The sequence below is a fragment of the Flavobacterium sp. HJSW_4 genome (assembly GCF_042436695.1).
Taxonomy (GTDB): domain Bacteria; phylum Bacteroidota; class Bacteroidia; order Flavobacteriales; family Flavobacteriaceae; genus Flavobacterium.
Window position 1 is genome coordinate 1 of sequence record NZ_JBHNPP010000011.1, and the last position, 57,671, is coordinate 57,671.

50 protein-coding genes and 1 tRNA gene (1 of these 51 running past the window's edge) are annotated in these 57,671 nt (G+C 32.2%); 30 read left to right on the forward strand and 21 right to left on the reverse strand.

What is annotated here, in order from left to right:
* From ACE01P_RS12025 to ACE01P_RS12040, 4 genes are all read left to right on the forward strand, one after another.
* A partial coding sequence (locus ACE01P_RS12025) for a hypothetical protein (protein ID WP_379697950.1) occupies positions 1–194 on the forward strand: 194 nt, incomplete at its 5' end.
* Between the two features lie 80 nt (positions 195–274).
* Complete coding sequence (locus ACE01P_RS12030) at positions 275–754, forward strand: YybH family protein (RefSeq protein ID WP_379697952.1); 480 nt, start codon at positions 275–277, stop codon at positions 752–754.
* 88 nt (positions 755–842) lie between these two features.
* A complete protein-coding gene (locus ACE01P_RS12035; RefSeq protein ID WP_379697955.1) occupies positions 843–1,322 on the forward strand; it encodes a hypothetical protein in 480 nt (159 codons plus the stop codon).
* Between the two features lie 77 nt (positions 1,323–1,399).
* The gene (locus ACE01P_RS12040) at positions 1,400–2,464 is read left to right on the forward strand and encodes a hypothetical protein (protein WP_379697958.1); all 1,065 of its coding nucleotides are present in this window, start codon (positions 1,400–1,402) and stop codon (positions 2,462–2,464) included.
* A 109-nt stretch (positions 2,465–2,573) separates the two neighbouring features.
* Here ACE01P_RS12040 and ACE01P_RS12045 read toward each other — a convergent pair whose 3' ends face one another.
* On the reverse strand, positions 2,574–2,987 hold the full coding sequence (locus tag ACE01P_RS12045) for a hypothetical protein (RefSeq protein WP_379697960.1): 414 nt from the start codon (positions 2,985–2,987) through the stop codon (positions 2,574–2,576).
* A 15-nt stretch (positions 2,988–3,002) separates the two neighbouring features.
* Entirely contained in the window at positions 3,003–3,215 is a 213-nt protein-coding gene (locus ACE01P_RS12050) for a helix-turn-helix domain-containing protein (protein ID WP_379697962.1), read from the reverse strand.
* An 87-nt stretch (positions 3,216–3,302) separates the two neighbouring features.
* Here ACE01P_RS12050 and ACE01P_RS12055 point away from each other — a divergent pair, with 87 nt between their 5' ends.
* Positions 3,303–3,602, forward strand: coding sequence for a hypothetical protein (locus tag ACE01P_RS12055; RefSeq protein ID WP_379697965.1), 300 nt, complete (start codon positions 3,303–3,305; stop codon positions 3,600–3,602).
* A 53-nt stretch (positions 3,603–3,655) separates the two neighbouring features.
* On the opposite strand, the gene ACE01P_RS12060 is transcribed toward ACE01P_RS12055, so the two are convergent.
* Entirely contained in the window at positions 3,656–4,753 is a 1,098-nt protein-coding gene (locus tag ACE01P_RS12060; RefSeq protein WP_379697968.1) for an exopolyphosphatase, read from the reverse strand.
* 365 nt (positions 4,754–5,118) lie between these two features.
* Between ACE01P_RS12060 and ACE01P_RS12065 the strand changes: the two genes are divergently transcribed.
* Complete coding sequence (locus tag ACE01P_RS12065) at positions 5,119–6,597, forward strand: serine hydrolase (protein WP_379697971.1); 1,479 nt, start codon at positions 5,119–5,121, stop codon at positions 6,595–6,597.
* A gap of 71 nt (positions 6,598–6,668) precedes the next feature.
* Here the strand turns inward: ACE01P_RS12065 and ACE01P_RS12070 are convergent, their stop codons facing one another.
* Positions 6,669–7,034 carry a winged helix-turn-helix transcriptional regulator gene (locus ACE01P_RS12070; protein ID WP_379697974.1) on the reverse strand — a complete coding sequence of 122 codons (366 nt, stop codon included), beginning with the start codon at positions 7,032–7,034 and terminating at the stop codon, positions 6,669–6,671.
* Between the two features lie 128 nt (positions 7,035–7,162).
* Between ACE01P_RS12070 and ACE01P_RS12075 the strand changes: the two genes are divergently transcribed.
* Entirely contained in the window at positions 7,163–8,017 is an 855-nt protein-coding gene (locus ACE01P_RS12075; protein WP_379697977.1) for a nitroreductase family protein, read from the forward strand.
* A 90-nt stretch (positions 8,018–8,107) separates the two neighbouring features.
* Here the strand turns inward: ACE01P_RS12075 and ACE01P_RS12080 are convergent, their stop codons facing one another.
* Positions 8,108–8,644, reverse strand: a complete 537-nt coding sequence (locus ACE01P_RS12080; protein ID WP_379697979.1) for a porin family protein — start codon at positions 8,642–8,644, stop codon at positions 8,108–8,110.
* A gap of 234 nt (positions 8,645–8,878) precedes the next feature.
* Between ACE01P_RS12080 and ACE01P_RS12085 the strand changes: the two genes are divergently transcribed.
* The 10 genes from ACE01P_RS12085 (at position 8,879) to ACE01P_RS12130 (ending at position 19,695) form a co-directional block, all read left to right on the forward strand.
* Entirely contained in the window at positions 8,879–10,048 is a 1,170-nt protein-coding gene (locus tag ACE01P_RS12085) for a helix-turn-helix domain-containing protein (RefSeq protein WP_379697981.1), read from the forward strand.
* A 95-nt stretch (positions 10,049–10,143) separates the two neighbouring features.
* Positions 10,144–10,848 (forward strand): hypothetical protein, encoded by a 705-nt coding sequence (locus ACE01P_RS12090; RefSeq protein WP_379697984.1) that lies wholly within the window; start codon positions 10,144–10,146, stop codon positions 10,846–10,848.
* 2 nt (positions 10,849–10,850) lie between these two features.
* Positions 10,851–11,552, forward strand: a complete 702-nt coding sequence (locus ACE01P_RS12095; RefSeq protein WP_379697987.1) for a M23 family metallopeptidase — start codon at positions 10,851–10,853, stop codon at positions 11,550–11,552.
* A 295-nt stretch (positions 11,553–11,847) separates the two neighbouring features.
* Positions 11,848–12,951 carry a hypothetical protein gene (locus ACE01P_RS12100; RefSeq protein WP_379697989.1) on the forward strand — a complete coding sequence of 368 codons (1,104 nt, stop codon included), beginning with the start codon at positions 11,848–11,850 and terminating at the stop codon, positions 12,949–12,951.
* A 21-nt stretch (positions 12,952–12,972) separates the two neighbouring features.
* Positions 12,973–13,464, forward strand: a complete 492-nt coding sequence (locus ACE01P_RS12105; RefSeq protein ID WP_379697992.1) for a DUF4280 domain-containing protein — start codon at positions 12,973–12,975, stop codon at positions 13,462–13,464.
* 4 nt (positions 13,465–13,468) lie between these two features.
* The gene (locus tag ACE01P_RS12110) at positions 13,469–16,447 is read left to right on the forward strand and encodes a hypothetical protein (RefSeq protein WP_379697995.1); all 2,979 of its coding nucleotides are present in this window, start codon (positions 13,469–13,471) and stop codon (positions 16,445–16,447) included.
* A complete protein-coding gene (locus tag ACE01P_RS12115) occupies positions 16,448–17,437 on the forward strand; it encodes a hypothetical protein (protein ID WP_379697997.1) in 990 nt (329 codons plus the stop codon).
* 94 nt (positions 17,438–17,531) lie between these two features.
* A complete protein-coding gene (locus ACE01P_RS12120; protein ID WP_379698000.1) occupies positions 17,532–18,470 on the forward strand; it encodes a hypothetical protein in 939 nt (312 codons plus the stop codon).
* A gap of 3 nt (positions 18,471–18,473) precedes the next feature.
* Positions 18,474–18,938, forward strand: a complete 465-nt coding sequence (locus ACE01P_RS12125; RefSeq protein ID WP_379698002.1) for a hypothetical protein — start codon at positions 18,474–18,476, stop codon at positions 18,936–18,938.
* A gap of 226 nt (positions 18,939–19,164) precedes the next feature.
* Complete coding sequence (locus tag ACE01P_RS12130; RefSeq protein ID WP_379698005.1) at positions 19,165–19,695, forward strand: hypothetical protein; 531 nt, start codon at positions 19,165–19,167, stop codon at positions 19,693–19,695.
* Between the two features lie 359 nt (positions 19,696–20,054).
* Here the strand turns inward: ACE01P_RS12130 and ACE01P_RS12135 are convergent, their stop codons facing one another.
* Positions 20,055–21,089, reverse strand: a complete 1,035-nt coding sequence (locus tag ACE01P_RS12135) for a hypothetical protein (RefSeq protein WP_379698007.1) — start codon at positions 21,087–21,089, stop codon at positions 20,055–20,057.
* A 387-nt stretch (positions 21,090–21,476) separates the two neighbouring features.
* Between ACE01P_RS12135 and ACE01P_RS12140 the strand changes: the two genes are divergently transcribed.
* Positions 21,477–22,613, forward strand: coding sequence for an HNH endonuclease (locus tag ACE01P_RS12140; protein WP_379698010.1), 1,137 nt, complete (start codon positions 21,477–21,479; stop codon positions 22,611–22,613).
* Positions 22,614–22,668: 55 nt separating this feature from the next.
* On the opposite strand, the gene ACE01P_RS12145 is transcribed toward ACE01P_RS12140, so the two are convergent.
* Both ACE01P_RS12145 and ACE01P_RS12150 read right to left on the reverse strand, forming a co-directional pair.
* Positions 22,669–24,534 (reverse strand): ATP-binding protein, encoded by a 1,866-nt coding sequence (locus ACE01P_RS12145; RefSeq protein WP_379698013.1) that lies wholly within the window; start codon positions 24,532–24,534, stop codon positions 22,669–22,671.
* A gap of 1,064 nt (positions 24,535–25,598) precedes the next feature.
* A complete protein-coding gene (locus ACE01P_RS12150; protein ID WP_379698015.1) occupies positions 25,599–26,645 on the reverse strand; it encodes a hypothetical protein in 1,047 nt (348 codons plus the stop codon).
* Between the two features lie 479 nt (positions 26,646–27,124).
* Between ACE01P_RS12150 and ACE01P_RS12155 the strand changes: the two genes are divergently transcribed.
* Positions 27,125–27,826, forward strand: coding sequence for a hypothetical protein (locus ACE01P_RS12155; RefSeq protein ID WP_379698018.1), 702 nt, complete (start codon positions 27,125–27,127; stop codon positions 27,824–27,826).
* Between the two features lie 253 nt (positions 27,827–28,079).
* Here ACE01P_RS12155 and ACE01P_RS12160 read toward each other — a convergent pair whose 3' ends face one another.
* Both ACE01P_RS12160 and mobC read right to left on the reverse strand, forming a co-directional pair.
* Positions 28,080–29,327 (reverse strand): relaxase/mobilization nuclease domain-containing protein, encoded by a 1,248-nt coding sequence (locus ACE01P_RS12160; RefSeq protein WP_379698021.1) that lies wholly within the window; start codon positions 29,325–29,327, stop codon positions 28,080–28,082.
* Positions 29,312–29,707 carry a plasmid mobilization relaxosome protein MobC gene (gene mobC / locus ACE01P_RS12165; RefSeq protein ID WP_379698024.1) on the reverse strand — a complete coding sequence of 132 codons (396 nt, stop codon included), beginning with the start codon at positions 29,705–29,707 and terminating at the stop codon, positions 29,312–29,314. The genes ACE01P_RS12160 and mobC overlap by 16 nt, the downstream gene beginning before the upstream one ends.
* An 879-nt stretch (positions 29,708–30,586) precedes the next feature.
* Here mobC and ACE01P_RS12170 point away from each other — a divergent pair.
* Entirely contained in the window at positions 30,587–33,769 is a 3,183-nt protein-coding gene (locus ACE01P_RS12170; protein ID WP_379698027.1) for a type ISP restriction/modification enzyme, read from the forward strand.
* A gap of 189 nt (positions 33,770–33,958) precedes the next feature.
* Here ACE01P_RS12170 and ACE01P_RS12175 read toward each other — a convergent pair whose 3' ends face one another.
* Positions 33,959–34,375 carry a helix-turn-helix domain-containing protein gene (locus ACE01P_RS12175; RefSeq protein WP_379698029.1) on the reverse strand — a complete coding sequence of 139 codons (417 nt, stop codon included), beginning with the start codon at positions 34,373–34,375 and terminating at the stop codon, positions 33,959–33,961.
* Between the two features lie 180 nt (positions 34,376–34,555).
* Between ACE01P_RS12175 and ACE01P_RS12180 the strand changes: the two genes are divergently transcribed.
* The 5 genes from ACE01P_RS12180 to ACE01P_RS12200 all read left to right on the forward strand — a co-directional run bounded on the left by ACE01P_RS12180 (position 34,556) and on the right by ACE01P_RS12200 (position 39,135).
* Positions 34,556–35,125: a hypothetical protein gene (locus ACE01P_RS12180; RefSeq protein WP_379698031.1), complete on the forward strand. Its 570-nt coding sequence runs from the start codon at positions 34,556–34,558 to the stop codon at positions 35,123–35,125.
* A 34-nt stretch (positions 35,126–35,159) separates the two neighbouring features.
* Positions 35,160–36,782, forward strand: a complete 1,623-nt coding sequence (locus ACE01P_RS12185) for a hypothetical protein (RefSeq protein WP_379698034.1) — start codon at positions 35,160–35,162, stop codon at positions 36,780–36,782.
* Entirely contained in the window at positions 36,766–37,152 is a 387-nt protein-coding gene (locus ACE01P_RS12190) for a hypothetical protein (RefSeq protein ID WP_379698037.1), read from the forward strand. The genes ACE01P_RS12185 and ACE01P_RS12190 overlap by 17 nt, the downstream gene beginning before the upstream one ends.
* A gap of 197 nt (positions 37,153–37,349) precedes the next feature.
* Positions 37,350–37,622, forward strand: coding sequence for a hypothetical protein (locus ACE01P_RS12195; protein ID WP_379698039.1), 273 nt, complete (start codon positions 37,350–37,352; stop codon positions 37,620–37,622).
* Positions 37,579–39,135 (forward strand): recombinase family protein, encoded by a 1,557-nt coding sequence (locus ACE01P_RS12200; protein WP_379698322.1) that lies wholly within the window; start codon positions 37,579–37,581, stop codon positions 39,133–39,135. Before ACE01P_RS12195 ends, ACE01P_RS12200 begins: the two co-directional genes overlap by 44 nt.
* On the opposite strand, the gene ACE01P_RS12205 is transcribed toward ACE01P_RS12200, so the two are convergent.
* Positions 39,095–39,167, reverse strand: a tRNA-Met gene (locus tag ACE01P_RS12205). The two genes, ACE01P_RS12200 and ACE01P_RS12205, sit on opposite strands and share 41 nt — an antisense overlap.
* 117 nt (positions 39,168–39,284) lie before the next feature.
* On the opposite strand from ACE01P_RS12205, the gene era reads away from it, so the two are divergent.
* The 3 genes from era to ACE01P_RS12220 all read left to right on the forward strand — a co-directional run bounded on the left by era (position 39,285) and on the right by ACE01P_RS12220 (position 44,607).
* On the forward strand, positions 39,285–40,166 hold the full coding sequence (gene era, locus ACE01P_RS12210; protein WP_379698042.1) for a GTPase Era: 882 nt from the start codon (positions 39,285–39,287) through the stop codon (positions 40,164–40,166).
* A 218-nt stretch (positions 40,167–40,384) separates the two neighbouring features.
* Positions 40,385–41,698, forward strand: coding sequence for a ribosome biogenesis GTPase Der (der, locus tag ACE01P_RS12215; RefSeq protein WP_379698044.1), 1,314 nt, complete (start codon positions 40,385–40,387; stop codon positions 41,696–41,698).
* Between the two features lie 158 nt (positions 41,699–41,856).
* Positions 41,857–44,607: an outer membrane beta-barrel protein gene (locus ACE01P_RS12220; RefSeq protein ID WP_379698047.1), complete on the forward strand. Its 2,751-nt coding sequence runs from the start codon at positions 41,857–41,859 to the stop codon at positions 44,605–44,607.
* A 106-nt stretch (positions 44,608–44,713) separates the two neighbouring features.
* Here ACE01P_RS12220 and ACE01P_RS12225 read toward each other — a convergent pair whose 3' ends face one another.
* The 8 genes from ACE01P_RS12225 to ACE01P_RS12260 all read right to left on the reverse strand — a co-directional run bounded on the left by ACE01P_RS12225 (position 44,714) and on the right by ACE01P_RS12260 (position 52,255).
* Positions 44,714–45,457 carry a DUF2490 domain-containing protein gene (locus tag ACE01P_RS12225; RefSeq protein ID WP_379698050.1) on the reverse strand — a complete coding sequence of 248 codons (744 nt, stop codon included), beginning with the start codon at positions 45,455–45,457 and terminating at the stop codon, positions 44,714–44,716.
* A 147-nt stretch (positions 45,458–45,604) separates the two neighbouring features.
* Positions 45,605–48,166 carry a TonB-dependent receptor gene (locus ACE01P_RS12230; RefSeq protein WP_379698053.1) on the reverse strand — a complete coding sequence of 854 codons (2,562 nt, stop codon included), beginning with the start codon at positions 48,164–48,166 and terminating at the stop codon, positions 45,605–45,607.
* A gap of 250 nt (positions 48,167–48,416) precedes the next feature.
* On the reverse strand, positions 48,417–48,830 hold the full coding sequence (locus ACE01P_RS12235) for an RrF2 family transcriptional regulator (protein WP_379698057.1): 414 nt from the start codon (positions 48,828–48,830) through the stop codon (positions 48,417–48,419).
* 107 nt (positions 48,831–48,937) lie between these two features.
* The gene (locus ACE01P_RS12240) at positions 48,938–49,783 is read right to left on the reverse strand and encodes a TPM domain-containing protein (RefSeq protein ID WP_379698059.1); all 846 of its coding nucleotides are present in this window, start codon (positions 49,781–49,783) and stop codon (positions 48,938–48,940) included.
* 3 nt (positions 49,784–49,786) lie between these two features.
* Positions 49,787–50,224, reverse strand: a complete 438-nt coding sequence (locus ACE01P_RS12245) for a TPM domain-containing protein (protein ID WP_379698061.1) — start codon at positions 50,222–50,224, stop codon at positions 49,787–49,789.
* 54 nt (positions 50,225–50,278) lie between these two features.
* Positions 50,279–50,863 (reverse strand): LemA family protein, encoded by a 585-nt coding sequence (locus ACE01P_RS12250; protein WP_379698064.1) that lies wholly within the window; start codon positions 50,861–50,863, stop codon positions 50,279–50,281.
* A 34-nt stretch (positions 50,864–50,897) separates the two neighbouring features.
* Positions 50,898–51,230, reverse strand: coding sequence for a MerR family transcriptional regulator (locus ACE01P_RS12255; RefSeq protein ID WP_012023968.1), 333 nt, complete (start codon positions 51,228–51,230; stop codon positions 50,898–50,900).
* Positions 51,231–51,277: 47 nt separating this feature from the next.
* Positions 51,278–52,255 (reverse strand): peptidoglycan DD-metalloendopeptidase family protein, encoded by a 978-nt coding sequence (locus ACE01P_RS12260; protein ID WP_379698066.1) that lies wholly within the window; start codon positions 52,253–52,255, stop codon positions 51,278–51,280.
* Positions 52,256–52,535: 280 nt separating this feature from the next.
* On the opposite strand from ACE01P_RS12260, the gene alaS reads away from it, so the two are divergent.
* On the forward strand, positions 52,536–55,166 hold the full coding sequence (alaS, locus tag ACE01P_RS12265; protein ID WP_379698068.1) for an alanine--tRNA ligase: 2,631 nt from the start codon (positions 52,536–52,538) through the stop codon (positions 55,164–55,166).
* Positions 55,167–55,559: 393 nt separating this feature from the next.
* On the opposite strand, the gene ACE01P_RS12270 is transcribed toward alaS, so the two are convergent.
* Positions 55,560–57,305 (reverse strand): ABC transporter ATP-binding protein, encoded by a 1,746-nt coding sequence (locus tag ACE01P_RS12270; protein ID WP_379698071.1) that lies wholly within the window; start codon positions 57,303–57,305, stop codon positions 55,560–55,562.
* A gap of 346 nt (positions 57,306–57,651) precedes the next feature.
* On the opposite strand from ACE01P_RS12270, the gene ACE01P_RS12275 reads away from it, so the two are divergent.
* Positions 57,652–57,671, forward strand: partial view of a hypothetical protein gene (locus ACE01P_RS12275; RefSeq protein ID WP_379698073.1) — the start only. Its footprint extends 748 nt past the window's final position; only the first 20 of its 768 coding nucleotides appear in the window; the start codon lies at positions 57,652–57,654; its stop codon lies off the right edge, out of view.

A 57,671-nucleotide genomic window follows, 5' to 3' on the forward strand; every position in this document is an offset into this window, starting at 1 on the left:
ATATAAATGGAGATTACGGAAAACCTTGGGAAGTAACCATGGGAGTAAACTGGTTTCCGTTTAGAACCAAATTTTTCCGCATAAATCCAGAGGTAATGTACGAAAGCCATGCGCCAGTTGGATATTTAAGTTATCCGACACAAGTGGGATCAAAAGGAGTAATTGGAATGTTAAACGTTGAATTGAATTACTAAAAAGACCTGTATTTACGAACATATTCTAAGCCTGTTTGTAAAAGGAAATAATCTTATAACAAATCGAAAATTAAATGTGTATGAAAAATAAAATAATTACAAGAGCGGTTCTAGCAGGGTTCTGTGCTGTATTGGTTTCCTGCAATACAAAAAAGGAAGAAAACGCAGTGATTGACTTAAAGCAAGTCAAGAAAGAAATTCAGGCAAAAGAAAATGAATATGCTGCAACATACAATGCTGGTCAGTTAAAAGAGATCGGATATTATGCTGACGATGCTATTACTTTTTATCAAAACAGGCCACCAATTATTGGTAAAGATGCTAGATATGAATTTTTAAAATCAGATTTAGAAAACAATACCAATGTAATCTCATTTGAAACCAAAGAAGTCTTCGTTTCTCACGATGGAAATCAAGTAGTAGAAGTAGGATACTATAAAGTGACCGACTCTACAAATGTTCCAATTAATACAGGAAACTATATGAGTCTTTTCGAAAAAAGAGATGGCAAATATGTATGCTTGAGAGATATGAGCGCTTCTGATGGATTAACAGAATAAATGCATTCAAATACTTTTCAATTTGGTTTAGGCTTGACGCTTAGCTATGACTTTAGCAAATAATTAAAAACTTTAAAAAACTTAAATTATGAAAAAAATACTATTTATACTTTCATTAGCTTTTGGATTGAATGCAACAGCACAGAATTCTATGGATGAAATTAATATGATCCAAGACCTTTACGGAAAATCGAAGACAGATGTTGTACATGAATATTTAGGTTTAACAGAGGCACAAGAAGCTGCATTTCAGCCAATTTATGATAAATACGAAGCAGAACGTAAAGCTTTAAGCCAGCAGAAGATTAGAATTCTAGAAGATTATGCAAACAATTATGCAACCTTGAGCGATTCTAAAGCTACAGAATTAACATCGGCAAACTTAAAATACAATCAAGATTCTGATAAATTGTTAGCTAAAACACATTCTAAATTGACAAAAGCCATTGGCGGAATCAACGCAGCAAAATTTGTACAGCTGGAGTTGTATTTGCAAGTAACCATACGAGCTGAAATTCAGGATGCCATTCCTTTTATTGGCGAATTGGATAAAACCAAAAAACACTAGACGATTTCTGGGTACAGAGTAGAAAGTATAGAAAGAATCATTTTCTACTCCGCATATTAATATTTTATACTCTTACTATGATAAAGAAATTCACAAAATATTTAACAGTTGCATTAATCATGTCGGCCCAGCTAATTTTTAGTCAGTCTGATGGTGAAGGAAAAGAACTTGGACTTCCAGGAGATAATCTTGATTTGTATGCTGTGATGACTCTGTTTCAGAAATCAAAAACCATTGAGGAATTTGAAAAAAATCTGAATCTGGAGAAAACGGGAATCAATAATTTGGATTTGAATCTGGATAAAAAAGTAGACTTCATAAAAGTAAATACCAAGAAAAATGGAGACTCGTTTACATTTGTTCTTCAAGTCGCTGTAAACAAAAACGAAAATCAAGACGTTGCCGTTATTCTGGTTGATAAAGACAAAAGTGGCAAAGTAAAAATGCAGATTGTGGGCGACGAATTGCTCTACGGAAAAGATTATGTTATAGAACCTGTAACCCAATCGACACCTGCAAAAACAGCAAATCCTGGATATACAGGAAGTGAACCTGTAGCTAGCGCACCAGCCGTAACAGCCGTTGTGGTAGAAACAGTGCCAATTGTACAATATGTGTATTCACCAGCTTATGTGCCGTATTATCCGCCTTATTACTACGGATTTTACCCTCCATATTTTGCTGCTTTTACTGTAATGGCAGTAGGTATTTACCGTCATAATCATTATTACCATCATCATGGGTATCACGGCGGGCATTATCATGGCGGAAATAATGTATATATTAATAACAGAAACAATTTTAATAATTACAACAATAACAAAATGCGGTCTAATACGGTGCGAAACAATACTACCAATAATCGATACAATACCAATCGAGGAGGAGCTTCTGCAAGCACACGACCATCAAATACTGGAGGATCGGGAAGAACAAGAAGCTCATCGCCAAGCGCGGGAACTTCAAATCTTAACAACAATAGAGGAAGTTCTTCAAATTTTAATAATAATAGAAGTAGTTCTTCAAACTCCAATTTTAATCGCGGCGGATCTTCATCAAGACCAAGTGCAGGACAAATGGGAGGCGGTTCTCGAAGCATGGGAGGCGGAGGCTTCGGTGGAGGCGGCGGAAGAAGAAGATAATCATCGTTTAAAGCAAATGATATAAAATAGGTCGAATTTTATATGGCGTTTTGAAATGCTTCATCAAAAAAAATGCGTAAGTCCTTTTGGGTTTACGCATTTTTGGTTTTTAAATACAACTTATTTTATTTTCTTTTAGACAAGTTTCAATATTGGTTAAGGTTCCACTTTTTCTTTTTTCGTTGGAGTTTATATCGTGCGCCAAAAAGTGAGTACACATATTTATGGCTGCAGAATCTCTTTCTAAATCAGATTCAAATCCTCCAATAAAATTCCATTGACTAGCTTTTGTTTTGTATTTATCTGGCGCATATCTAGGTCTTTCTCCCATATGTAGAACAGTAACATTTGGTGTTGCACACTTAAGAACTTCCATTGTTAAAGTATCTACGCCTTTAAAATCACAAACTATAAAATGTACATTTTCAGATTCTAATAATTTATCTATAGCGTTTTTGTAATGATGTATATAATCACTAAAGCTGAGGTTGCCATTGCCGAAGATGTAGACTTTTTGAGACATATTTTATAAAAGAAATTAGAATCTAAATAATTCGATATAATCTATTTGCAATGCATCACAAACTTTTTCTAATGTTGAAAGTGTCGCATTAGAATTTCCTTTTTCCAATCGAGACATATTGCTTTTTTCGAAATTACATTTCGAAGCTAAATCTTGTTGAGAAATGTTTTTCTGAATTCTAATTTCTTGAATTCGTTTTCCGACTTTCTGTTGGATGGTTTCTTTCAAAATAAATTATCTTTTATGATAATTCAAATTTTGTTATATATTTGCCTAAATTGGTTATCATAAAAGATAACTTTAGAAAATAATAATATGGATATTAAAGAATTAAAAGATTTGGAATACATTAAAAAACAATCGGCTCAATATTTAAATATTCTAAAACCAACAGATAATAAAACCTGTAATGCTGAGGTAAAGGTTTTAAATTATTCTGAGTTAGGCTGTTTGATTACAAACACCTTAAAGCTTTGTATTATGGCTTTAGAAAATGAAAACAATAAAAACCCTTCAATAGATGTAGGATTGGTTTTAGAACAAGCACTTCATTTATTTCCTACCGATGAAATGGAATTGTTAGATATTATTAATGAAAGATTGGTGAAGGAATAAAAAAAGCTCCAGATTTCTCTGAAGCTTTTTAATATTTTGGAAAAAGATAATTCTTAGAAATTAGTATTAATCTTTTTTGAACGATCTGCAATGTAAGAGATCAACCAGATTACTTGTCCTTCTTTTACAAAGTAAATTTTCTTTGTAGCATAGTCAGGAATACTTTCAAGACAAGTTACAAGAATATTGTTTGCAGAAATTAGGTATTTTTGGTCGTAAGTGCTTAAAACTCTTGCAGCTTCTTTGTTAGTTTTTGCAAGGGTTGTAAACTTACTAAAGTTGTTTTTAAGAATAGCATCATAATCGATAACATCTTGAAGAGTTAAAGCAACATAATGTTCTTTGTTAACAGTTTCGTCATAAAAAAGAGTTGAGAATGCCCAAACCGCTCCACCAGATAAGTATAATTTATCCTTTTTTGCTAAAGGAGGATTCGCATCAAATAATTCTTTAGTCTTTTTACGCAGAATTACATTATAATCAAAAGATTTTTCCTGATAAGTCGACATATCGTTTATCTGACTTTTATTTACTACTGTTTTTTCTACAGCATCAGTAAGCGTCATTGTTCCAAAGTTAAGCTCTAAAGGAATAAATTCTAATTTACCATCTTTAAGTTCGTCGATATAACCACCTTTAGTAGTTTGAGCACCAATATCAAGAAGGAAAGCAGTAGCGAAATCAACTGGAGGAATAGCACCTTTAACAAGTGTTTTTGCTTCTTCGTTAACCTCTAAAACCTCTAATTGTTTTCCAGTTAAAAGAGCAATTTTGTTTTTTAGAACATCTAAGTTACGCGCACCTGAAAAAACTGGAGCAGCTACAATAAAAATGTTTTCTTCAAGAAGTTTGTTTTCAGCTCTAATTTTTTGCAATTGGGTACTTACTGTAAGAGTAGTTTTAGTGATATCTTCTGGAGTAAGCTCGCCTTTAGCAGTAATATGGTCAGCAAACGGAATTCTCTCAGTCCAGAAAGAAAGAATTTTATAATCAGCTTTTCTGATGTTGCTCACATCAATAACAGAAACTTTTATCGCTCTACGTCCAATTTCGATTCCGGCATAGACACTTTTCTGAGAGAATAAATTAACAGAAAAAAATAAAGTTAAAAGGGTAAAAAATAGGATTAGGGGGTTGTGTTTGTTTTGCATTGTATTGATTTGCGGTTATAATATAATTAAAGTATGTTCTAATGTTTTAGTCGGCTTAAATAAAAATATGCTATCAAACTTAGGATAACGAGGAATAAAACCTACGAATTTTAAAGCCGCAAATTTAAGAAAAACATCTGCTAATAGAAAGCCAGCGATTAAGAAAATATTATTTTAACAGTCAAAAAGACCAATTAAGATGCTAAATATTGAAAATTTTAGTCGGAAATCGAAGATTTGTAGTGTAAATTTTCTCATGAAGACAGTTTTTCTCGGAATGATGAAGAGAAATTTATTGTAGTAATAATATTTCATTATTTTCGTTCTAAAAAATCATCAATCAATCAATCAATCAATCAATCAAAATGAACAAACAATTATTTCTTTATTTTACGGCTTTACTTTTTACAAGTATTATCTCAGGGCAAGAGATAAATGATTTCTTTTCAACGCTTGCTAAAAACAATCTTTTTAACGGCAGTGTTTTAGTCTCCAAATCGGGAGAAAAAGCTTTTTCTAATTTTTACGGATATTCTAATATCGAAAAGAAAGAAAAAATCAATGAGAAATCTCAATTTCCAATTGCATCGGTATCAAAAACATTTACTGCGGTATCAATACTCCAACTCAAACAAAAAGGAAAATTAAATATTGATGATCCAGTTCAAAAATATCTTCCAGATTTTCCTTATCCAAGCGTAAACATTAGACATCTGCTAAGCAATACTTCTGGAGTGGCACAATATTATCGTCTATTTGATAATTTGATGAAAGAACAGCCAGAAAAAGTTATTTCTAACGGAGATATTATTCCTGCATTAATTCAGAATAAAGTACAACTTTCATTTTCGCCAGGAAATAAATGGGAATATAATAATGTCAATTTCTGTCTTGCGGCATTAATTGTAGAAAAAATTTCAGGAATGAGTTTTAGAGATTATTTAGCCAAAAATATTTTTGAACCTGCTAAAATGAAGGATTCATTTCTTCCTAAAAATAGAAGAATTAAAGAACCGAATCAAGTAGAATTGTACACGTATCCCAACTTTTATTCGACGGAAGTAGTTAATGTTGAAACTTTAAAAGATGTTCTTTTAATAGATGAGAAAAGCAATTTTTATGGAAGCGGCGGAATTGTAAGTACGGCTTTAGATTTGCAGAAATATCAAAAAGCATTATTTAGTTATCAGATTTTGGGAAAGAAAGAAGTAGAGGAAGCTCTAACTCCAAGTAAACTCAATGATGGAAAACTTGCTTCTTATCGTTTTGACGAAAAAGAGATGGCTTATTGTTTAGGTTGGCAAACTTATACGAATGAAAATAACGAAAAAATAGTTTTTCATGATGGATTAAATACTGGACTTACCTCTATTTTGATGCATAACATTCCTAAAAATGAAACGATTGTTTTAATATCTAATACAGCAAATCCGGTTTTTCCAATCGCTAGTGAGGTCTTTAGATTAATGGATAATAAGCCTTATAAAATGCCCGTACAGAATCTTTCGAGAGTTTATGGCAATTTGCTTGAAAGCGGAAATAAAGAAAAAGCAAATCAGTTAATTGAAGGATATCTAAAAAATCCAAGCAGTTATGAAGCAACAGAAAGAGATTTTAATAGACTAGGATATCAATTTCTGAGACTTCAAAAAACAGATAATTCTTTGTCAACATTTGCTTCAGCAACATTGCTTTTTCCGAATAGCTCAAATATATATGATAGCTACGGAGAGGCATTGCTTCAAAGCGGTAAAAAAGCAGACGCGATTAAGATGTATCAAAAATCTGTTGAGTTAAATCCAGATAACGAAAACGGGAAAAAAGTATTGAAAGAGTTGCTTTGATCAGATATTATAAAGTCTTGACTAAAGTACAAGAAACAAAAAAGCTTCAGATAACTCTGAAGCTTTTGTTTTTAACTTTTCTTTGTTTTTTGTGTATTTAAACTTGGGTGTCTACATCCTTTATTGGTATACATTGTCCACCAATCTTCTAGTGTGTCAACAACAGGATAAAGCGACTCTCCTAATTCGGTTAAACAATATTCAACTCTTGGAGGTATTTCAGGAAAAACTTTTCTAAAAATTAATCCATCTCGTTCTAATTCTCTAAGTTGGGTACTTAAGGTCGCTTGTGCTAAATTTTCCATTTCTACACGAAGCTCTCCAAATCTTTTTGGACATACTGATCCCATTGCTTTTATTAATGGAATTTTCCATTTGCCTCCAATAATTTTAAAAATTCCGGCTAAGTCAAAATTGTAATCAATATTATTTTCCATTTTTTGTATTTGTAACTGTTTAGTAATGAGTATTAGTATGGTTTACCATACTAAGTACTTTGTTTGTAACTACTTGATATTTAATTTGTTCGTTTGTAGTTTTGTCAAAATTATAAAAAAAAATGTTTATGATAAATGACGAAAATAATAGAAAAGAAGAATTACTATTACAAAGATACGGCATAGATGCTATGCCAAAAGAAATATTATGGAATAATCAAATTGAAGCACTTTTAAGCCATCGTTCAGTTAGAAAATATTTGCCAGATGCTCTTCCAGAAGGAGCGATTGAAACGATCGTTGCGGCAGCGCAATCGGCTTCCAATTCCTCAAACTTAAATCAATGGAGTGTAATTGCAGTTACTGATGTTGAGTTAAAAGCAGAAGTCGCAAAAACTTCAAGATTGGGTTCTAAATTCGGAAAAGGAAATCCGTATATAGAACAAGCGCCTGTTTTTCTGTTGTGGATTGCAGATATGTATCGAAATAATGAAATTTCATCAGTAGAAAACGGCAGCAATGAAGTGCAAAAATATACCGATGCTTTGTTGATGGCTTCTATTGATACCGCTATTGCTTCACAAAATGCAGTTATAGCAGCAGAGTCTCTTGGACTTGGAGTGGTTTATATTGGTGCAATGAGAAACAATGCAAAAGAAATTGCAGCGCTTTTAAATTTACCAGCTTATAGTTATGTTGTTTTTGGAATGGTTTTAGGAATGCCAGATCCATCTGAAGTTAGTAGCATACGACCTCGTTTAAGCCAAAAAGCTGTATTGCATTATAATGGATATGATAGAAAAAGTTGGAAAGAAGAAGTTCCAGTTTATGAAAAAGCTTTTCTAAAATTTAGGCAAGATAATAGTTTAAAACCACAGACTTGGCAAGATGCTGTTCGATTTTCATCAAATGATATGACTTATATGGAAGGAAGACAAAATTTACGACAGACACTGGAAGAAAGAGGTTTTGAACTTCGATAAAATTTAAGTTGTTGTTGATTTTAAGGAACTTGATAAAAAAAAACACCGCTCAAAATGAGTGGTGTTTTTTTTTGTAAATTATTTAAGATTCTATAAAAAGAAGTAACCAACAGATGCTTGAAATACTCCATTTCTATTTTCTGTACTAACTTTAGTTATTCCTAAGTCATATCTTGCACTAAAATTAAGTCCGTTTTCTAGTTTATAGCCTAGACCAAAATTAACGCCAAAATCAAAAGTAGTGAATGAATTTGTTACTTTCACTCCTTCATTTTTAGCAGAAAGTAAAAAACCTATTTGTGGTCCAGCTTCAAGACTCAATCCTTTTGTTACATAGTATTTTCCCATTAAAGGAATGTTCAGATAATTCATAGCAATAACATCATTATTGAAGCTATATCCTTGACGAGAATACATGAGTTCAGGTTGAAAAGAAAATTTTTCAGAAATTGGAATTTCCGATACAACGCCAACATGGTAGGATGTTACATAATCAATGTTGTTGGTGTTACTTCCGTTGACAGTTGAAAAGTTTAAACCCGCTTTAGCTCCAAATTTAATTTCTTGGGCATTAACATTCGCAAATCCTAAAACTGTAAAAACAGCTAGCAATAAAATTTTTTTCATAAAGATTGATTTGAATTATTTGAAACCAAAATTCGTGTAAGAAAAATTAGAAAAGGTTTCAAAAGCTTAAAATTGAATAAATCGGTACTCATTTATCTTTTATTTGTCTTTTTCTTAGGTTTTAATTGTATTTCCTTTAACAGTAAATAAAATGAATTAAGTATAGTTTCGTCAAACAAAAATATAAGAAATAGACTAAAAACAATTTTGTACTGGTAGCATTATGTTGACAGTATGCCTAAACAACGACGATATAGATTGATCTTTACAATTTTCTTTAACACAGCCATTTTCCAAGGATTAGTTCTTGGAGCAATTATCTTAAAATCGCCACTATTTAAGAGCAATGCCAATAAATATCTGGCCTACGCAATATTTGCACTTTCTATTCTTATCGCAAATCTCGTTTTCGAAATAATTGATATTTATAGCAGTATGCCTTTTCTGCGATTTCTCGATGATGTAGAATGGGCATTCATTTTCCCGGTTTTCATTTTTATGTTTGTCATACATCAGGTGAATCATCCCATCAGAAATTCGAAAAAGATTCGATGGCTGTATGTGCCGTTTTTATATTCAGCTTTTTCAAATATTTTTTATGATTGTGATGTTGTTGCCCATTTTTTTACAATCCCTGTTGCTCTTAAAAACTTTTTAGAAACTCTAGGAGATTTTGATTTTTTTATTATTCTGCTCTTTATGCCTTTTATGGCTGTTTATACTTTCAGTTTTATTAAATTTTCAAAGGATAAGCAAGAAAAAAAATGGATCACTTTTTTATGGGTTCTCGTTTATGCATTAATGCTATCTTGGATTACAGCCATTTTAATCGGACTGTTTTTTCATTATGATGTTTCATATGTTATGAGAATTCTTGCCCTTTTTGCTACATTTTTAATTCATTGCACTACCTATTATGGTGTATTCAGATATAGATTGGCAGACAATAAGGAAGAAATAGAGGAGTTGCTGTACCAAGAAATTCCTTCAGAAAACCTTGTATCTGTTGAAGAGGTAATTCTTAAAAAAAGCAATGATGCAATTGCTTTGGATCTTTTTACAAAAGAAAATCCTTATTTCAAAAGACTACAGGAGCTTTGTGAGGAACAAGAAATTTACAGAGACAGCAGTCTAAACAGAGAAAAAGTGGCTGAACAGTTAGGAATAAGTGCAGGATATGTTTCGCAGCTTGTTAATGCGATTACCGAAGATAACTTTGCAAATTACATCAATAATTATCGGGTGGAAGCTGTGAAAAAAATGATTCTCGATTCGGATTATGAAAACTACAGCTTGCTAGCAATGGGTTTAGAATCGGGTTTTACTTCAAAGACTACATTTCACAATGCTTTCAAAAAATCGACAGGAATGACACCAAACAGTTTCCGTAACAATAATAAATAAGTTCGGATTTCTTCAGTCTTAAGTTATTTGGACTTTTCAATTTTTCAATCCATTTAGTTTTGGCGATGATAATCAACTTAATCATCTCAAACTATATGAAATTAAATCGGTTTCTGTTTAGCGCTGCAATTTTGTCTGCGGTCTCTGTTCAATCTCAAACGACTGAAAAAAAGAATCAGCTCGAATTTTCTGTTGGAAACAATTTTGGCTATTTAAAAAATCTCGAATTTGCTCCCGTAGCAACTTACGAGTATCAAGGTTTGATTTATAAATTAAACTATGCTCGAACGAGTAAAAATGATAATTTATTTGAAGTAAATCTAGACCTTCTTTCAACGGATCTAAAAACAGATAAGTTATCTATTCTCAATACCGATTATTACAAAGGCGGAATGAATTTTTCGTATTTAAAAAAAGTGTATGACAGAAATAGATTTACAATACACGCAGGATTGCAATTGCGAACTTCTTTGGCTGCATATCACGATGGAGATTATATTTCGTTTCATCAGGAGTTCGGCATTACAGGTAGATTCAGTTATCAGATAAATGAAAAACAGTATCTGTCTTCAAAATTAACTCTTCCTATTATGCTACTTCGAGTTACCAACGCCGAAGGCAAATTTTACATTGTAGACAATTATCAAAGTGTTTTATGGGATTTAGAATACGGTTATAAACTTTCCAATCATTTTGATGTAAAGGCAACTTACAACTTTAATTATTCCCGACTTCAAATTCCGAGTGCTTACAGAGAATTACAGCATCAATTAAACCTTGGTATTAACTATAAATTCTAATCATGAAATATATCAAATCTACAGTTTACGCATTTATTTTTATAGTTGCTTTTTTGCTAACATCTTGTGCAGACATGCTAATGGGAGATGAAGGTAAATTTGACGAAGATGTCTATTTAAATTACAAAACAAAAACAGTGTTGGAACTGCCTTTTGAAGACGATTGGTACATCGTTGCGGGCGGAAAATCGCTAGAAGAAAATCATCATTTTGCGCCTAGTCGCCATCAGAGATATGCGCTCGACATGGTTCATATAGTAAACAGAAGTAACAAAACCGGAGACGGAACCAAAAATGAAGATTATTATTGTTTTGGCAAACGCCTGAACGCACCTGGAAATGGAAAAATTATTGCAATGGAAAATGCCATAGAAGACAATGTTCCTGGAATTAAAAACAGCAAACAGCCATTAGGAAATTATATTATAATTGATCATTTGAATGGAGAATATTCCTTTATGATTCATTTTAAAAAGAATTCCATCATCGTTGCAGTAGGAGATACTGTCGTGAGAGGACAACAAGTAGGTTTGGCAGGAAATAGCGGATATTCTACTGGGCCGCATTTGCATTATCATTTGCAGACAACTCCGTTGCTAGATACTGGTGTTGGTGTTCCGATGCAATTTGTAAACTATTATGCAGATGATGTTTTTACAGAAAGAGGGGAACCTGTTACTTCTCAAACAGTAAGGAAAAATTGAGAATTTGTATAAATAAAAAGCTTCAGAGCAATCTGAAGCTTTTTTATTTATTGGCAAATGCATTCAAAATTAAACAAAGAAGAATTAATTCGATCATTAATTTTTAAGCCAAATTTTGACTACTGATTCTGAATTTTTAATTGTAAGTTTTTTATTATCAGAGTTATATGGGGTTGTTACGGTTGTTAATTAATTTATCTCCGAAATTTTCTGTTAAAATTTAAATTTGTGAATTTTTTTTTGAAAACAAAAACTTACATTTACTTCGAAAAAATAACAAACCTTTTCTTAGGATATGCCCAGTCTAGAAAAAATAAATTTTTATAATGGCCGTGAATTAAAGCATAGCAGTTTTAATGAAACAAGAAAATATGGATACAGGTATCAGGATTTTGAAAATGAAAAGCTTATAAAAGAAGTACATTACGAAGTCGAAATTAACTGCAAAATAAACGACGCCTATAATGATTTCATTTTTGAAGTAAATCGTAAACAGGTGTATGTTGACAATAAAGAACCTAATTTACTGGTAGAGCAAATGCTGGACAAATGTGCGAAAGCAATTTTTCCAATAAAGATCATACCTGCCGAAGATGGTACAATATATGAGATTGACAACCATCATGAAATTGTACAAAGATGGAATTCCTTAAAAAAACATCTTGGTTCTTATTATTATAGCGAGGTTGCTTATAAAATACTCAACAAAGTTCAAAAACTCATTTTGAACAAGCAGGAACTTGAAAAGTCATTGAATCAGGATTGGTTTTTTCATTTATATTTTTCTCCAATCTATATTGACTATCCTTTGGAAACAGCTCAGACGTACAAATGGAAATCGCCTATTTTAGGAAATCAATCTATTGATTACAGAGTAAATCATACAATTGAAGAGTATTACACAGCTACAGACAAGATAATTGTTAACGCTAAAGGTAAAAGCATTGATGAGCGGTCTATCGAAGAAGTTTTAGAGGGAATTAATTATCCAAAGGCAAAATTGCAGGATATGCCCTATAAAACTTTAGAATCAGAAATGGAAGTACAATATAAACTCTATGGCGAGGACAGGTCAATATTTTCAATTATTGCGGCTTATGAAACTAAAATAAATGATGCAAAAAAGAAAGTGCAAAAAATAGCACTATTCCATTTAGTAGAAGATGAAGATTTTAGACCAGACTCTGATCTTGGAGCACGAAAGGCACATGAACAATTTCAGAATTTTCAAACTATGGGAGACGAAGATATTATTGATATAAGTGAAAGATTAAAAGGTTTTAAGCATATTCAGAATTCAGAAGAACCTTCTGAAAAAATACGCCTGTTTGTAGAAGAAATTCCAACCATTGAAAGAAAAAGCTCTTTAGCGAATTTCTTAAACATGTTCAAAAAATAAAATAATTTAATCCAGATTATTATGGCTGAAAAACATTTTGTCGTACAGGGTGCAACTTGTGAATGTAAATTTAGTGTTGAACCCAAAACAGACAAATTAAAAGTTAAAACACATTCTAAGCATTATGCAAATGATAAAGATGGAAAGGAAAAACTCATTGGAACAGACAAAGAAATTGGTCAGACATTAGAAAAAAACACTTTCGGAAAATGTAAAATGCAACCCAACGGAAGTGGTGATTATCTGCCATGCCAAGCTTCGATTACAAAATGGAGTGGTTTATACGATAAGGTGACCTTGTCTAATCAAGGTAAAATATTACTTGAAGATAGTAAAGCCACTTGTCCTATAGGAGGTCCTGATTGTATCACAATCAAAGATCACGGACAAGTTGCAGAAGTTTCTGAAAAAAATGTAGAAAATACAGATAGCGAAATAAATGCTCAGATATTTCCTGGAATTGATCTGAGTAGCTTAGAAATAAAAAATATAGAACTGACAATTATAGATTAGTATTATGTCAAAATTTAAATTAAAAGTTAATCCTGGGATTGATGATGTTTACAATCCAGGTAATTCATTTATTAAAATTGAAGCCTCCAAATCTAAGTTAAATAGTAAGGGCGAAAAGGAAAATAGTAATCCTAATGTTAATGTTTTAATAGAAAATTGGAGTGAATTATCAGAGGCTGAAAAAAAAGAAACAGTCTGGATATGGAACTTATTGGAGAACAAATTATCATTTGTAGATGACGATTATAATAAATTTATTGGTAAAGGTTATTCCGGAGGAAATTTTAGTCTTCCTAAAGTTTACAGTGGAAACGGAATTGCTTGGTTAGAACCTTACATATATGGAGTTTCGTCTCCAACAGGGAATCCTAAAAATGGTCTTTTTGTATCGGGTAAATCAACGCCAAAAGTGGTAGGATACGAATGGAGGGAATATTTATCAGGCAATGATGGAGCCATCATTAAAGGTGATATCAAATATGGGGAAACTATACAACTTCACATCTATACAGAAGGCTTGTATGGAGATGAAATATTAATTGATCTTTATGATGTTCAGCTTCAAGATGAGGATTTGCCCCTCTTTGAAAAAGATAATGGGGTATATCAAAAAGTGCCTAGACCTAAAGAGGAGATTAATAAAAACAATGCCCCAATATCTAATAAAACATTAACAAGAGAAGTAAAGGTACACAATGATTTACCAGACCGTGTTATTGATTGTGATTTATATATCCTAAATGTTATAGATGAGAAAAAGAACAAAACAACAAGAAAATTAGTTCAAAAGTGTATTGTAGATATATATGTAGATCCTCTTTGGGCTTTTTTTGTAAATAAGGAAACAAATAATGCTCAAGGGACAGACAATTCTATTCAGATGAAAGCTTATATGTTTACGGCAATTAATAACCAATACTTAAAAATAAGCAATGCTGGCAACCAACCTCTTGTGAGAGTGTTAGGAAGGACATATGAAATCACTACTTTAGAGCCCGAAGGAAACAAAGTTTTAGTTACAGGTACAATAGAAACCTCTATTGCTAATTTTTTGCCATGCCGATTTAATAGAGCTGTTGGTAAATATTCAAGAGGAGAAGATACCGTTGAAATTGAAATCTATAATGTTCAAAACAATCTAAGCTTAACTAAATTAGTTTTTCCTCTGACAGCTGGTATAAAAGAATCCAGAAAAGATTTTTCAGTAGAATTAGAAGGATTAAAAACCAGCGAATGCATTTACTCTGAAGATCCAGTTAAAACCCACACAGGCCATGTAATAGATATTTCTAAAATTGAAAAATTAATTGAAAATGGTAAAGGGGAAAGAAGTAAAAAATGGAGGCTAGCAGAATATAAAAGTAATAGCCCAGATAAAGATAACCCAAATGTAGAAGTTGAAAACCATGGTTCTGATGACAGCACTTTTACAAATAATTTTAAATTTATAAATGGTATATCATCTATAAAATCACAAGCCTCTTTTAAAATTTTAGAAGACCACAAGCCTTTTGTTCTACAGCCTCCAACTGATGAGAAATTAGAATTGCAGGTAGGATATGACTTTACTCATGGAAAAACAGTCCCTCCATTAAATGGATTGCTGTCAACTTTATGGCCAAATAGTGAATATCTAGCACAAAAATACCCTGTTGCTTTGCGCACATGCTGCCCTAATTTGCCTTTAGATATTATGGTTTATCCAGATACTAAGTGGACATTGCAATTGGCATTTAACTACGATGGTGAAGAATTTAATAAGTTGCGTGAAATCTATCACGATAAATGGAAACTTAAGGAACTGGAAGCAAAAGCCGATCTGAAAAAATTAAAAGGACGTTCTAAGAATCTTAGTGATGATCAAAAAAAGAAACAAAAAATAAGAGAACAAGAGCGATTAAAAGCTAAAAAAGCGGCTGCTCAAGCTAAAAGAAAACAATCTTATAGAAGCCAAGCTTCGCACATGATGAGTAAAGTTACAAATCTGGGGCTAATTGATTGTGAGTTTTCGCTTATGTGCGAATTTGACCGTCCACATCATGCTTTAGAGCTATCATCGGGTATGCCTGAAATAACCGATTTCTTAAAAAAAATAGGTGACATTAAAGATTTGGTTGAAAGTATATGTAATGGAAAAAATGAAGAAACCACTCAGAATTCTCCTAAGGAAGACAAAAAAACAGCTAATAGATCAAAAAGATTACAAGAAAAATTAGAAAAAAGCAAAGCAACAAAAAAGAGTAATTGGAGTTTTGAGTTTATCCCTCCAAGTGTGGGAGTATCTGTAAGCTGGTACGCTGATCCTCCAAAAGATTTGTATACCCCAGTTATGGGAACCATGATAGAAGGAGCTATAGATCTTGATCCTCTTTTTGGGTTCGAAATTAAGTATGATGTTTATCAATTGTTATATAAAATCAATCATCCTGTAGTATTAGCAATTGTTGCAACATTAGATATTTTGGACGAAGCACTTGGAGATAATTTTGATATTAATCTTGACTTAATAATAACCTCTCAAATAAGTGGCGCACTTAAGGGAACTATAAATACCGCGGAAGGAAGTAAATATTCTGAAAGATTAATGAAAGATGATGATGATTCTCCTTGTAAATTAGAAGGAAAACTAGAAATAAATCTTAAAGGATATATTCAGGCTAATGCGACCTATAAAAATTTCGTTTTCGGAAATTATTCAATATATGGAGAATTAGAAGCTTCTATTATTACAGGAGTATCAATAGAAGGCGTCACTAAAGCAGATAAAGACGGAATCTATTTAGAACCAACCATAAAATTTGACGGTCTTGTTTTAAAAGGAAATGCGAATTTTGGAGCAGTGGAAGAGGATGGGGCGAAAGGAAGTAGTATTGAAGAATTAAAAGAACAAAGCGGTCTTCACTATGAGGGCGAAGGAAAAATTGTTGTATTAGACCCTTACGAATGGAAAACAGGTTGGAAATTACCTTTAATATCTTTATAAATGAAAAAAATAATTTTAGCAATAGTATTGAATATTAGTCTAATAAGTTGCAACTCACAAGAAAAAATAGATAAAACAATGAATACAGAAGAAAGGATATCTGCTATAACAGATAAAATAAAATATTTTGATTATCAGCCCATATATAGAATAAAAATAGAAACGACACTTAATTACGAAGTAACAATTAATGATCTGCCTGTTGCCAAAAAATTCAACAATGATGTAGGAACTCTTGTATTTCCTATTAATTATGCTCTCCTTAAAAGTGGTGAACAACAGTTACAAATAAAAATATATCCTTCTTATAGAGAAAAATACGTCCCTAATCCATTTTTTAATAATAATCCAAAATTCAACTTTCAAATTGAAAAAACTGCATGGGATAAAAATGGTAATCTAGAAGAACCTAAGATAGTTACAAACTATGAACTTCCTAACTATAAATTAGATAATAAGGGAGAATATGATTACAATAAGCCAATTGATTATAGCCGACAAAATATATTAATTGAAGATTTTAATTTTACAGCTACCATACCTTATGAATTGAAAGGTTGGTCTGATAGTGAGGATCTTAGTAAAATGGACCAAGAAGTTTTACACGAAAAAGTATTAGAATTCTGTAAAAAATTAGTTGACAAATATCAAGAGAAGGATTTTGACTATGTAAAGACAGAATATTTGAAAGCCGATACTGAATGGTACCAATCTGAATACCTAAAATTTGATGTTATAAAAAAATATCAAAATGCTATGAATAATAATAAAAATAAGTTCACAAACAATTTTATTCCCTTAAGTAAATATAAAATATTGCTTTATGGTAATAATAGAATAATTAGTATTGAAAGGACTGATATAGAAAATAAAGGAAAATCATTCTTTTTGCACGAAAAAATAGATCAAGAAGGAAATAAAAAAATAACATCACTCGATTTATATCTCCATATTCCAAAGGGCTCTAAGGAATTAGAAATTATACGTTAAAATGAAAATTATAAAGGTTGTCAGTCTGATTTCTTTTCTCAATATTTCTATCGACTTAAGGAAGGAGCTAAACTAAAAGTAATACGTTAGACATATGATTAAAGCATTAAGTGTTTTTGTAAGTTTTTCTTTTCTGATTTCTTGTGCGCAAGAAATCAGAAAAACAGATGTAATGAATCAGGTAAACATAAAAAAAGTAGCTAATATCTACAAAGAAATAAAAACTTATGATTATAATCCGAACTATACCCTGCACATGAATGCGGGAGGGCTTAGTTTTGAAGTTTTAATTAATGGGAATCCAATTTTTTCACATTATGATTCAGGAAATATAACAGGTTCTATTCCAATAAATCCATCTTTAATCAGTTCTGGGACACAGAAAATAAAAATTATAATTACTCCGGAAACAGATGAAAATTATAATACAAAATTATTAATTGACCCAAATGATGTGTCATTTGACATTACAATTGATTGCGGCGATTACGGCAAGGAAAAAGTAAAGGATTTTCATGAAGTCTTTAAATATAAAATGCCAAAACTTAAGGAGTCATTGCCTATCTACGAATTGAATTTAGAATTTGATGCGAAAGTTCCATACACTTTAAATGGCTGGACAAACAGCGTAGATCTATCTAAAGAGGATAAACAAAAGCTTTTAAAAGAGGTGGAAGCTTTTTATAATGAAATCATAAACGATTATAAAAATAGAGATATCAATAGATTAGCAGATAAATATTACAATCGAGTATTTGAATTGCAACAGGCAAGTTACGGGAATAAACGTAATGATATTCAAGCTATAATTGACAATTGGATAATAGATGCGAATGATGACAAACCCTTTATATTTGATCAATACCAAATGAAATTTTATGGTGAAGGAAAAATGGTCGCGCTTGTTAAAACTGATAAATATTATAAGAATTTTTCATCACTGATGAGAGAAGATAAAGAAGGGAACTATTCTTGTTACGACTTAATTTTACATCGTCCGATGGAAGGAGCCCCTTTGGAAGTAATACGATAAAAAATGAGAAAATTAATAGCCCTTTTCGCTGCATTATTTCTATTAGGTTGTAGCTATAGTAAAAAAGAAGAAATAGAATATTATAGAATCTTTGATATTTATAGAAACAATAAAGAATCTTTTAGATTTGGAGCACATTATTTTATACAAAAAATATATGATGCAGATTACCACTTTACCAAAAAAGGAAATAAGTTAAGTTTTGATTATCCACAAAAAATGCAAATAGATATGGATAAGCTAAAAAGCCTTTCCAATAAAAGAGTTGATATCAATTCTAACGTCTTATCAGATAGCATTTATTTTAAAGGCATTGAGGATGGGAAGTTTAAAATTAAATTTATTAATATTTATACGGATGAAGAGGACAAAAGAGTAACAATAGAATTTGAAAAAATTTCAAAGCAAGAATACGATGCTGATATCGAAAGTTCAAAAGCAATAACTAATCAAAATCATAAGAAGTAATGCATAATCAGCATTCATCTTTAATAAACTCAAAAAGTCGAACAACTTAACACAAAACTTTTAAAAAGAACAAAATCGTTCAAAATACAAACTGAAATGTTTTAAAAAGAAAAGAAGAAATCTTTTAATTTGAAAGAAAAAACTAAAAAAAAATAAAGTAAAATGATGTTTTTTGACTGAATTTTTTTGAATTACGTTATTATTACCAATTTTAAATAAAATTAGCATGCTGAATAATTACAAAGCACTTAATATGAGGAATTTGATTTTTATTATTATAATATTAAATTGTATTGTTTCTTTTGGTCAGAAAAAGAAATCTAATAAAATGCTGGTACCGCCAAAAATCCTAAAAATTGAAGAGGAACCTATTCCTGAAGAAAAATGCTTCATTTATAAATTTGAAGTGCCAAAAGATTCATTAATTTTTGAATCTACTAATTTGTTAGAATATGGTTGGAGTGGAGAAAATGCGAGAATTGTAATAAAAACAGTGCAGTATGACCCAATTAAAGAGAAAAAAGCAAAAGAAGAAGGATATGATTTAATATGGAAAAGAACTCTTCAATATATTAATGGAAAATTTAAAATTGAAAAAAACATCTTAACTTTTACACCTGAAAAACTTAATGCGTATAAAATTCAAACTTTCAAATTGATTTATAAAACTAAGTCTAAAGATCTTGACTATTTAATAGATGAAAATGACAAAAAATATATTGTTGGAAAGTGTTCAGAACCAACAATAGAGATGTAAATTATAGGTAGTTTTGATGACCAAATTATTATATGGATAAGATTTAACGATAAGTTCAAGTCACAGAAAATTTTACTTGTTAAATAGGATTTAAGTGTTGTTAATTATGTATTTAGACAACGACGGCACAGGTTTATAATCTGTGCCTGCAAAGAAAATCAGAAAAAGATAAAAACAAAAAAAGCTCCAGATTTCTCTGAAGCTTTTTTTTCTTAGTAGCCTCAACGGGACAATTTTCGAACCATTTTGTAGATGATTTAAAAAATATAAATTTCACTCATTATTAATTTTTTACTTAAATTTAACGTTGCTATGGCGTTGAATTTTGATTTGGATTTATCTGGAAATAATTTGTTTTGTTAAATAAAGTCCTCTTCTAAAATGCTTAAAATTTCGTCAATATTACTAGATACTTTACAATTGAATGTTTGATCAAGTTTTCTTTGACTGATAACGGTTTTTAATTCTTTTTCTGTAAAGAAGTAGTCGAAATAAGGAAGTGCAGATGAAGTGTGTAAAAAGTCAAATGTATCATTTCCATCCTTATATTTACGATTTTTATTCCATCTTGCTACGGCATTCATTTCAGGGAAAATTGTGAAAGAAGGTAGCTCGCTTGTAATCTTTTTTAGTTTTGACAAATTGTAAATCATATTTTTCCAACTTTTATGATTAAAATTTTGTTTTTCCTCATCAGAAATAATGTTTCCAGTTTTTTCACAGTAATATTCTTGAAAGTAAGTACTTAGATCATTTTCAAATAAATCCAAATAACCGCCAAGTTCTGATAAGAACATTTCGTGAAAAGATTTGTTTTGATCTTTATATTTCTCCTTCTCGGAGTTAAGTAAAACTATATCATCTTTGTGATAAAATGGTTTAAAGTTAGAGGTTTTATCGAGCTGTACTAGAATTTCTTCGAAAGAAATTTTACTAAGAAAGGTAATAAAATCTTCAAAAAGCAAATTAGGTTCGTATTTCAAAAAAATAGGGTAGATGATAGTTAATGATAGTTTTGTCCAAACTATTTCTTGCAAATTATCAAATTCTTCACCAGTATTTATTTTTATGAATTGTAAAAATTCCAATTTTTGCCTTTCTTTTTCACTTGTAATAGATATTCCTTTTGATAGTTTATCTATAATTACAGCAGACCTATTCAGTGATGATCGATCTTTCTGTTTTAAAATTTCCCAAAAATTATATTCACTAATTGGAATAATAGCTTTATTAGTAATTACAAGTTTTGTTAATAGATTAAGAAGAACTATGTCTTTCTCTGATTTACAGTCTGTCAAGCGAAGCCAGTAATTGGTATCCAAGTAAATTTTCTTATTTCCAGAAATGGATTGACTAATTTCTTTTTGTATCTTTTTCAAATATCTAGAAGTCATAGTTATACTTATTTTTTTACTTTATAGAATTAATTGTCAGCCAAATTAGCCTGCTATATGAAAGCTATCTTTAAGCCTGTCAAAATATATGCACATTTGCCCACTTTGATAGGTACTCTAAATCATTAAAAGTACGTATTCTAATAGAACAACAAGGGATTCAGCATCATCTTAGAGAAAGAAAAGCATTCAGATCGATAATGAGTTTTTTGAAGATTTTTGTAGTATTATTGCATACGAATTTTAATTTAAAATATTAAAAATAAGTTAGTAGTAGCATTTTTAAAGTTGCAATTATCTAGATATACTTATGCTTAATTCTTTCAGGATTTAACTCGAATAGTTTTGGAGGTAAGATAATAATTTTTAATGCCGTAATAATGATATATGAAAAAACGAGAGGATATATATTTAAAACTAGTAGAGTTATATGGTGAACAATGTTATATATGTGGTAGGAATGATGTACCATTATTTATTGAACATCTTATTCCACAATCTGTCGGAGGACTATCAAATTTATCAAATTTAAGATTAATTTGTGCAGCTGATAACACTGCAAAATCTAATAAGCATTTTCGAGAAACAGAATTGGTAAACTTCCTACTTGAACTTACAATTGGAAGTAGAACTTTTAGGAATTCGAAGGCAGAAATTTTAATGCCAGATTCTCAGCTTCGAGGGGATATATCTACTGAAAGGAAAAAGGGAAAATATTGGGAAGAATTATTGATCGAAGTAAAGACAATGCCCACATTTACTGAACAACGATTAAAAGATATAATAATTCAATTAAAATTGTATCAATCAAAAAAGCCAAATGCAAAAATTGTTTTTGCTTTTCCTGGTGTTTTACCTGAACAGGACAATGAAGCAATTCAAAAAGAAAATATTGAGATTTGGGATATTCCATATATAAGCAAAACTTTTGCAAACGAAATTTCTAATTCGAATCATTCAATATTAAAAGCAATCTTTTCAAGCAAAAATTATCTTGCCTTTCATGATGAACTAGTAAATGATCTTAACAAGATTCGAAAGGGTAAAATTGATTGGTTAAAGTATCAAAAGCATGTTGGAAAAATACTAGAATATTTGTTTGGAGATGTTCTTTCTTCTCCAATTACCGAACTTTCTGATCATTTTAAAATAAACAGAAGAGATTTTATCTTGAGGAATTATGCCGAATTAGGGTTTTGGTCACAAATAAGAAATAGGTACTACGCTGATTTTATTGTTGTAGATGCCAAAAATTATTCAAAAAAAGTAACTAAAAAAGAAATTTTACAAATTTCAAACTATTTGAAAGTTCATGGTTCTGGGCTATTTGGTTTGATTTTATCACGAAATGGCGGAGATCGAAGCGCCTATTATACCTGTAGAGAGGTTTGGGCAATGGAAAAAAAAATGATTTTAGTATTGGACGATGTTGATATAGAAAAAATGATTATGTCAAAATATTCTAGTAATAATCCTGAAGAGATTTTAAGGCAAAAAATCGAGGAATTTAGATTGTCAATGTAAAAAAAAGAAGTATAAACACTATGTTACATGTTACGTTAAGAATTAGCTTTCAAAGTTAGTCACTCAATTGTTTTAAATTCTCTTTTAAAAGATTTAGAAAGGTCGAATTTCTGCTGTACGCATCTTCAATAAATGCTTCGAAAGACATAACATACAATCCAACAGGAATACTTTCGTGAGGCTTGTTTTCATCTAAAATTATTGGATGTTCCTTGTAAAATACACTGTCATTAGAATATAATCTAGTGTATTTGTCCTCTAAAAGAGAAATTTTAAATTCACTGTCAAAATCTACAACTCCATAAAACCAGATTCTTTGAATTTTGTCTCCATAGTATTTTAGTAACTTTCTTGCTCTTTGGCGTAGTTGGCTTACTACTTCTTCTTTTTTAGCTAATTTCAGATTTGTCTTTTTTAATTCAACAATTACGACATCGACTTTTTTAGAGTTGTCTGGATTGTCGGAAAAGACAATTGCGATATCAGGTCTGCTATCATCTTTTGAGGTTTCTTCTTCTTCAATTGAAAGATGATTTAATAGATCAGTCATTTTTAAGTCACTCAAAATGGTGGTGTAAGACATGTATTTATCGTCGAGTAGCCAAGCATTATTAGTGAAAAGATCATTATGAAATTCATCTTTTGAAAATGATTTTCTCATGGGAATAATTATATTATGGATATCCGACTCGCTACTATTTTTGTCAATTAATCTTAATTTATTGATTATAACATTTCTATATAATACATATTCTGTAAGAACTCTGGAAGATATCTCTAGCGACTTTTCATACTGCTCGTTTGTTAAGGATGAAGCCTCCAGAATTTCTTTTTGATCATTAAAAAACTTCTTTTGAGCAATTTCTAATGCTTGATTTCTATCAATCAAACCAACAACTTTATCATTGAAATAGCCTTGTAAGTGTGGGAATTTATCCTCTAATTTAATTTTTGTACTTGTATTTCTCTCATTTATTTGTGGAATTTTGTTATTAAAAATTTCGATTACTCTTTCACTAAATTTTCTTTTTACAATTTTTAACTCTTCATCTTTTAAAGTTAATTCTTGTCTTGATGAGTTAACTTTTCCCTTGAACAAATTGGAATACATAAGAAATACAATTTCATAGCCACTGGGAATTCCCCCTTTTGAAATTATATCAATCGGTATTGTCCTTCCATCGACACAAATTGCAGTGATAATTGAATTTTCTGATGAGTTTTCTTTTACAGAGTAGTAAAGGTTAAGTTTTTCAAACATATCTAATTCAGGAGCTTCAATAATTTCTTCTTCCAAATCTGCAATGTCGTTTACATCAATTGTTTGCGAGTCTGAATAAAAATTGTGTTTCACATTGGATTCCTGAGTTTCTACTTTAATTGAAATTTTTAATTCTTCGTTTAATATTTTCTTGTTATAAAGAAGAGGGAAAAAATGCATAAGAATTGACTTTTTTATTTCTTTTGGTTTTAAAAAGTCATATGATTTTATACGATCTAGCTTATAACCACTAAATATTAAGATTGTATTTTTGCTATCATTTTTGCTTTTCGTGATTTGGGATATACCTTTGAATTTATTATTGAATGTAAATTTTCTTAAATTATTCTCAAAAACGCTTTCTACTTCTATTTCTTTAAAATACTTTAAATAAACTAATCTTCCAACACCTTTATGGTCTTCTTCTTCAACTTCTAGAAGTGAGGAGAACTTATTAAAATTCCTTTGTGTAAATCCCTCACCATCATCAGTAATTTTTATTGTAAAAGTTTCAACTGCGGAAAATGATTTAATATTAATGTCAATGCTAATTAAAGTAGCTTTTGCATCTATAGCATTAGCAATTGCTTCAAAGTAAACCATTTCCAAAGATGGATTTGGAAAAAATAAAGAAGCGGCATTTGTAATATTTATATTCATTTTTGGTATGTTTAAAAGAGTAGACATTACAAATATAATAGTAAAAGACTCGTTTTAAATAATACTCAAAAAAAAACTTTTCTATAATGATGTAAGAATTAGCCTAGGTTATGAATGTGTTTTAGTGCCTAATTCTCTTTTTTTTCGAAGTATAATTAAAAAAAAATCGGAAGTAAGGATTCAAAAATATCGGATCTTACAAATTTCACGTTGTAATCAATCATTTTAATGATATAGATTTGTAAAGTGGATTTGCAGGAGTTAATGGTATTTGACAAAATTAAGTTACAAAAATTTGTTTGTTTTGATATTATAGCACTATTTGTAACTTAAAAAAAAAACAGAAGAACTGTAAAAAAAAATCTGCAATTGAAAGCTATGACAAATGGGATATTCACAATGCCGAAAAAGGATAGAAATATCAAAAAAAATCCTTGCTTTTTATTCTAAAAAATCTATATTTTACGCTGATAAAGCTGTTTTAATATTGTGTTATTTATCTTGTTTACAGTGTTTTAAGTGTCGTATGGAAAAATCATCAAATTTTTCGAGTTGTTAAAAACTACGTCCGATTGTGAATAAGTTTGACTTTTAAATTCTTCAGAATTTAACAATCTTTGTAGTAGAATGAAACGAAAAAAAAATGAGCCTAAAGACCTAGAAAGTCTATGGCTCAAATTTAGATTTGTTACTTTGTCGTTACTTATGTTTGGTAGACTTGCGTACGACTTTGTAAAATTATTTATCGAAAGATAGAATAATGTATTTTAGAAGCCGCTGATGTTGAAAAACTGAAGCGGTTTTCTTTTACAAATATATGTCCGTGCACACCAATTACCAAATTTTTTTTTGCAGAAATGCGTACTTTTTATACACAATCGAAAAGCCAATAGTTAATAACTTAATCTCGAAAGGTGATTGTAAGTGATTGAAATACAAGCTAATGAATTTGGTTTGATGGTGATTATTGGAGTGATAGGAGTTTATATGTTACAATTTCAAAAGTATTTTGTTTGAGCAAAAGTGCGTACTTTTAATCCAAAGTAGGTATTTCGTAATTGAAATCAAAATTCTTCAGAATTTGTTTCATTCTTATAAATGTAATTAATGGCACTTCGTACAATTTTATTCGATAGTTTAAGTTCTGATGCAATTGTTTTATGAATTCCTGAGGGGATTGGTTGTTCCATAATCAGTCTCTTTCTTATTTTTTCAATTGTAACTTTATCTAACCTTTTTTTAGGTGTCTGTTCAATTATATCTGTACCTTTCTTAGTTACATATTCTATTTTAATTTTATTTCTATCAACTTCACGTTTTAAAATTGTAGAATAACTAGAAATTTGTGTATTTGTTCCTGCTAATGTTATTTTAAATTTAGAATCATTTTGATTTACTCTGTTTGTTAATATTTTACTGAACATACAAAATTCATCTCCTGCCCAGAACTCAAAATTATTATCAAAAATTGACGGCTGTCCTTTTAAAATTTCAACTATAACTATACTTTTTACTTCTTTTTCCTTTTCTACTTTTGAAACAGAAAAATTGTTTTTTATTTTATCGCGTAATTTAGTTTGGAGTATTTCCGAAAAAGTTTTAAAATTTTCAAAACAATCATTTAAATATGCTTCATCTACAGAGATTTTACTTAGTTGACAATTAAACTTTTTACGATAATGTTCATCAGTTCTTCCTAATCTGTGAACTAAAAGATGTCTTCTTTGATGGTATTCTTCCATTTTAGTCAATCCTGGAGAGATATCAGCAAGATTAATTTGAAAATTGTCTTTATAATATTTAATTATTATGTTAAATCCGCCACTGCTTAGCTTTCTTGTTTCTTTATTAATTATTTTGTCAAATATGTCGGCTGGAGAATTCATTGACAATAGTTCCGCTTGCGAGAATTCGGGTTTAGAATGTTGTTTTTTAAAGGGCTCTTTTGTTACCAGAAAAATATCACGTACTTGATCCACCAAATAAACTTCTAATGCAGAAACAAATCTAACAAAAATAACTTCGGATAAGTTTTTTTGATTTTCACTTATGCCTTTTCCTTTACTTTTATAGTAAGAAGGGGGTTTTTCAAAGAATCCTACGTTAGCCATTTCGTCCTTATTTTTTCGGCATTTAAAAAGTAATAAGTCGGTTTGTTCATAAGCATATAATGTTGCTTTGTAGAATTTATATAGGATGTGTAATTCTTTCGTGAATTGATTGAATGAACTCATACTTACAATTGTTTATTACACAAAAATATATAAATTGAAGCCAAATAAATAGCTCTAGATATACTCAGATGGCTACAATGAATTTACAAGGTTGTAATTGAAGTGAAGAAAGATAATTGCCTTACTGAAAATTTGTTTTGTAAGTGTAAACCGGCTGTAAAGTACCTTTATTTCATAATTTACTGTAATTCTAGTTTAGAATATTTAATTGTTATATCTTTTTAAAGTATCATAGTTAATGATAAGTTAGATTGATATTTCCAAGATTAAACTTGTATGTTTGTATAGGTGGAATAGTTGAAGTCTAAATATTTATTTTGATAAAAATGTAAATAATTAATATGTTTAGAAAATATATGGATTTTATTACAATTACGAATGCAGCATATTTCTTTATTTTTCTTGGAGGAGTTGCTGCAATTGTCCTGTCGATAAAGCAAGCTCAAGGTGCTGAAGATGATAAAAAAGAAATCATTGAGAAGCAAGAAAAAAAAATTATTGAACTTGATAGCGCCTTAAAGGAAAAAATTAAATTTATTGAAAGTTATATCTCGGGAGGTGATGCATATCCACAGTTAGATTTAATTGCGTTAAGTAAAGTAAGTAAAATAGATCAAATGTCTTTTCAATTGGTTAATAACTTTGATTTGCCAGTGTATGACATCAAAGTTGAAGTGTATAATTTTGATAAGATGAAATCAAAAATAATTAATGGAGGAAGGAAAGATTATAGCATTAGTCAATCGGATTATACTAATTGCCTACTTTTTCGCGACGCTTTATCTACAATGACTCCTCACAGTATCAAAGGAGGTATATTTATAACCCAAGTACAAGAAGGGAATTTTTACTCAAAGTTATTTACACGAAATAAAATGCTAGTCCAAAAAATTACCATTTATTATTTTAATAGAATTTTTCATATAGGAATGGCTGTGTATGAAGATGGAAGTCCCAAAAAGTTTGATAGAATTTATAGCTTAGAGTCTACGCCAGAAGTAAAAAAAATATTAGACGAAAGATTGGACTTAATGCCAGATACTTTAAATATTATTTAGCATTCAGAATCTTCTTCTTTAATTCTAAGGAAAGCGTGACTTTCGATGATTATAATTTAGAAATTGTTTTTACAACATAAAGGGACTAAATAGTCCCTTTTTTTAATTCATTATTCCATTTTTTTTTAATTAAGTAGAGAGTTATTCATTAAAACTTTTCAGCAGTTCTTTATCGATTCGTTTCAAATAATAAGCTATTCCCTTCACCATCATTTTTTTTAATTCTATTTTAATTTTTGCACCCTTAAAAGTTTTAAAACCCCTTAGCAAGAAGTCTTCTTTTCTTTTTCTTTTTAAATTGTTTCGAAACATAGTCAGTTATTTTTTCCCCACGAAGTAAAATATCCGCTAGATTTTCGTTTATATAATCTTTTAAAATCATATTTTGAAAGTGCTCTGAACTTGTAGGGATAGAGTTTTGATGCTTTTTTTCAAATGCAAGAATATTTAAAGCACAGCTTCTCTGAATTCCTTTTGCACTGAATTCCTTTCCCAGATCGCTTCCGTTAAAAACGGATCTGGTTTTGTGGTCAACGTAAGTTACTCCGTAGAGCTGTCCTTCTTTGCTTTTTCTTAGTATCATGTGAATGCTTTCTCCTTCCAGCACTTTTGATAATTTTTCAAGAGAAATTATATTCTCACGATAGAAAGCCAGATTTATGGCATTTCTTACATATTTTTTACGAGACTCTTTATCTGTTTCATTAGTTTTAAACTTTCCTTCCAGAAATTTTAAGGTAGGTCTACTGTAGAATTCGCTGGCTTTTATCGGGACGCCTATTGGTTTTGAATTCTTATCAAGTATCTTGTAAAGCAGTCCGTTATTTTTGAAAACTCTCGAATCCTCGCTTCCTCTGTCAGCATGAACATTATAGAGGTTTAAAACAGCATTGAGTTCAGGTAGGCTTGAATATTTATAGTCAAACAGCACCTGATTTAAAACTGAATTGATCGCCTTTCTGGACTCTGCTTTTCCGTATTGGACTCTGCCGATATCTATCGGATTTAACGAAAATTGTTCTTTCTGACTTCTTCCTTCGGCTTTTACAAGTCCGAACATTTCTTCAATTTCTTTTCGGGCAGGTTCTGATTTTCTGATTCCCAGTAAATGCAGATCGATTCTTTTTCCATCTCTCTGAATGTTGTTTGTCACGATATGGCAGTGCGGATGTCCCGCATCATGGTGCTGATAGACCAAATAGGGCTGTTTCCCAAAACCTATTTTTTCCATATAAGTGCCCGCAATTTCAATCAGCTTTTCTTTGGAATGATTCTCCGAAGGATCAAAATTGAGCGATATGTGGACGCTGTTCCGCTTCGCATTTTCATTGAGAGAAGACAGTTTTAATAAACGGTTCAGCTTCTGGGTAAAGCTTAATTTCTCTAATTCTAGAGGATAGTTCACGGCACAGATGCACTCAGCCACTCCTTCCTTGACTTTATTTTCGTTATAGTTCAGAATGCCTCTTATGGACGAGCTTGTTTTTATGACTGCAACCATTTTTCTGCTATTTTCTGGGTGTGACCTGAAACCTCCTCCATTTTATCAAAAAGTCTTTCTCTTTGGATTTCGAACAGATAAAGATGTCCTTTGAATTCAGGAACTGTTTTGAGCGTATTTATCTTTCTGGCAATCTGGTTGATGTTGTTGCCAATTGCACGAAGTTCTGAACATAGCACTACAGTTTCTTCCATTAAATCATCTAATGACTGGTTGCGGTAAGTGCTTGTGATCGGTCTGCTGAATAAGCTTTTTCGAACGTAGTCGCTCAGTTTTCTGCAGGTACTAGCCTTGAACAGGCTTTCAATTTTTGCATACTCTTTCTCTGTCAGGCGCAGGGTAATCCTGCGTGATCTGTTTGAATTTTCTCTTTCCATCATTTTTCCTTTTCATTGTTTTCAAACTCTTTACTTTTAAGATTCTCCACCGCCGAGTTTCGAGGCACAAGGTGGCAAGATAGGCGGTTGTCAGACAACCGTACATCTTGCTGATTGCAGGAACGTGGCAATCTTTGAGGATTTTTAAAAGCAGGCTTCTAATTTAGAAAAAATATTTGAATGTATCATGTGTAAAATATGGTCATGATGGCCGTAGAATGTTACAATGAAATATTTAAAAAAGAAAAAAGAAAAAAAGAAAGCAGTCTTCTATTGGACGCTCAGACAGTTGAAGTGCTATAAGTCCCGAAGGGCATTTTTTGAGGAACGAAGAAAAATGTTATGCGCACTTCTCTGGCTGTGTCCAATACCTTGCTTTGCTTTTTTTATTTAAAAATAATTTAAGACATAAAAGTGACTTATACCTCTGATAGTTTTCCTGTGTATACTATAATAAATTATATGTTAATTTCGATGTTTTGGAGAAAAAAGATGAATTTAAGGAAAAGCGTTAAGGCTGTTTATCTTTTTTATGTATGATTATGAGATTTGTTTTTACTGATCAATAAAAAGATAAATATGTACTAAAAAAAAGAATATTTTTAAGATAACTGAATTAGGAAATCTACTTGCTTTAATATATAAAACACCTTATCGAAGCTTAAAAAAATAATTTTGATTATTACGGTAATTCGTAACGGCTGTTTGTTTTTTTTATGTAGTATTGTAAATATAAGATATATTAAAATATATCTTTTTATTCGTTAATATTATTAGCTATAGAGAAGGTTATTACATAGTATGTAAAAGAATCTCAGAAATGAAAAAGAAAATTTTTCATTTATAAATTAAATTATATTTCATAAAACACAAGATACTTAAATGAATTTAGAACAATATATTGAAAGTGTAAATGCCAAATATAATCTTGGTAACTCAACTGAACATACTTTTAGAGGTTTGCTTGAGCAACTTATAGAAAGTATAGTTCCTGAAGTAAAAGCAACAAACGAGCCGAAGAGGATAAAATGTGGCGCCCCAGATTATATTATTACTAGAAAAGAAATTGAAGTTGGTTATATTGAAGCCAAAGATATTGGTGATAAAGATCTGTCTGGTACAAAAAAAACAGGAAATAAAGAACAATTTGACCGTTACAAATTGGCTTTACCTAATATCATATTTACTGATTATTTAGATTTTCATTTATATATTGAAGGAGTTTTTATCACTAATGTTAAAATTGCAGAAATTCAGAATGGAAAAGTAATTGCTTTACCTCAGAATTTTGTAACATTTATTAATGTATTAAAAGACTTTTGTTCATTTATTGGACAAACTATCAAGAGTTCGAAAAAGCTAGCTGAAATGATGGCTGGTAAAGCCCGTCTTCTTTCTGATGTCATTGAATTAGCACTAACTAATGACGAAAATAATAGCGAAGACAGTACTTTGAAGGATCAAATGGAAGCTTTTAAAGATATTTTGATTCACGATATTACACCAAAAGGTTTTGCAGACGTATACGCTCAAACTATTGCATACGGAATGTTTGCTGCGCGATTACACGACCCTACGTTGCCCACTTTTTCAAGACATGAAGCATCTGAATTAATTCCGAAATCAAATCCATTTTTACGAAAATTATTTGGTTACATTGCTGGACCAGATATTGACGACAGAATTAAGTGGATCGTAGACAGTTTAGTGGAAATTTTCTTGGCTTGTAACGTTGCAGAAATTTTGAAAAATTATGGAAAATCAACAAAAATGGAAGATCCAATTATCCATTTTTATGAAACTTTTTTGAGCGAATACGACTCCAAACTTCGAAAAGCTCGTGGTGTTTGGTACACTCCAAAACCAGTTGTAAATTTTATAGTTCGTGCAGTTGACGAAATTCTGAAAACAGAATTTGATTTGCAACAAGGCTTAGCGGACAATAGTAAGACAAAAATTAAAGTAAATGTTCAGGCAACGGATAAAAGATACAAAGATAATATTAGAACAGCCGAAGAAGAAGTACACAAAGTTCAAATTCTTGACCCAGCAACCGGAACAGGAACTTTTCTTGCTGAAGTGGTAAAGCATATTCACGCAAAGTTTAAAGGACAACAAGGTGTTTGGAGTAATTATGTAGAAACACATCTATTGCCTCGTTTAAATGGTTTTGAGTTGCTTATGGCGAGTTATGCAATGGCACATTTACAAATGGATTTATTGTTAACAGAAACAGGGTTTAAACCAAATAAAGATCAACGTTTCAAAATATACTTAACCAACAGTCTAGAGGAAAGTCATCCTGATACAGGAACTTTATTTGCTAATTGGTTAAGTAGCGAAGCTAACGAAGCAAATTTCATAAAACGTGATACGCCAGTCATGTGTATTGTTGGAAATCCACCTTATAGCGGCGAAAGCAAAAATAAAGGTAAATGGATTACACAATTAATGGAGGATTACAAAAAAGAGCCAGGTGGGCAAGAAAAATTAAAAGAACAGAACTCAAAATTTATAAATGACGATTATGTAAAATTCCTACGTTATGGGCAACATTTTATTGAACGAAATGGTGAAGGAGTCATGGCTTTCATCAATCCACACGGTTTTTTAGACAATCCAACATTTAGAGGAATGCGTTGGAATTTATTAAAAACTTATGACAAAATTTATACTATAGATCTACATGGAAATAACAAGAAAAAAGAAACTTCCCCTGATGGTTCTGTAGATGTAAATGTTTTTGATATTGAGCAAGGTGTCTCAATTAATATATTTATAAAAACTGGAAAGAAAAGAGCAAACGAATTGGGTAGAGTTTTTCATTATGATTTATTTGGAAAAAGAGATTTTAAATACGACTTCCTTTCTGAAAATTCTTTGAAATCTATTGAGTTTAAAAACTTTATTCCGTTTAAAAATGATTTTCTTTTTAAAAATATTGATGAAAAAAGGTTTACTGAATATAATAAAGGAATAAATCCGACAAAATTATTTAAAATAAACGTTATGGGTTTTCAGACGCACAGGGATGACTTTTGTATCAGTTTGGATAAAAATGAGATATTTAAAAGAGCTGAAGTATTAAGAAATAAAAATATTTCAAACGAAGAAATCTACTTGAAATATGGGATTAAGGATAACAGAGATTGGAAACTTGCTAAAGCTAGAATAGACATTCAAAGTGATTTAAATTGGGATAAAAAAATTATTGATTGCGGTTACAGACCATTTGACGACCGACCTTGTTATTTTAGCAGTGTAATGATGGACTATCCAAGAAAAGAATTAATTACAAATGTTTTATCTAAAGAAAATATACTGTTAGGAATTGGTAGACAGGGATTAGCAATTGGAGATATTGAATGGTGTCTAACAACAGTTTCTAAAAATCCTGTTGATGCTAATATGTTTCGCCGAGGTGGTGTAAATCTTTTTCCCTTATATCTTTATCCAGAAAGTAGCGGACAGCTTTCAACAGAATTAAATACAGAACGAATTCCAAATTTAAATGCTGACATTGTAAACGAAATTGCAAAGATTTTAGGTCTAAAATTTACAAATGAAAAAGAACAAAATACAATTAGTTTTTCACCAATTGACATTTTAGATTATATATATGCAGTTTTACATTCGCCAAAATACAGAGCTAAATATAAAGATTTTTTAAAAACAGATTTTCCTAAAATTCCATATCCAAAAAATATCAAATTTTTCTGGGAATTGGTGGCATTGGGTTCACAAATTAGACAAATTCATTTATTAGAAAGTCCAAAAGTTGAAGATTTTATAACGGAGTTTAATATTTCTGGCGATTGTGTTGTAAGTAAACCTCACTATAAGGACGGAAAGATATTTATAAATGAAATACAATATTTTGAAAATGTTCCAGAAATTGCATGGAACTTTTATATAGGGGGGTATCAGCCAGCACAAAAATGGCTAAAAGACAGAAAGGACAGAAAGCTTGAATTTGATGAAATTACACATTATCAAAAAGTAATTACTGCATTATCGGAAACTAATAAAATAATGGGAGAAATTAACAAAATCGAAATAGATTAGAGAGAATGATTTTGCAGTACAACGATAATTTCATTTGAATTTAAGAGTTATGAAGATCATATTACTGACATTTTAAAAACTAACCTTATATGAGCCGATTGTGCAATTGAATTTAAAAATGATTTCAAAAAAAAGAGACTAAAAGTCTCTTTTTTTTTTGAATTAAAATATCTTTTATAAATAGCTTATTTATTTAATTAATTGTTCGAGCCTTTTCATCATTTCATCTTTTTCTTTCAACATTCGCTCGTATAAAGCGATTTTCTCATCATACAGTTGAACAATCTTATCAACAGGATTAAATGAAGGTTGATAACTAAATCCAGATGCAACTGCATTATCCTTAAAGTCTTGGAATGAGTAGGTATTTGCAATAACATTTATAGCCTGTTCCTCATCAAAATTCTGAAAAGCTTCAACAGGAATTTTTAGAGAATTTGAAATCTGCTTAAGCAGACTATCTTCAATAACGTCCTTCTGTTCCAGCATAGAAATCTTCTTCTGATTCCAGTCTTCCCCCAGATCATAAGCAAGTGCTTCCTGTTTGATGCCAAGCATTTCCCTAAAACGTTTAACGTTTCTTCCCTGATGAATTTTCTGTTCCATAATGAGTGTTAGTTTTCTGAAGGCTCAAAGATAAAGCCATTTGGATTAAAAAGTCTGAAAACCAAAGATAGAAAAATATCCTGTAAAATATCCCTTTTGTCAGATATTATATCCGATTTCTGAATAGTTTATCCTTTTGAAAGGCAGGAACTTCGCTTTTGAATTCTAAATATTTCCGCTATGAAAAAGAATAAATTATCCTTTGGAACTAATTTTTGGTCAGCTTACGAGGCAGGAAATCCATATGATGCCCTTCATGCTTTTTTTGACTTTTCACATCTTGACGAGTATAAGCAGACTTTAAACGATTTAGTGATGCACAGCTACAGGAGGGAGATTTGCAGACAGCATAGCCCGTGCCATGTCTTTGTCATTTATACCGCTTTAAGCTCTTTTTTAAAAGTCTGCCACTGCCTCAAAAGAAAAAGCAGAAAATGGCTTGCGAAAGGCTCGGACGACTATACTTCACTAGTCCATTTAGCTTCTTTAAGTAAAGCAGAGTATAAAAATCCTTTTAAAGCATTTCAAAATGCATTTGAAGAGAAATCGCTGGATCAGTTTGAATCCTTCCTCTGTGAAATCGTGCACCTTTCATTGTCTCCCCACGCAGAAGAATCGGATTATGACATTATCACTCCTTATGTGCACTTAGTGAAAATGCTCGATGCAGGACAGCTTATCATGGAAAGAGGCATAGAAAAGATTAAAAAAGAGAAACAGAGAGAGGATATTTTATCCCCTGCCGAGTAGATAACCGCAATATCAATTTCAAAAAATAAACAATATGAAAACTTTAGAAAAACTTACTTTTCCAAAACTCGAAAACGAGTATCTGGAAAACATATTAAGAGAACTTGCGGGTAAATATAATATCGTGCAGATGTTTTTTACAAGAGAACAATTCTCGGTATTTTCAAAACTTATAATCAATATTGAGAGCAGTATAGATGCGCAGAAACATCAGCATGCCAAATGGGTTAGAAAAGTTAAAGAACACCTTCACATAGATGTATTATTTATTTTTACTTCAAAAATTAGACATCACTATTCTCTGGGTGATCCGTTCAAAGCATTTTACTGCCGTGAGTCTGCGGTTATCTACCAGAATAATGAATTTGCAGATTCTGCTTTTAAAACGGTGGAATGGAAGAAATTCAAGAAGAGATTTAATGAATTTGAAAACAATTTCCATCATGATCATCAGCTTCATAAATGGCAGATTAAAAATCTCATTTCAGAAGGCTCTTCCAACAGTGTTTTTACATCTTACAGCAGGCTTATTGAATATGATCTCCAATGGCTGGAAGAATTATATATAGGAAATAGATCAGACTCTGCCGATCTGAATGAAAGGATAAATAATCTTATCCGATACATTCCAGTAATCCAAAAATACTTTATAAAAACTACTAAAGGAGGGTATTATCTTATTGATCTTTTTGAGCAGGCAAAAGAAGCTTCCAGCGATGAGGAAGCGATGTACAGAAATGAAATGTTTAATGCTGTGGGAAATGCTGAAGAAAGTTTGTACGGGCTTATCGGGGATAGATTTAATGAGTTTAGAAAACTGATAAAGAAAGGATATGCGCTGAAGCAGGAAGTTTTATGTGATGCAGAGCCTAAAGATAAAGTTCTTGAAACCGCTGTCCAGACTATTTTAGATTCAGCTGATGCAGAACAGATTTATTTCTATAATAAGGCTGTAAACCATTCAAAAACTGCTTATTATCTTCTGATAATTGGTGATAGTCTGGGGAATGAAAAATTAAAATCAATCACTAATACCATAAAAAGCAGGACAGAAGGCAGATCTTCTTTTGTTCTGATCAGCCACAGTCGTTGCTGGATACAGAATAATCTCTATGAATACCAGAATTTCTTTCAAAAGATAATAAAGGAAGATTTTCTGATCTATTCATCAAACATGAATCATCCAGATTTTCACTGGGAATCTCCCCACAGACCATATCATGGCGACATCGACTTTTATTACAGATGGACAGAACAGAGTTTCCGCCAGTTTTCTATGATCGCCAATAATGCTGATGGCAATTACTGCGGGCTGACCACCATTTTCTCATTGTTTTTCATGTCATTCTGCAGAACCTACATTTTTGCAAAAACGCATTATATGCCAAATTATCTGCCAAGCCAGACCTTATGGGAGCTTTGCATTTATGCCGAACCTGATATGATAAAAAACAGTTATTTGACGGAACAGTTCTGGACTGGCTTTTTCCCTTTCTTGGATAGAAACAGGGCTGTGTTCAACTGGTCATCAAGACTGGCTACGGAAGAAATTAATCAAATGAAAGTAATTGCGGAGAAACTTATGGATGAACTCAGTCTTGCAGTTGTTGAAGGCGGGCTTGTGAAAAAAATTGAACAGAATGATTCGGCAAATTAATTTAAGGATAAAGATTATGGATACAGATGAAATTATGAAACTGGAAAGAATCGGAATGTTAAGCAATAGACTGCTTAATACTTTAAAACCAGCACAGGATAAAAGAGGCATGTATAATGCAGAGATCAGAATATATGATTATTGCGAACTTCTTTCAATTATAAGAAACCTGATGAAGCTCTGCATAATTGCTTTGGACAACGACAGCGCGGAAGTTCCGCCTACGGTTCTAAACCAGAATATTGATGTAGGGCTTATATTGGGAGTAACGCTTCAGCTGTTCCCGATCGATGAATTTGAGCTTATAAACGAAATAAGTTATTTATGTAAGGATTTGAAAGATGAAGGCAATGCAGATTCCAATTCATGAGTTGCGTTTTAATGTACATATTATGTCCATGACATTGACAGAAAAGCGATTTATCTTTGGGAGAAAATCTGAAAAAGGATTGAGTGATGATAGGTAAATTTTGCTTATGATCCTCAGTGGATTAGGTTTTATATTTGTATTATCCCCACCATATTTTGATCAGGATAAAATGAAAAAAGTGTCATAACTTTATAGCGATGAATGATTGTGGAACAAAAAAGACCGAGGCTCGGTCTTTTTTTAATGAAGAGGAATTTCAAATGGAGAAGGATGGAAGAGAAGAAAGAGGAAAAATGACGGCAGAAAAGACAAAAAAAATGCTGAAAGATGAAGGAGTGGAAGTGACGCTGGAACAGGCGGGAATGATTTTAGAATTTTTAAGAAAACTGGCAAACATGGCAGTTTCAAACTATTTAAAGAAAAAAGATGAGAAAAATAGCAGACCTATACGTGAGAGTGAGTACAGATGAGCAGGCAGACAGGGGCTACTCACAGAGAAATCAGGAAGAAATGCTTCGCAAGTACTGCGAAATAAATGCAGTTGAAATAAGACATGTTATTTATGAAGACCATTCGGCAAAGACATTCAACCGCCCGCAGTGGAAGAAACTGCTTGCGGATCTAAAGAAGCATAAGAATAAAACCGATCTTCTGCTGTTTACCAAATGGGACAGGTTCAGCAGAAATGCAGGAGATGCATACCAGATGATCAGTATGCTCAGAAAACTGGGAGTAGAGCCTCAGGCTATAGAACAGCCTTTAGATCTTTCAATACCAGAAAACAAAATGATGCTGGCTTTTTATCTGGCTGCTCCCGAGGTGGAAAATGACCGTAGAGCCCTGAATACCTTTCACGGAATGAGAAGAGCGAGAAAAGAGGGAAGGTATATGGGGATTGCACCAATAGGGTATATCAACAGAGTAAAAGAAGACGGAACAAAATATATTGCATTCGACCAGCCAGAAGCCTCTATTTTAAAATGGGCTTTTGAAGAACTTTCCAAAGGAATCTTCAATACGGAACAGGTGCTTCACATGGCAAAAGAAAAGGGGCTTAAAGCAGGCAAGAACCATTTCTGGAGAGCGATCCGCAATCCTCTTTACTGTGGAAAGATAGAAGTTCCTAAATATAAGGATGAGGAACGCGCTTTAGTGAGAGGACAGCATGAAGCATTAATCTCGGAAATGCTTTTCTATAAAGTTCAGGATGTTCTTGACGGGAGATCCCGCAAATATCTTCCAAAGGCACTTTCAGCCAAGCCTTTTCCGCTCAGAGGTTTTTTCATCTGTCCCGACTGCGGGAAAATATTGACTGGAAGCATATCTAAAGGACGACATAAATATTATCCTTATTACCATTGCAGTGCAGGATGCAGATACAGGATAAACTCGGAAACAGCCAATGAGATATTTATACAGAATCTGAAAAAATATGTTCCTATTCCTGAGGTTAAAAATATCTATGCTAATGTCATAGGCGACTGTTATAAAGAACAGATTAAGGATGTCTTGGAAGAAAAAACTAAAATCATAAGCCAGATCAAAGATTATGAAGCCAGAATATCAAATGCAAGAGATCTTCTTGCAACAAAACAGATAGATGCTTCAGACTACCGAGATATGAAGTCAGATTATGGAGAGATGGTAAGGAGGCTTGAACTTAAATTATCTGGTATCGATGATGAGAATAAAGATATTCAAGAGCTTTTAAAAGCGGGAGTAGAGAACCTGATGAAGCTTAATGAATATTATGAAAACGGCAACTGGATTGAATCGAGAGATTTATTAGGTTCGATTTTTCCTGAGAATTTTACGATCTCAGAAAACGGGTTTCGAACCGCTAGAGTAAATGAAGTGGTGCATCTCATCTACAGTATTAACAGGCTGATAGGGCTAAATAAAAAAGGGACAAAGAAGAAATTTTCTTCTTTGTCCCAATTAGTAGCGGGAACAGGACTCGAACCTGTGACCTTCGGGTTATGAGCCCGACGAGCTGCCTACTGCTCTATCCCGCGATGTTTCGGGTGCAAAGATACGCCGATTTTTTAGAAATCCAACGAAAACTTAAAAAAATGTTTTATTTTCTGTATTGAGTTGATATGACTACCTTTGCATCTTAAAATATCATGCAAATGTCACATAAAGCAGGTTTCGTAAATATTATCGGAAATCCAAATGTTGGAAAATCAACATTGATGAACGCTTTCGTTGGAGAACGATTGTCGATCATTACATCAAAAGCACAAACTACACGTCATAGAATTTTAGGAATTGTAAATGGAGAAGACTTTCAATTGGTTTTGTCTGATACTCCTGGAATTATCAAACCGGCATACGAAATGCAGGAATCGATGATGAACTTTGTAAAGTCGGCTTTTGAAGATGCTGACATTTTAATCTACATGGTCGAAATAGGCGAGCAAGATCTTAAAGACGAAGATTTCTTTAAAAAAATCATTCATGCTAAGATTCCGGTTTTATTGCTTTTAAATAAGATTGATAATTCAAACCAAGAACAATTAGAACAGCAAGTTTCTTTCTGGAAAGAAAAAGTGCCAAATGCAGAGATTTTCCCAATTTCAGCTTTGCAGAACTTCAACGTTCCAGAAGTTTTTGGAAGAATTATCGAATTATTGCCAGAATCACCAGCTTATTATCCTAAAGATCAATTAACAGATAAACCAGAGCGTTTCTTCGTAAACGAAACGATTCGTGAGAAAATCTTGTTGAATTACAGTAAAGAGATTCCGTATGCGGTTGAAATCGTGACAGAAGAATTTCATGAAGATGAAAAAATTATAAGAATCCGTTCGGTAATTATGGTGGAACGCGATACGCAAAAAGGGATTATTATTGGTCACAAAGGAGCTGCTTTGAAAAAAGTTGGAACAGATGCTCGTGCTGATTTAGAGAAATTCTTCGGAAAACAAATTCATATTGAACTTTACGTAAAAGTGAATAAAAACTGGAGAAGCAACGCTAATATGCTGAAACGTTTCGGATACAATCAATAAAAAAGAGCTTTCAGTCGCAGTTTACAGTCTCAGTCTGAAAACTGCGACTGCGGCTAAAAAATATAAAAAACTTAGGTACTTAGAAACTTAGCGTCTCAGCAACTTTTTTTAACTACCTTTGCAAAAAATTTAAAAACAGCATTTTGGATTACAAGTGTTTGGTTTTTTAAGTAATTAAAATTCTAAAATTGGAAATCTAAAATCTAAAATTAACAAAAATGAGTAATAACATTGTTGCGATAGTAGGAAGACCTAACGTAGGGAAATCGACCCTGTTTAATAGGCTGATACAAAGAAGAGAAGCTATTGTAGATTCAGTATCTGGGGTTACCCGTGATAGAAACTATGGTAAAAGCGAGTGGAACGGAAAAGAGTTTTCTGTCATTGATACAGGTGGATATGTTCGAGGGTCTGATGACGTTTTCGAAGGTGAAATTCGTAAACAGGTAGAGCTTGCTATCGACGAAGCCGATGTTATTATTTTTGTGGTTGATGTTGAAGAAGGAATTACGCCAATGGATGAAACCGTTGCAAAATTGCTTCGTAAAGTAACTAAACCAGTTTTATTAGCTGTAAATAAGGTGGATAACGCAATGCGTGAAAAAGACGCTGTAGAGTTTTATAACCTTGGTTTAGGCGAATATTATACTTTCGCAAGTATCTCTGGAAGTGGAACAGGAGATTTATTAGATGCTTTAATTGAATCTTTTCCTGAAAAACCTGAGCCAGTTACGCCAGAAGTTGAATTGCCTCGTTTTGCAGTTGTAGGTCGCCCTAATGCTGGAAAATCTAGTTTTATCAATGCTTTGATTGGTAAGGATCGTTACATTGTTACTGATATTGCAGGAACAACTCGTGATGCAATTGATACTAAATTTGACCGTTTTGGTTTCGAATTTAACTTGGTTGATACTGCCGGAATTCGCCGTAAAGCAAAAGTAAAAGAAGATTTAGAGTTTTATTCTGTAATGCGTTCTGTTAGAGCAATTGAGCATGCAGATATCTGTATATTGGTTATCGATGCAACTCGTGGATTTGAAGGTCAAGACCAAAGTATTTTCTGGTTGGCTGAGAAAAACCGTAAAGGGGTTGTAATCTTGGTAAACAAATGGGACTTAGTAGAAAAAGATACTATGTCAACTCGTGATTACGAAGAGAAAATCAAAAAAGAATTAATGCCTTTTACAGATGTGCCAATTTTATTCGTTTCTGCTTTAACAAAACAGCGTTTATTAAAAGCACTTGAAGCTACGGTTCAAGTTTTCGAAAATAGAAAACAAAGAATTGCTACTTCAAAATTTAATGAATATATGTTGAAGGTGATCGAAGCATATCCGCCACCAGCGACAAAAGGTAAATATGTGAAAATTAAATATTGTATGCAGTTACCAACTCAAACGCCTCAGTTTGTGTTTTTTGCGAATATGCCACAATATGTTAAAGAACCATATAAAAGATATCTTGAAAATAAAATCAGAGAGAAATGGGATTTTGCAGGAGTTCCGATCGATATTTATATTAGAGAAAAATAAAAAAAAGAATCCCCTCAAATAGGGGATTTTTTTATGTTTTGCGTCTATGATAATTACAAGATCAATTTTTTATTGGCATTATATTTGAATAAATGTAAAAAATACAATTAAACCTTTTGCATTTTTTTAAGTCTTACTGATCTAACTAACCCAATTTTATGACCAAGATTTATTCATTTTTATTGTTTTTAGCTTTTGTTTATTCGGCAAATGCCCAGAACAATATTGTTATTAAAGGAACTGTAGTTGATATTAATTCGCAGCTTCCGCTAGAACTCGCCACGGTTTATTTTACGGCTGTAAAAGATTCTACTATTATCGAGTATGCTACAACCGATAAAAACGGAAATTTTATTATCAATACTAAAAAGTATGATAAACCAGTTTTCCTAAAAGTAAATTATACGGGCTATCAAGCTTATTATGAAGAACAAAAAGGACTTACAGAAAGTAAAGACTTTGGAAAATTGTATATGCTTGAAAACGCAAATGTTTTAAATGAAGTAATAATTAAAAGCGAAGCGCCGCCAATTACAATTAAAAAAGATACTTTAGAATTTAATGCGGGTTCTTATAAAGTGCGTCCAGATGCAAATGTGGAGACTTTACTGAAACAATTGCCTGGATTTGATGTTGATAATACTGGAAAAATTACCGTAAATGGGCGAGAAGTCAATCAGGTTTTAGTCAACGGAAAAGCATTTTTTGATAAAGACGGAGCGATTGCCATTAAAAATCTTCCTGCCGATATTATTAAAAAAGTTCAGGTTTCTGATTTTAAAACCAAAAAAGAAGAGCTTGCTAAACAAGAATCGACTTCAGATTATTCAAGTATAAATATTACAATTGACGAAAAGAAAAACAAGGGGTATTTCGGTAAAGTCCTTGGCGGATACGGTTCAGACGAACGCTACGAAAGCAGTTTAATGATGAACTTCTTCAAGAATAAACAAAAAATTAGTGTTTTAGCTTCTTCAAATAACATCAACTCAACTGGATTTTCTATGGATGAAGTTTTTGATAATATGGGAGGAGGAAGAAATGCAAAAGGAGGCAATCAAGGCGCGAGTAGCGGAGGAAAAGGAATTACGCAGTCTACTTTGGCCGGAATTAATTATTCTGACGATTGGTCAAAAGATTTGGAGTTTATGAGCAGTTATAACTTTACAAATGCAGTGACTAAAAACGAAAGTAAATCGAATCAGCTTAGTTTATTGCCGACAGGGAATATTTTGACCGAATCAGATTCTAAAACTAGAAATGAAAATACTGGAAACAACGTTAATTTTGAATTAGAATACAAAATTGATCCTACTATGCAAATTGTTTTTGCGCCTAGATTAAATTTGTCTGAATCTAATAATAATTCTTCTTCTTCGACTTTTTCTGAAAATGAAAATGGCGATGCATTGAACGAAAGTACAGCAACATCTCATACAGAAAGTTCGAATACGAGCTTTGCCAATAGCATCAATTTCAATAAAACTTTCGAAAAGAAATCTCGAAATTTAAGTGTAGTTTTTAATAACAATAACACTAAAAATGATTCGAACGGAATTAATATTTCGGAGACTATTTTTTATCAGGATGCAAAGCCAAATGATGAGAGAAATCAGAACGCAAAAAATACTTCAAAAAGCGATGCTTATTCTTTTGACCTAGAATATACAGAGCCTATTACAGATTCACTTCGAGTTCGTTTTGGTACCGATTTTGACTGGCAAAGTTCGATGAGTGATCAAAAGACATTTAATTTTGATGATGTTTCACAGGATTATTCAGATTTAAACTTATCGCTGACAAATTATACAACATCTAAGCAAAATTCGATTACGCCAAAAGTAGGTATTACTTGGCAGAAAAGTAAGTTTACATTGAACATCGATTCGAGAACATCAGTTGTAGAGTTTGATAATCATTCGTTTTACTTGAATCAAGCAACCGATTTAGATAAGAGATACATGCTTCCATACGGAAGGGCTCAGCTTCGATACAAATTCGATCGTTCTAAAAATTTAACTTTTAAATACGATTATTCTAATGCGCTTCCGTCAGCAACACAATTAATGCCAGTTGCAGATTTAAATAATCCGTTGAATAGTGTAATTGGTAACCCGAACTTAAATCCGATAGAGAAAAATACTGCGGGTATCGATTTTAAAAATTTCGATTTTAGAACACGTTCTGGCTACAGTTTATTTCTTAAAGGAGATTATTATAATAATGATATAGTTTCGACTTCTATTTATGATGATAGCGGAAAAAGAAACACAACTTATGTAAATATTTCAGGAACTTATTCGGCTTCGGTTGGAGGAAACTGGAATCAACAGATTAAAAAAGATGCGCATACGATTCGATATGGTTTGCGTTTAAGCGGTAATTATAATTTTGATAAAGGATTTACAAATGCTGTTTTATATTATGCAAAATCGGTTGTAATTACGCCAAGTGTTTACGCTTCTTATGATTATGGAGAAGTGCTTTCAATTGCGCCATCTTATAGTTTATCATACAACGAAACGAGATATGAAAACTTTTCAAGAGATGCGACTTCAAACGTAATTCATAGAATCAATATGCAGACAACTTCGTATTGGCCAGCTAATTTAATTTTCGGAAATGATTTTGGATATACTTATAATTCAAACATTTCAGATGATTTTAAAAAGGATTTTTTCCTTTGGAACACGAGTTTGTCTTACGGTTTTTTGGATAAAAAGCTTTACGCGAAAGTGAAGGTTTATGATGTTTTGAATCAGAATCAAAGTGCGACAAGAACAATTTCGCCAACTTCTATCCGTGATGAAGAAAACACGGTTTTAAAACGATATGTAATGTTTTCTCTAGCTTATAAAATCGGAAATTTTGCCGATAGTAAAAAAGGAAGAAAGCAAAGAGGAGCATAGTCTTTTTGAGGGACAAAGGTTCAGAGGGACAAAGTTACAAAGGTTGTAAAAATGCCGATCAAACTGAATTTGATCGGCATTTTTTGTATAACTTATAACTCATAGTTTATAATTTTTTACGATTAATTCGATGATAAACTGTTAACCTGAAAATATCACGATCGTAAAAATCTACGCCGCTGGCGCGTCTTTGAAAGTTCTTTAAATAACCCAATTCCACACCAAGATTTGGATTGAAATGATATCGTAAAGCAACATAAATACGATTTTGATCGAAAGTATTTCTACGATTATCTTTTCCGAAATTGAATAAAATTTCATCTGAAATAGTTCCTTTTATGCTTCGGCCTTCTTTTTCCCAAAGGGTAAACATAGATTGTAAACGGTATCTAAATCGAAAAGCATATGAGAACTCGTCAAGAAGTCCGCTTTTATCTGCTTTTTGAATGAATCGTTCTTCTAGCTGAAAACGGTTATGAAAAGTGATTTTAGCAATATCATTGATCAAAGTTGCATCTTGCTGTGCTCTATATTCGGGAACAGAATAATCAGGATCAACATGCGGATTTTGAGTATTGACACTAAAAAAAGCAAATCCAGCTCCTAATTCAACCATTTTATTTGCTCTGAAACGAGCTTGAGATCTTATAACAAAAAGATTTTCGTGAATAGGGTTTACAAAACTTCGATTATCAAATTCAGAATGTAGTGCCCATTTTTCAGATAAGGGAAAAATATTATAATATCGAATCCAAGTCAGAGTCTGCTGGTCGATATTTCTTTGATTTTGCCCCGTAATTAACTGGCTAGCAAAGATTATAATAAAAAGAAAGCTAAGAAATCTGTTCAATTGCTATAAATTCAAGCTGCGAATTTATATAAAATGATCTCATTCCTAATTATTTTAAAATCTGTTTTATAATTTTTTTTGTGAAAATAAAAAAACGAGACACATTCTAAAATGCATCTCGTTTTAATACTAAAACTAACTAACCGCTTACAGTGAATACTTAAATGTAACTCCGTAAGTTCTTTGATCACCAAGAACACCAGCATATTGTCCTGTGTTACCACTAGCAGGCAATAATTGCTCATAGTAATCTTTATTGAAAAGGTTTCTTCCCCAAAACTGAATAGATAATCCTTGTGAAGCACGGAAACCTAAACGAGCATTAAAGATTGCATAACCTTGAACTACTAAATATTTTGAAGCCGAAGGGCTTGAAGAAAATTCAGAACGAGCATATCCATCAGCAGCGAAGAAGATTTTTCCAGCATTTCCAAAGAATCTTGCATTATCTGAAAGCTCACCTCCAAGTGAACCTGCCCATCTTGAAGCTCCTGGCAATTCAGTTCCAGAAACATCTTTGTAAGCAACCTGAACTCCATCAACAGTAAGTCCTGTGTCTTCTAATGGAAGCGGCGCATTTGTAAATTTCACATATTTACCATCTGTATAAGTAGCAGCACCATTTATGGTTACATGTGAGTTTATTACAAAGCTCGCATCCAATTCTGCACCTCTTACACGTACTTTATCTGCGTTTGCAAGATAACCGCGGTTTACACCTAATTCAGCTGCCTGAACGTTAGTTTGGAAATCTTTGATATCAGTATTAAAGAACGTCAAGTTGAAGATTGAGTTTTTAAATGGAGACGTTTTTACTCCAATTTCATAATGATTTACTTTTTCTGGTTTAACTACAGCAAGTTCTGTCATTGGTTGGCCTGCTGAGTTTGATGGAAGCCCAGCTACGTTAACTCCAACAGGTTTGTAACTTTTAGCATAAGTAGCATAAACATTGATTTTGTCTGATGCTTTGTAAGTAAGAGTTAAGTTTCCAGAAAAGTCTGTGTTATCTGTATCTGAATCAAATGCTTGATCAGAGTAAACTGATTTTTTCAAAGCCAATAAAGCAGGATCTGTTGTCTGAAGACCTCCGTAAGTTTTACGAGAGTAGCTTGCATCTTTTTTGTCAAAGTTATATCTCAAACCTGGCAAAATGTGGAATCTATCTGTAACAGCCCAATCGATTTGCCCAAATACCGCAGCACTCGAAGCTCTAATTCTGGCATCAGTATGAATTCCGTAACCTTCAAAAAGGCCTGGAGTTTTCCATAATGGACTTGTTGAACTTTGAGAAAATCTCCATTGTGCGTTTCCAGATTCTTCTGTACCATCTGTTTGAGAAGTTTGATCGATAAAGAACACACCTCCAACACCGCTAATTTTTGAAGTTAATTGTCCTGCGTAGCGAATCTCTTGTGTGATCTGTGTTTGTCTTGTTGGGTTTTGAGATTTAGCCAAAACTTGTAATCCTGTGAAATCCCTGTCATTTGATGGATCCCAGTTCCAGAAACGCCAAGCAGTTGTAGAAGTAAGAGTTCCGCCTCCAATTTTTGTATCAATGTTTAACGAAACACCTCCTAAATCTTGTCCAGAGCGCCAAGGAGTATCATGATCTATTTTACGGTCAAAAGCATTTGTACTTGGCAATTGATAGTTTAAATCGGCAATAATAGCATCAAACTGACGGTATGCAGCCCTTTTAGTAGGGGCAACACCAGCAACAACCTGTGCATATCCGTCAGGACGCTGTGTTGTAAGATCTCCAGCTAAAATAATATTCGTGTTTTCTGTTGGAGTCCATAATAATTGTCCTCTAAAACCTTGATTGTTCAAAGTATTAGTTGGTCTTCCTGTAGCAACATTGTCAATTAATCCATCACGCTGTGTTCCTGAGAATGATAAACGGCCTGCTACTTTTTTTCCTAATGCTCCAGTAACAGAAGCTTTAGCCTGTAAAAAAGCATAATTTCCGTAACTAAGTTCAAAATCAGCACCTGTTGTAAAACTTGGTTTGCGAGAAGTAATGTTAAAAGCTCCAGAAGTAGTATTTTTTCCAAATAAAGAACCTTGTGGGCCGCGTAAAACTTCAATTTGTTCAACATCGATAAAGTCTAATGTAGTCGCTGCTGGACGCGCATAGTAAACGCCATCAACGTAGAAACCAACTCCAGGATCGATTCCATCATTTGTAAGTCCGAAAGGCGAACCTAAACTTCTAATGTTGATTCCGGTATTTCTTGGGTTAGAAGAATACAATTGAACAGAAGGAACCAATTCTTTAATTCGGTTAACATTAAATGCTCCAGCTTGTTCTGCTTGTTTTCCTGTAACAACAGAAACTGCGATTGGCACATCTTGTACTTTTTCAATTCTTCTTCTTGAAGAAACCACAACTTCTACAAGTTTGTTTTCTTCACGTAAAGTAACTAATAGAGGAGAAGCTGGTATAGCTGTAATTTCAAGTTCAGCAGTATTATAACCAATGTATTGAACTAAAAGTGTAAGCGGTAATTTTCCTTGTGATTCTATCGAAAATCTTCCTTCAGAATCTGTAATTGTACTAAAAGTCGTTCCTTTAATTACCACATTGGCTGCTTCTAAAGGAATATTTTGATCTGTTGTAACAACCCCGTCAATTTTTTGTGCAAATGAGATTGAGAACGTTAAAACTGCAAGTATTGTAAATATATTTTTTATAGATGTTTTCATTTTTATATTAAGTATATGTGATTAGTAGAATTTAAAATTAAATTTTTTTTACCAACACATACACATCATAAATGAAGCAGTATTCACAGTTGTGAATTTATAATTATAGTTTTTTTGCAAAAGATTTTTTCCACCTGATTTACTAGAATGTACTTTCATGAGTTAATATTTTGTAAATGATTAGTTAATTATTTTTGGCAAATATATATAATTAATTCTATCGATTTACTAGGATTTAGAAAATATTTTTTTATTTCTTCACTAATGAAGCGATTGTGATACCTTCCATAGCCTTCAAAGTTTTGTCTCTGATAAGCATTAAACCGTGACGTAGACTGCATTCAGACTCGGTTTTGCAATCAGCGCAAGGCTCGTAAAAATTTAGAGAAGCACATGGCAAAAGTGCAATTGCACCGTCAAATAATCGGTGAATTTCTGCCAAAGTAATGTCGTTTTTAGATTTTATCAGATAATAACCGCCAAATTTTCCTTGCTTACTGCTCACAAAACGACCGCGTTTTAGATCTAACAAAATCTGTTCTAGGAACTTTTTAGGAATATTTGCCCCTTCAGCAATTTCCACTGTTCTAGAAATGTGATTTTCGTCTTGTTCTGCTAAATAAAGTAAGGCCTTAAGGGCGTATTTTGCTTTATGTGATAACATCTATTTTTAATTATGAATTATAAATTATGAATTAAATTTTGAAACTAAAATATTTCCAAAGATACTTGAAACTTTAAACAAAACTTAAAACATGAAACAAAATTTAATTACCAGCCTCCGCTAGATCCTCCTCCAGAGAAACCTCCACCGCCAAATCCGCCGCCGAAGCCTCCGCCGAAGCCTCCGCCTCCGCCGAAACCGCCGCCAGATGATCCTCCTCCGAATCCTCCAAAACCTCCGCTGCTTCTTCCAAGATTGCTTAGAATAATGGCATCAAGTAGGCTAGGGCCTCCACCGCCATTGTTACCTGAATTTCCGCCACCGCCTCTTTTATTTCGAGAAAGCAGAATTAAAACTATTACAACAATTACGATAAAGGGTAGGAAAGGAAAGTCTTGTCCTTTACTTTGTTTGCGCTCGCCTTTAAATTTTCCTTTAAAAACATCAATAATAGCATCAGTTCCTTTATCAAGACCGTTGTAAAAGCTACCTGCTTTAAATTCTGGAATAATAATGTTTCTGATGATTGTTCCGCCAATACCTGCTGTTAAACGATCTTCAAGACCGTAACCCGGATTGATGGCAATTTTCTTCTCATTTTTAGCTAAAAGAATGACAACGCCATTATCATCTTCTTTAGTTCCTCCAATTCCCCAAGTTTGTCCCCATTTTGTTGCTAACTGGCTTACATCTTCTCCTTTTAAACTTTCAATTGTAATAACAACAATTTGAGTAGTAGTCGAATCGGAGTAGCGAACTAGTTTTTCTTCTAATTGTGCTTTTTCTGTAGAACTTAAAATGTTAGCGTAATCGTAAACGGAAGTTTGAAAACTTGGCTTTGGCGGAATCTCAAATTGCGCAAAAATAGCATTGCTGATAAATAATGCGATAAACAAAAAGGTAATCTGAAAAATTCTATTAGAATTTGGGATTTTAATTTTGGAATTTTTCATTATTTATCCTTTTGAGATTTCGTTAGATAGTTCGTTTACATCATCTTCCTGAGAAGGAAAATATTTTTTAAGCTGTTCTCCGGCATTCAAAATACCATCGACAATTCCTTGCTTAAAGTTTCCAGCTTTAAAATGATTGGCCATAATGTCTTTGGTGCAATGCCAAAAATCATCTGCAACCAAATCATTAATTCCTTTGTCTCCACAAATTACAAAGTTTTTATCTTCAACTGCAAAATAGAGCAATACGCCATTTTTCAGTTTAGTTTCATCCATTCGCAATTCATGAAAAACTTCTAAAGCCCTATCAAAATGGACTTTAGAAGTTGTTTTTTCTATATGTACTCTAATTTCGCCAGAAGTATTATTTTCAGCCATGCGAATAGCTTCAACAATTTCTCTCTCTTCTTCTTTGGTTAAAAAATCTTCTACTTGTGACATTTGAGTAATTTTAGATTGTTGATTTTAGATTTCAGATTTAACTTGAAATCTTTTTTAGAATTTTACTTCAACAGGTTTATCTGCCCCAGTAGAAGCTTCAAAGTATGGTTTTTCTTTGTATTCGCTCAAGAACCAGTTGTTTGGAATCTTTAACACATATCCGTTGTAAACTTGTACAGCTTCGTTAAAACGAGTTCTAGCAGTTAAAATCTGGTTTTCAGTACTTGCTAATTCGTCTTGTAATTTCAAGAAATTCTCGTTTGCTTTTAAAGTTGGATATTGTTCAACAGAAACCAATAATCTAGATAAAGATGAAGAAACTCCACTTTGAGCTTGGTTAAATGCAGCCAATTGTTCTGGTGTAACATTGCTTGGATCAATTGTTACTGAAGTAGCTTTAGCACGAGCTTCGATTACAGCAGTTAAAGTTGATTTTTCAAAATCTGCAGCACCTTTTACAGTGTTTACTAAATTCCCGATAAGATCATTACGTCTTTGGTAAGCCGTTTGAACATTTCCCCATTCTTTATTTACAGCTTGACTGTGTTGTAAAGCAGTATTTTTAATACCAATCGCCCAAAATGCGATAATAGCAACAAATGCTATAATAATTCCTACAGGGATTAACCACTTTTTCATATTTGTTTTGATTTTAGTTTATTTCAATTTTTAATTACAATTCGTTTTTTATGTCGTTCAGTTGCGTTTTTATCGACTCTAATTTACGTATTATTTCGAATTTATCTAACGTTTTCTTCTGACCCTCTTTTAAGTGTGTTTTAGCGCCTTCAAGCGTAAATCCTCTTTCCTTTACCAAGTGATAAATCAATTGAAGATTGGTAATATCTTCTGGTGTGAACATTCTATTTCCTTTGGCATTTTTTTTAGGTTTTAGAATGTCAAATTCACTGTCCCAAAATCGTATCAACGAAGCATTGACATTAAAAGCTTTGGCAACTTCGCCAATACTGTAATATCTTTTGTCTTTAGAAAGTTCAATATGCATGGTTCGTTTTTTTCTATTTTACTTCAAAAATAGTATTTTTTGTACTATTAATCTAATGATTGGTTTTCTTGGTTTGCCATTTGCGAAATCGCGATATATTCTACAGCCGAAATATTTCCGTAATAAAAATTCAGCGGATTTACCACTTTTCCGTCTTTATGAACTTCATAATGACAGTGCGGACCTTCAGACCTTCCTGTGCTACCGACAAAACCAATTACATCGCCACGTTTTACACGCTGTCCTGGGCGACAATTGTATTTGCTTAAATGCGCGTATAAACTTTCATATCCAAAACCATGCCTGATCACAATATGATTTCCGTATCCAGAAGCGGTGTTGTCAGCTCTTTCTACAACGCCGTCTCCTGTTGCATATATTGGAGCGCCTGTATTGGCGGTGAAATCCATTCCGTTATGCATTTTTCGCACTTTCGTGAAAGGGTCGATGCGGTATCCAAAACCTGACGCGACACGTTTTAAATTTTCATTTCGGACTGGCTGAATGGCAGGAATTGCCAACAATAAATTTTCTTTAGCTCCAGCTAATTTCAAAATCTCATCTAAAGACTTAGATTGAATTGCTAATTCTTTTGAAAGTTTGTCAATTCTTTTTGTGGTATTTAAAACCAGTTGCGAATTGTTATATCCTTCTAAAACTTTATATCGGTCAGAATTTTTAAAACCAGCTTTTCGAATAGAATCTGGAATTTCAGCTTTGTTAAAATAAACGCGATAGATATTATTGTCACGTTCTTCAAGTGCATCTGCCGCTTCATCAATTTCGTCCAATTTTTTATTCAAAATAGCATATTGCAACTTTAAATTTTCGATTTCGCGAGCTTGCAAACGATCTTTTGGGGTTTCGAAATAAGGAGTGTTTATTAAAAGAACAAAAACTAAAAATCCAAATAGTGCTGAAGCCAACAAAAACAGGAATGCATAACCAATTTTTATTCTTTTTCTGGTTTTTATTTTCGTATAAGCCAGATTTTCTGAGTCGTAATAATATTTTACTTTCGCCATATTTTAAAATACGCTATTTTTGCAGCTTGTAAAATAACTTAGACGAATAATAGAACTAAATGTTTCAGTCGTGTGAGGCTTTTTACAAGAACAAAATAATTTGATAATTTTGGGGAGAATTACTTAAATTATATAATGCGCAAAATAGCGAATTTATTGTTGTAAAGCATAAGTTTTTAACTTTCAATTTTAAAATTCAAGCATCATCTAAATAAGTAAATTATCTAATTGCCTAATTATCAAATTGCCACATTTAACAGACACATTTTCTAATTAAAATATGAAATCACAAGACGTACGTAAACAATTTTTAGATTTTTTTGAGAGTAAAGGACATACAATTGTTCCATCAGCTCCTATTGTCCTTAAAGACGACCCAACCCTTATGTTCAATAACTCGGGAATGGCCCAGTTTAAAGAATTTTTCTTAGGGAACGGAACTCCAAAAAGTCCAAGAATAGCCGATACGCAAAAATGTCTTCGTGTTTCAGGAAAACATAATGACCTTGAGGAAGTTGGTATTGATACCTACCACCACACGATGTTTGAAATGTTAGGAAACTGGTCTTTTGGCGATTACTTCAAAAAAGAAGCAATCAACTGGGCTTGGGAATTATTGACTGAGGTTTATAAAATCCCAAAAGAAAATCTTTATGTTTCTGTTTTTGAAGGAAGTAAAGAAGACAATGTTCCGTTTGATCAAGAAGCTTGGGATTTATGGAAAGAATTGATCGATGAAGATCGAATCATTTTAGGAAATAAAAAAGATAATTTCTGGGAAATGGGAGATCAAGGACCATGCGGACCTTGTTCTGAAATTCACGTTGATTTACGTTCTGCAGAAGAAAAAGCTTTAGTTTCTGGAAAAAGTTTAGTGAATAATGATCATCCTCAAGTTGTTGAAATCTGGAATAATGTATTCATGGAATTCAACCGTAAAGCAGATGGTTCTCTAGAAAAACTTCCTGCACAACACGTAGATACTGGAATGGGATTTGAGCGTTTGTGTATGGCTTTGCAAGGAAAAACATCAAACTATGATACAGATGTTTTCATGCCATTAATTAGAGAAATCGAAACAATTACAGGAGCAAAATATACTGTAAAAGCATCAAACGAAGAGGAAGAAAAAGTAAATATTGCAATTCGTGTTGTAGCAGATCACGTTCGTGCGGTAGCTTTTGCTATTGCTGATGGTCAGTTGCCTTCTAACACAGGAGCTGGATATGTAATTCGTAGAATTTTACGTCGTGCAATTCGTTACGGATTTACTTTCTTAGGTACAAAAGAGCCATTTATTTTTAAATTGGTTGAAACTTTAAGCGAGCAAATGGGAGATTCGTTCCCAGAAATTAGAACGCAAAAAGCGCTTGCTTCAAATGTAATTCGTGAAGAAGAAAACTCTTTCCTTAAAACATTAGATCAAGGATTGATTCTTTTAGATGCTGTAATTTTAAATAATGTTGGAGATACAATCGATGGTAAAAAAGCTTTCGAATTGTATGATACATACGGATTCCCAATCGATTTAACTGCTTTGATTCTTTCAGAAAAAGGATTGAAATTGGATGAAGAAGGTTTCCAAGAACAATTGCAATTGCAAAAAGAAAGATCTCGTGCAGCTTCAAAAGTAACTGCTGGAGACTGGAATGTGATTGTTGAAGATGATATTCAGGAATTTGTTGGTTATGATAGATTATCACAACAAGTTAAGATTACAAAATATCGTAGAGTTGAAAGTGCAAAAGACGGAGAAATTTTCCAATTGGTTTTCAATGCAACTCCATTTTACGGAGAAAGCGGTGGACAAACTGGTGATAAAGGATATTTAGAAGCGCAAAACGGAGATATTATTTATATTATCGACACTAAAAAAGAGAACAACCAAACGATCCATTTGGCTAAATCATTGCCAGAGAATCTTACTGGAACTTTTAATGCTGTTGTTGATGAAATTCAAAGAGCTAAAACTTCTTCAAACCACTCGGCTACGCACTTGTTGCACCAAGGTTTACGCAAGATTTTAGGAACTCACATTGAGCAAAAAGGTTCGATGGTAAGAAATGCTTCATTACGTTTTGACTTTTCTCATTTTGCTAAAGTTACAGATGAAGAATTGTTAGAAGTGGAGAACTTTGTAAATGCAAGAATTCGTGAGAGTTTACCATTAATCGAAAAAAGAGCTATTCCAAAAGATCAAGCTCTTGAAGATGGTGCAATTGCTTTGTTTGGAGAAAAATATGGCGATTTAGTTCGTACAATTAAATTCGGTGATTCTGTCGAATTATGTGGAGGAACGCACGTTGCAAATACATCTGACATCTGGCACTTTAAAATCATTTCTGAAGGAGCTGTTGCAGCTGGAATTAGAAGAATTGAGGCAATTACAAGTGAAGCTGCAAAAGAATATTTTGAGTCTCAAGCAATTTCTTTCGGAGAAATCAAAGAAGTGCTTAAAAATGCTCCAGATCCTGTAAAAGCGATTCAGGCATTGCAAGATGAAAATGCTCAATTGAAAAAACAATTGGAAGTTTTATTGAAAGATAAAGCTAAAAATATGAAAGCTGATTTAGCTAAAGAATTACAAGAAATCAACGGAGTTCGATTCTTAGCTAAACAAGTAGATCTTAATCCAGAAGGAGCAAAAGATTTAGCTTATGAGTTAGGCAATGCTTACAATGACTTATTTATTGTTTTAGCTACAGCACACGAAGGAAAACCAATGTTAACATGTTATGTTTCTAAAGAAATTGTAGCAAGCAAAAACATAAACGCTGGACAAGTAGTTCGCGAATTAGGTAAATACATCCAAGGTGGAGGAGGAGGACAGCCTTTCTTCGCAACTGCAGGAGGTAAAAATGTTGACGGAATTGCTGAGGCGCTTTCAAAAGCAATCGAGTTTGTGAAATAAAAGATACTAAGATTCTGAGTTACTAAGACTCTGAGTTTTTATAATTCAAAAATAAACCCGACAGATTTTTTAATCTGTCGGGTTTTTGTTTTTTTCTCATTTTATGTCATTTCGACGAAGGAGAAATCTCCACAAGAAGCTCTACAAAGATTGACCTTTTGTTGCGGAGTTACTTGTGGAGATTTCTTCTTCGTCGAAATGACAAATTATTGAAATTCAATTGTGTCCAGCTTTAGCTGGATGAAAAATATAAGTAAAAAATAAGGGCTTTAGCCAAACATAACAGTTTGACTAAAGCCCTTTTTTATAAAACTTTTTGCGTCCAACTTTAGCTGGAGGCAATTCAAAAACTTAGCAACTTAAAAACTTAGCATCTTAGTAGCTTAAAAAAAATTATTTACGCTCCCCAATTTGCTGGCGCCACATAGCGTAATACAATCCTTTCTCAACAATCAAATCTTCGTGTTTACCTTGTTCAATGATTTTACCTTGTTCTAAAACAAATATTTTATCAGCATGCATTACGGTTGATAAACGGTGTGCGATTAAAACTGTAATTCTATTTTTGTCTGAGATATTTCTAATTGTATCGTTGATTTCTTCTTCGGTAATCGAATCTAAAGCAGAAGTTGCTTCGTCAAAAATCAATAAATTCGGATTTCTTAAAATTGCTCTTGCGATAGATAAACGTTGTTTTTCACCTCCAGATACTTTGATTCCGCCTTCTCCGATTGTGGTGTTTAGGCCATCTTCTGCACGTCTTAGAAGTTTATCACAACTTGCACGTTTTAAGGCATCATATAAATCCTCATCGGTTGCGTTTGGTTTAACGAATAATAAGTTTTCGCGAATTGTCCCTGAGAATAATTGAGCATCTTGAGTAACAAAACCAAGCTGTTTTCTTAAGTCTAATAAATCAACATCTGTAGAATCAATGTCGTTATATAAAACTTGACCTTCAGCAGGAGTATATAGTCCAACTAATAGTTTTACCAAAGTTGTTTTTCCAGATCCGGACGGACCAACAAAAGCAACGGTTTGGCCTTGTTTTATTTCGAAATTAATATTTTCAACCGCTTTAAATTTGGCTGTTTTGTGTTGAAAACTAACATTTTGGAAAAGCAATTTCTGAATCGCTCCAATATGTTTAGGGCTTTTTGGGCGAAATTCTTTTGGAGCATTCAATAAATTTTTGAAATTCTCCATAGAAACTTTCGTTTCATTCAGCGCAATAATGAAGTTTCCTAATTCTTGTAAAGGGCCAAAAATGAAGAAAGTAAAAAATACCATTGTCAATAAATCACCAACAATGATTTTTCCTCCAAATAAGAAATAATAAAGTGCAAAAACAACGCAAGTTCTTAAGAAGTGAACGGTTGTTCCTTGAATAAAACTCAAACTTCTAATAAAACGGATTTTCTCCAATTCTAATTGCAGAATTTTAAAAGTATTTAAATTCAAACGTTTCTCTTCTTGATATGTCAAACCAAGACTTTTTACTAACTCAATGTTTCGTAAACTTTCAGTTGTAGAGCCCGCAAGAGCATTAGTTTGATTCACAATCTTTCTCGAAACAATTTTAATCTTTTTACCTAAATACAAACTAACCAAAGCAATAATTGGCGCTGTAATTAAAAAGATAATCGAAATTCTAAAGTCGATTCTAGCTACATAAACGATTACGAAAATGAATCCGATAATCGTTTGAAAAATTAACGAAATAGAAAGTGTAATTAATTTCTCCGAATCAATTCTAACTTTTGTTAGTTTGCTCAACGTTTCACCACTTCGCTGGTCTTCAAATTCAGCATATGGAAGATCAAGAGATTTTTTAATTCCGTCTGTATACATTTGAGCACCAGTACGCTGGATAACAACATTGGTAAAATAATCTTGAAAGTTTTTGGTAATTCTCGAAATCATCGCAGCGCCAAGCGAAAGCCCAAGCCAGAAAGACAATGATTTAATAAATCCGATTTCGTTTCCTTTATATTTTGCCAAACCAACCCCGCAATCCTGCATCAATTTTCCGGTAATTACTGAGTCTGACAAACTGAAACAAATGTTGATAGTAGCCATAATCAAAGCAAAAAATAATAACATTTTATGCTTGACAATGTAGGTATATAATAATTTCATATAAGATTTTAAAAAAATGGAAGATGCAAAAATAAGGAATTGTTTTAGTTTGTAGAGATGGTTTTTGTTATTAAAAATGTAAATTTTTTGAAGATGGAATTATCAGTGTTTTTTTATTGAAGTGATATTGACGCTGTAGTATAATTTAGAGTGCGAAAAACGATTTTTTTAAGCTCAATCTACTTTTTAGCTAATTTTTGTAATTAAATTTTCCAGACTATTCTGTTTAGAATTAGTGGGTTTGATAATTTCTGATTGTAATATTTGTTTTTGATGTGGAATCCCGTAAGGTTTTGATTTTAAGTTGTACTACGTTTGCCTCATCAACAAATTTAACCAAATCAAAATGAAAAAAATTTTATGCTT

Excerpts from the sequence above, each read along its gene's own strand:
- ACE01P_RS12185 (WP_379698034.1), top strand. The coding sequence starts at position 35,160 with ATGAAAACTTTAGAAAAACTTACTTTTCCAAAACTCGAAAACGAGTAT.
- era (WP_379698042.1), top strand. The coding sequence starts at position 39,285 with ATGTCACATAAAGCAGGTTTCGTAAATATTATCGGAAATCCAAATGTT.
- ACE01P_RS12040 (WP_379697958.1), top strand. The coding sequence starts at position 1,400 with ATGATAAAGAAATTCACAAAATATTTAACAGTTGCATTAATCATGTCG.
- ACE01P_RS12195 (WP_379698039.1), top strand. The coding sequence starts at position 37,350 with ATGAATGATTGTGGAACAAAAAAGACCGAGGCTCGGTCTTTTTTTAAT.
- ACE01P_RS12115 (WP_379697997.1), top strand. The coding sequence starts at position 16,448 with ATGAAAAAAATAATTTTAGCAATAGTATTGAATATTAGTCTAATAAGT.
- ACE01P_RS12270 (WP_379698071.1), bottom strand. The coding sequence starts at position 57,305 with ATGAAATTATTATATACCTACATTGTCAAGCATAAAATGTTATTATTT.
- ACE01P_RS12135 (WP_379698007.1), bottom strand. The coding sequence starts at position 21,089 with ATGACTTCTAGATATTTGAAAAAGATACAAAAAGAAATTAGTCAATCC.
- ACE01P_RS12105 (WP_379697992.1), top strand. The coding sequence starts at position 12,973 with ATGGCTGAAAAACATTTTGTCGTACAGGGTGCAACTTGTGAATGTAAA.
- ACE01P_RS12130 (WP_379698005.1), top strand. The coding sequence starts at position 19,165 with ATGCTGAATAATTACAAAGCACTTAATATGAGGAATTTGATTTTTATT.
- ACE01P_RS12235 (WP_379698057.1), bottom strand. The coding sequence starts at position 48,830 with ATGTTATCACATAAAGCAAAATACGCCCTTAAGGCCTTACTTTATTTA.
- ACE01P_RS12160 (WP_379698021.1), bottom strand. The coding sequence starts at position 29,327 with ATGGTTGCAGTCATAAAAACAAGCTCGTCCATAAGAGGCATTCTGAAC.
- ACE01P_RS12245 (WP_379698061.1), bottom strand. The coding sequence starts at position 50,224 with ATGTCACAAGTAGAAGATTTTTTAACCAAAGAAGAAGAGAGAGAAATT.
- ACE01P_RS12030 (WP_379697952.1), top strand. The coding sequence starts at position 275 with ATGAAAAATAAAATAATTACAAGAGCGGTTCTAGCAGGGTTCTGTGCT.
- ACE01P_RS12045 (WP_379697960.1), bottom strand. The coding sequence starts at position 2,987 with ATGTCTCAAAAAGTCTACATCTTCGGCAATGGCAACCTCAGCTTTAGT.
- ACE01P_RS12090 (WP_379697984.1), top strand. The coding sequence starts at position 10,144 with ATGAAATTAAATCGGTTTCTGTTTAGCGCTGCAATTTTGTCTGCGGTC.
- ACE01P_RS12110 (WP_379697995.1), top strand. The coding sequence starts at position 13,469 with ATGTCAAAATTTAAATTAAAAGTTAATCCTGGGATTGATGATGTTTAC.
- alaS (WP_379698068.1), top strand. The coding sequence starts at position 52,536 with ATGAAATCACAAGACGTACGTAAACAATTTTTAGATTTTTTTGAGAGT.
- ACE01P_RS12055 (WP_379697965.1), top strand. The coding sequence starts at position 3,303 with ATGGATATTAAAGAATTAAAAGATTTGGAATACATTAAAAAACAATCG.
- ACE01P_RS12170 (WP_379698027.1), top strand. The coding sequence starts at position 30,587 with ATGAATTTAGAACAATATATTGAAAGTGTAAATGCCAAATATAATCTT.
- ACE01P_RS12065 (WP_379697971.1), top strand. The coding sequence starts at position 5,119 with ATGAACAAACAATTATTTCTTTATTTTACGGCTTTACTTTTTACAAGT.
- ACE01P_RS12150 (WP_379698015.1), bottom strand. The coding sequence starts at position 26,645 with ATGGCTAACGTAGGATTCTTTGAAAAACCCCCTTCTTACTATAAAAGT.
- mobC (WP_379698024.1), bottom strand. The coding sequence starts at position 29,707 with ATGATGGAAAGAGAAAATTCAAACAGATCACGCAGGATTACCCTGCGC.
- ACE01P_RS12095 (WP_379697987.1), top strand. The coding sequence starts at position 10,851 with ATGAAATATATCAAATCTACAGTTTACGCATTTATTTTTATAGTTGCT.
- ACE01P_RS12200 (WP_379698322.1), top strand. The coding sequence starts at position 37,579 with ATGAGAAAAATAGCAGACCTATACGTGAGAGTGAGTACAGATGAGCAG.
- ACE01P_RS12075 (WP_379697977.1), top strand. The coding sequence starts at position 7,163 with ATGATAAATGACGAAAATAATAGAAAAGAAGAATTACTATTACAAAGA.
- ACE01P_RS12145 (WP_379698013.1), bottom strand. The coding sequence starts at position 24,534 with ATGAATATAAATATTACAAATGCCGCTTCTTTATTTTTTCCAAATCCA.
- ACE01P_RS12240 (WP_379698059.1), bottom strand. The coding sequence starts at position 49,783 with ATGAAAAATTCCAAAATTAAAATCCCAAATTCTAATAGAATTTTTCAG.
- ACE01P_RS12085 (WP_379697981.1), top strand. The coding sequence starts at position 8,879 with ATGCCTAAACAACGACGATATAGATTGATCTTTACAATTTTCTTTAAC.
- ACE01P_RS12140 (WP_379698010.1), top strand. The coding sequence starts at position 21,477 with ATGAAAAAACGAGAGGATATATATTTAAAACTAGTAGAGTTATATGGT.
- ACE01P_RS12260 (WP_379698066.1), bottom strand. The coding sequence starts at position 52,255 with ATGGCGAAAGTAAAATATTATTACGACTCAGAAAATCTGGCTTATACG.
- ACE01P_RS12125 (WP_379698002.1), top strand. The coding sequence starts at position 18,474 with ATGAGAAAATTAATAGCCCTTTTCGCTGCATTATTTCTATTAGGTTGT.
- ACE01P_RS12100 (WP_379697989.1), top strand. The coding sequence starts at position 11,848 with ATGCCCAGTCTAGAAAAAATAAATTTTTATAATGGCCGTGAATTAAAG.
- ACE01P_RS12220 (WP_379698047.1), top strand. The coding sequence starts at position 41,857 with ATGACCAAGATTTATTCATTTTTATTGTTTTTAGCTTTTGTTTATTCG.
- ACE01P_RS12255 (WP_012023968.1), bottom strand. The coding sequence starts at position 51,230 with ATGCATATTGAACTTTCTAAAGACAAAAGATATTACAGTATTGGCGAA.
- ACE01P_RS12250 (WP_379698064.1), bottom strand. The coding sequence starts at position 50,863 with ATGAAAAAGTGGTTAATCCCTGTAGGAATTATTATAGCATTTGTTGCT.
- der (WP_379698044.1), top strand. The coding sequence starts at position 40,385 with ATGAGTAATAACATTGTTGCGATAGTAGGAAGACCTAACGTAGGGAAA.
- ACE01P_RS12120 (WP_379698000.1), top strand. The coding sequence starts at position 17,532 with ATGATTAAAGCATTAAGTGTTTTTGTAAGTTTTTCTTTTCTGATTTCT.
- ACE01P_RS12190 (WP_379698037.1), top strand. The coding sequence starts at position 36,766 with ATGATTCGGCAAATTAATTTAAGGATAAAGATTATGGATACAGATGAA.
- ACE01P_RS12175 (WP_379698029.1), bottom strand. The coding sequence starts at position 34,375 with ATGGAACAGAAAATTCATCAGGGAAGAAACGTTAAACGTTTTAGGGAA.
- ACE01P_RS12035 (WP_379697955.1), top strand. The coding sequence starts at position 843 with ATGAAAAAAATACTATTTATACTTTCATTAGCTTTTGGATTGAATGCA.
- ACE01P_RS12230 (WP_379698053.1), bottom strand. The coding sequence starts at position 48,166 with ATGAAAACATCTATAAAAAATATATTTACAATACTTGCAGTTTTAACG.
- ACE01P_RS12155 (WP_379698018.1), top strand. The coding sequence starts at position 27,125 with ATGGATTTTATTACAATTACGAATGCAGCATATTTCTTTATTTTTCTT.
- ACE01P_RS12060 (WP_379697968.1), bottom strand. The coding sequence starts at position 4,753 with ATGCAAAACAAACACAACCCCCTAATCCTATTTTTTACCCTTTTAACT.
- ACE01P_RS12070 (WP_379697974.1), bottom strand. The coding sequence starts at position 7,034 with ATGGAAAATAATATTGATTACAATTTTGACTTAGCCGGAATTTTTAAA.
- ACE01P_RS12180 (WP_379698031.1), top strand. The coding sequence starts at position 34,556 with ATGAAAAAGAATAAATTATCCTTTGGAACTAATTTTTGGTCAGCTTAC.
- ACE01P_RS12080 (WP_379697979.1), bottom strand. The coding sequence starts at position 8,644 with ATGAAAAAAATTTTATTGCTAGCTGTTTTTACAGTTTTAGGATTTGCG.